Raw genomic sequence first — 47,217 nt, forward strand, 5'->3', positions numbered from 1 at the left:
TAATTTCTGCTTCCGAAGATATTGGTAATGCAAATCCTACTGCAATGATTTTGGCAAATAATACATTTCAGGCGGTTTCGGTTATTGGTTATCCAGAATCTCGAATTTTGTTGAGCCAGTGTGCGGTTTATTTGGCAAATTCGCCAAAAAGTAACGCAACTTATATGGCAATAGGAAAAGCACAACAAGTTGTAAAGCAAACAGGAGATTTACCTGTTCCGTTGCATTTGAGAAATGCACCAACTAAGTTGATGAAAGATTTAGATTATGGAAAAGAATATAAATATTCGCACGATTTTCCAGGTAATTTTGCCGAACAAGAATTTCTACCTGATGAAATTTCAGGAACAGCTTTTTATGAGCCAGGAAATAATAAAAGGGAACAAGTAGATAAGCAAAGCTTAAACCAGAAATGGAAAGGTAAGTATGGTTATTAAATACAAAATTCCAATTATAATAGATAATTGGAATTTTTGTTTAGGTTGGTTAATAGGTTTAGGTAAGATTATTTTAGTTTAGGTTGATATTTTATTAATTTTGGTTGGTTATATTAGTATTAACAATATGCGTGCCAAAAGTTAAAAATTTTAATACAAAGTGAAAAGAATCAGAAAAAAAATAATATTTTCAATCAAAATATAGTTAAAAATTTTATAAATAAAAGATAATGAAGCAAATACAAATAATAAACGGACCCAACTTAAATTTGTTAGGAGTTCGTGAGCCAGAAATTTATGGTACACAAACTTTTGAAGATTATTTTATTGAGTTAAGAAAACAGTTTCCTAATGCTTCATTGCATTATTTTCAGTCCAATCATGAAGGAGATATTATTGATAAAATACACGAAGTTGGTTTTTCGTATGATGGTATTGTGCTTAATGCTGGTGCGTATACGCATTATTCGTATGCGATTGCAGATGCGATAAAAGCTGTAAAAACGAAGGTTGTGGAAGTACATATTTCGGAGATTTATGCAAGAGAAGGTTTTCGCGCAATAAGTGTTACTGGAGTTAATTGCCTAAAGATTATTTCAGGAAAAGGTTTGCCTGGTTATGTAGAAGCTGTTGAAGAATTTTTGAAATAATTGTTTATTATTCATTAACTTAACAATTCAAAATAATCAATCTTATGAAAAACCTACTTTTTGTACTTGGAATTGGACTGACGATATTCAGTTGTAATGCCAAACCTGATAAAAATGATGCCGAATTGCGTGCACAAACTATGGTTTCTTGTGAAAAGGAAGCTTTACAAGCTAATATGTCCGACGAAAAGAAAATTTTAGTAAAAGAATATTGCAGCTGTGCAACAGATAAGATGTTGGGTGAGTTTACGTATACAGAAATGTTACAGTTGAATAGCCCGTCTAAAGAATTACAAGATAGATTAATGAAATTGATTGATCCTTGTTTGAAAGAGCTTAAAACAAAATCAACTGAAATTGGCGAATAATTATGATAAAATAAAAAACTCGAAACCATGGTTTCGAGTTTTTTATTAATATTCTTTTTTGTACTGTTCTTTCTTGAATTCGTCTACAAGATGTTCGTTTAAACTGTCTATGTATCCGATTATTTCTAATTTTCCTACTTTGCTCGTTGCAGAACTAACGAAAATTTTAGGTAGCTCTTCCCATTTTTTCAATAGTTCATTTTTATAATGATTCAAGTTTTTTTGCATTTGCGCACTTGTTAATTTGTCAAGTTTTGTAAATACAATAGAAAAAGGAATTTGTTTGTTTCCTAACCATTCCATAAACTGTAAATCGATGGCTTGTGGCGTATGACGAGAATCAATTAGTAAAAATACATTTACCAAATTTTTTCTGAACTCGATATAATCATAAATCATTTTATTAAATCCACCACGAACACCTTTAGGTGCTTTTGCAAAACCATAACCAGGTAAATCGGCTAAATACCAAGTTTCATCCATCTCAAAAGTATTGATCAATTGAGTTTTTCCTGGAGTAGATGAAGTTTTTGCTAACGATTTACGCTCCGTTATCATGTTAATCAAAGATGATTTACCAACATTAGATCTTCCGATAAATGCATATTCTGGCTTAAACGGGTCTGGGCAATCTGTATATTTTTGAGAACTTTTTACAAATTCAGCTTTTTTAATCATAATTCAGCTTTTGTTGTTGCATTAAATTGTTTTTCAACTAACCATTTAAATAAAATTTCGTTGAATAATTCTGGATGCTCCATCATAGGTGCATGTCCACACTTGTCGATCCAATATAAAGTTGCATCTGGCAATTCTTGCTCAAATTCTATAGCAACTTCTGGAGGAGTAACAGAATCTTGTTTTCCCCAAATCAAACAAACAGGTATTTTAATATCAATCAAATCTCCTTTCATGTTAGATTTTATGGCGTCACGTGCAATATATAATGTTTTGATAGCTTTATTTCTGTCATTTACAGTGTTAAAAACGTCATCAACAATTTCTTTTGTAGCAACAGCAGGATCATAAAAAACTTCGCGTGTTTTACGTTCTACATATTCATAATTTCCACGTTTTGGGTAAGTTTCACCAAATGACTTTTCATATAATCCCGAACTTCCCGTTAAGCATAATGCTTTCACGTATTCTGGATGTTGATGACAAACCATAAGACCAATATGACCTCCTAGAGAATTACCTACTAAAATAGCTGGCTCTTTTACAATTTCCTCAACAAATTTTGCAACATGTTTGGCTATATTCTTAATGTTAGTACTAATAACAGGTAATGAATATATTGGTAATTCTGGTGCATAAACTTTGTAACCTCTTTGTGCAAAATAATTGGTAAGAGAGCTGAAATTACTAAGTTCACCCATTAACCCATGGAGCAAAACAATTGGTTGTCCTTCCCCTTCTTCGATATAAGAGAACTTATCTTTCTTTTTTAAGCTAAAAAACATTTAGTCGATATTAAGTCGACAAATTTAATTAATTATTAGTTTTTATTACTGCTTTATGCGAAAAACTTTAAAACTCAATTATAAAACGGTGTAACAAGGTCTATATAAAATTTTAAAAATGAAGGAATGCTACTGTTTTAACAATAAATAGGTTAACTCGTTGATACTAAAAATAAAATTGTTAATAAAATTTTAAATAAAAGTGGTAAAAAATGGTATTTAGTGGTAATATTTTATTTATTTTTGAAAAAAATCTATCGTGAATTCACTAATTGGTACATACGAGTGTAAGGTCGATACAAAGGGAAGACTCCCAATACCAGTCGGTTTGAAGAAACAATTGACTGATTATTTGGAAGATGGCTTTGTGTTGAAACGCTCTGTGTTTCAGAATTGTTTAGAGCTGCATCCGATGAAAGAATGGGGAAAAGTGATGAATGATCTGAACAAATTGAACCGATTTGTGAAAAAGAACAACGATTTTATTCGAATTTTTACCGCAGGGTTAAAAATTGTTGAAGTTGATACGAATGGAAGGCTTCAAATTTCAAAAGATTTAGTGAAATTTGCGCAAATTAATAAAGATGTAGTTTTGAATTCTTCTGTTAACATGATTGAAATCTGGGATAAAGATTTGTATGAAAATGCAATAAACGTAGAGGATTTAGATTTTGCATCATTAGCGGAAGATGTAATGGGAAATTTTAACGAAAATGAGTGAATATCATAATCCTGTATTATTAAATGATAGTGTTGATGCATTAATAATTGATGCATCAGGTATATATGTAGATTGTACGTTCGGGGGTGGAGGACATTCTCGTGAAATAGTAAAGCGTTTGGATCAAAATGGAAAATTATTTTCTTTTGATCAAGATGTAGATGCGATTCGTAATAAAATTGACGATCCGCGTTTTGAGTTAGTCGAACAAAATTTTAGATTTCTTAAAAATAATTTAAGAATCAGAGGAATTAAGCAAGTTGACGGTGTATTAGGTGATTTAGGAGTTTCTTCTCATCAGTTTGATACACCAGAAAGAGGTTTTTCTACTCGTTTTGATGGTGAACTTGATATGCGAATGAATCAAAATGCGAAACTTTCTGCAAAAACAATTATAAACGAATACGAAGAAGCAGATTTAGCTAGAATTTTTTATGATTATGGCGAATTATCAGGCTCATATCGTTTAGCGAAAGAAGTTGTAAAAGCAAGAACAGAAAAGCAAATTGAAACAATTGATGAATTGAAGCAAATTTTTTCATTTATTCCAAAGATGAAAGAAAACAAGTTTTTTGCTCAAATGTTTCAAGCATTAAGAATAGAAGTTAATGATGAAATGGCTGCTTTAAAAGATATGTTAATGCAGTGTACAGATGTTATAAAACCAGGTGGACGCTTAGTTATTATTTCATATCATTCATTAGAAGATCGTTTAACAAAACGATTTATGAAAAACGGAATGTTTGAGGGAGAGCCAGAACGCGATGTTTACGGAAATTGGTCAGCACCATTCAAACCTTTACAATCAAAGGTAATTGTGCCAACGCAAGAAGAAATTAATGAAAATCCAAGAGCTCGTAGTGCGAAAATGCGCATTGCAGTAAGAAACGAAGAGTAAATGGCGAAAAAGAAGAAAATATTACCAGAGAAAAAAACTTTTACAGGTTTGTTAAGAGGTGAGTTTTTAATAAAAACTGGCTCAGAACAAAACTGGAAGTTTATGCTGTATTTGGTAGGATTGGCTTTTTTGAGTATTACAAGTTCACATTGGGTAGATCGCAAGGTAGTTCGCATTGCAGAATTACAAGATAAAGTAGAAGATTTAAAATCTCAGTACACAGATAAGCATCGCGATTTGATGCGAATGCAATTAGAAACAGAAATCCTAGAACGTACAGCAGTGTATGGTTTGAAGATTCCAGATAAACAACCTTATTATATAGTAGACAAGGTTTATGACAGCATCAACGAAAAATAAAAACAACATGGTCATCAAAGGATGGGTAGTAGCCGGCGCTTTAGCGATATGGGCCATCTTTGTTATTGTTTTTATGTTTCGTATAAATATAATAGAAGGGGTTGAATTAGAGCGTTTTGCTGAAAAAAATAACTTTAGGTTAGATACAGTTGCAGCAGAGCGTGGAAATTTATACGCGTCTAATGGAGCCTTAATGGCAACAACGGTAACAAAACATAATATTTATGTGGATTTATCGGTAGTTAAAGACGAATTATTCAATACAGAAATGCATAATCTTGCTGATTCTTTAGGTAAGATGTTCACAAAATCACCAGCATATTTTTACGATAAATTTTCCAAAGAACGTAAAAAGAAAAACCGCTATATGATGTTGGTTAAAGATTTGAATTATGAGGAGTATCAACGAATCAAAAAATTCCCAATTTTTAATAAAGGTCAAAATAAAGGAGGTTTTATTCATGAAACTGAATCAAAACGAGAATTAATCGTTCAAGATATCGGTGTTCGTACAATTGGATACGATGATCAACGTGGAAAAGTAGGTTTGGAAGGAGCATATTCCGATTTATTAAGCGGAATTGAAGGTCGTCGTTGGGAACAATTTATGGGGAGAGGAAAATGGAAACCAATGAAAAGTTGGGAACAAGAACCTCAAGCTGGATCATCTGTTTACACGACTATTGATGCTGATTTGCAAATGGTTGCTTATGATGCATTGTATAAACAACTTTCTGAATTTGAAGCACAACACGGAAGTGTTGTTGTGATGGAAGTGCAAACAGGAAAAGTACGTGCTATTGTAAACCTTTCACGTAAAAAAGATGGTACATATATAGACGATTATAATTACGCTGTAGGTGAAGCCGCCGAACCAGGATCAACATTCAAAACGGTATCTTTATTAGCTGCTATGGATGATGGTTATATCAATAAAAACTCTACGGTAGAAACTGGAGGAGGAAGCTACAAATTCTATGGTCGTACAATTACAGATACACACGGATACGGAACTTTGACGGTTGATGGTGTTATCAAAAAATCATCAAATATTGGTACGGCAAAAATTATCAATCAATATTATGGAGCCAATCCAAATTCATTTTTCGAAAAATTGGATAAATGGCACATGACCAAACCATTAGATATAGATGTTTTAGGAGAAGGACGACCAATTATGCATCGCCCAGATAGTAAAGCGTGGAGTAATATTACACTTCCGGTTATGGGATATGGTTATGGTTTGCAATTAACACCGATTCAGATTGTTACATTTTACAATGCAGTAGCAAATAATGGTAAAATGTTGAAGCCATTATTCATGGATAGAATTACAAAGAAAGGTGAAGCTGACAAAAATTTTCAACCAGTAGTTTTGGTAGATCAATTAACATCTTTAGAAAATATCAAACAAATGCAAGAAATGCTTCGCGGAGCAGTAGAGCAGGGAACTGGTAAAATTATTAGCAATAGTAATTATGATATTGCAGGAAAAACTGGTACAGCTCGTGTTGATTATTGGAAAAAAGATGGAAAAGGAATGCAATATCGTGCATCTTTTGCAGGATATTTCCCAGCAGAAAAACCAAAATATTCGTGTATAGTAGTTGTTCATAAGCCAAATACAGCAAAAGGATTTTATGGAGGTAGTGTAACAGCTCCTGTATTCAAAAAGATTGCCGATTGGGTATATTCAAAAACACCTATACCTTTACCAAAAAATTTAGTAAAAAGAAATACAGTAGCCGAGTTTAAAAAAGGCGATAAAATAAATGTAGGTAAATCTAAAAATACAATTCCTAATGTTACTGGACATACCGGTTCGGATGTAATTCCAGTGTTAGAGAATTTAGGATTAGATGTGCAATATACAGGTTTTGGAAAAGTAATAAGCCAATCCATTCCTGCAGGTACAAGATTTAAGAAAGGTGAAACGATTTATTTAATGTTGGAAGGATGAGAAATTTAGTTGACTTATTATATAAAGTTTCCATTTTAGAAACCATTGGCACTACGAAAGTAGAAGTTAATGAGATTCAGTTCGATTCGAGAAAGATAGGAAACAATGACGTTTTTGTTGCAACAGAAGGTGTAACAGTAGACGGTCATCAGTATATAGATAAAGCAATCAGTTTAGGAGCGAAGGTTATCGTTTGCGAAAATTTACCTACTAATTTAGTAGAAGGCATTACCTATGTTAAAGTAGAAAATTCTACAATAGCACTAGGTATTATTGCATCTAATTATTACGGTAATCCAACAAAAGATTTAAAATTAGTTGGAGTTACAGGAACAAATGGAAAAACAACAACAACAACTTTATTATACGAGTTGTTTACAAAGTTAGGATATGCGTGTGCATTAGTCTCTACGATTAAAATTGTGATAGATGGAGAAGTTATTCCATCTACGCATACAACACCAGATATCTTAACACTAAATAAAATGTTTAGAGAAGCTGTGAATCGCGGTTGCGAGTATGCTTTTATGGAAGTTTCTTCGCATGGTATTCATCAAAATAGAATTGCTGGTTTGCATTTCGAAATTGCTGGTTTTACAAATATCACACATGATCATTTAGACTATCACAAAACATTTGCAAATTATCTATCAGCGAAGAAAAAATTCTTTGACGATTTACCAAAAACATCTATAGCAATTTCTAATGCAGATGATAAAAATGGTAAAGTAATGCTACAGAATACAGTTGCAACAAAAAAAATGTATGCATTAAGAACTGACGCAGATTTTAAAGCGAAAATTATTGAAAACCAATTTGATGGAATGCAATTAGAATTCAATGGAAAAGAATTCTGGACTTCATTAATCGGAAAATTCAACGCATATAATTTATTGTTAGTTTTCGGAATAGCAACAATTTTAGAGCATGATGAAATCGAAATTCTAAAAGCATTAAGTACTTTAGGAAACGTAGATGGACGTTTTCAGACATTTCAAACGCAAAAAGGAATTGTAGTAATTGTAGATTATGCACATACGCCAGATGCGTTGGATAATGTTTTGAATACGATAGAATCTATTCGTACCAAAAGTGAGCAATTAATTACAGTTGTAGGTTGTGGTGGCGATCGCGATAAAACAAAACGTCCAGAAATGGCGGATATTGCTAGCGAAAAATCTAATGTTGCAATTTTTACATCAGATAATCCAAGAACCGAAGATGCAGAAGAAATTCTTCGAGAAATGGAAGTTGGTGTAAAACCACAATTTTATAATCGTACATTAAAAATAACTGATCGTAAAGAGGCAATAAAAACGGCTCTTAAAATGGCAGAACCAAAAGATATTATTTTAATAGCTGGTAAAGGTCACGAAACGTATCAGGAAATTAACGGAGTTAGAACACATTTTTCTGATGTAGAAGTTGCAACAGAATTAAGTAAATTATTAGACAAATAGAGTATGCTATACTATTTATTTGATTATTTAGAAGGTATCCATTTTCCAGGAGCGAGAATGTTTCAATACACATCTTTTCGCGCAGGAATGGCAATTTTATTGGCAATGTTTATTAGCTTATTTTACGGAAAACGAATTATCAGTTATTTACGTAAAGAGCAAATGGGCGAAATTGTTCGAGATTTAGGTCTTAAAGGACAAATAGAAAAAGCAGGAACGCCAACAATGGGTGGTTTAATTATCATCATGGCAACATTAATTCCGACAGTACTATTTGCACGACTAGACAATATTTATATCATCATTCTTTTAGTCTCAATGATTTGGTTGGGAGTAATTGGTTTTTTAGATGATTATATCAAAGTCTTTAGAAAAAACAAAGAAGGATTAAAAGGTAAATTCAAAATTTTAGGACAAGTTGGTCTTGGAGTTGTCGTAGGATTAATGCTTTATTTTAGTCCAACAGTTACAGTAAAACATCAAGAAAATAAAGTAAAAGTTCCTGCAGGGACGGAACAAACAGAATATAAACCAATTAAATTTGGTTCAGAAGAAAAAACGTTAGAAACAACAATGCCATTTGTAAAAGGAAACGAATTTAGTTATTCGGATATTTTATTTTGGATGGATGCACAAGATCGTCCAGTTTGGGCAGTTGCATCAATATTTATTTTTGCTGTAATTTTTATCATCACAGCAGTTTCTAATGGAGCTAATTTAACAGATGGTATTGATGGTTTAGCAGCAGGTAGTTCAGCCGTAATTATGGCTGCCATTGCAGTGTTTGTTTTTGTATCAGGAAACCTAATGTTTGCAGATTATCTCAACATTATGTTTATTCCTCGCTCAGAAGAAGTCCTAATTTTTTGTGGCGCATTTCTAGGAGGATTAATAGGTTTTATTTGGTACAATACCTATCCAGCTCAAGTATTCATGGGAGATACAGGGAGTTTGACAATCGGAGGAGTTATTGCGGTTTTAGCAATTATTGTTCGTAAAGAGTTATTATTACCAATTTTATGCGGAATTTTCTTTGCAGAAAGTTTATCAGTAATGCTTCAAGTATCTTATTTTAAATACACGAAGAAAAAATTTGGTGAAGGACGAAGAATCTTTTTGATGTCGCCATTGCATCATCATTATCAGAAATTAGGTTATCACGAAAGTAAAATTGTGGTAAGAGCAATTATCATCGGAATCATATTAGCGGTAATCAGTATTATTACCTTAAAGATTAGATAAAATGAAAAGATTAGTCATTTTAGGAGGAGGAGAAAGCGGTGTAGGAACTGCAATTCTTGCCAAAAAGGAAAATTTTGATGTTTTCCTTTCAGATAGAGGATTAATAAAAGAAAAATATAAACAACTTTTAGAAGAATACGGGATTGTTTACGAAGAAGGTCAGCATACAGAAGAATTAATCTTAAATGCTGATGAAGTAATGAAAAGTCCAGGTATTCCGAAAAAAGCAGAGCTAATTCAGAAATTAGAAGAAAAAGGAGTTTCAATTGTTTCTGAAATTGAATTTGCATCTCGTTATACAGATGCGAAAATTATTGCGATAACAGGATCTAATGGTAAAACAACAACAACAAGTTTGATGTACCATATTCTAAAGCAAGCTGGATTAAATGTAGAATTAGGTGGTAACATAGGCAAAAGTTTTGCGAAATCTGTAGCAGAAGATAACTTCGATTATTATGTATTAGAAGTAAGTAGTTTTCAGTTAGACGATATCAAAACAAGTTTCAAACCGTATGTTGCAATTTTGTTAAACATTACACCAGATCATTTAGACCAATACAATTATCAGTTTGATTTGTATGCACAGTCTAAATTCAGAATTACAATGAACCAAGATGAGAACGATTATTTTATTTACAATCTAGACGATCCAAAAACAATGGAGATGATTGACCAAATAACAATTCGTTCAATTCGAAAACCGTTCACTATGATGGATGCAACTCAAGACGCATACGCCAACAACGAATTGTTCACAGTAAAGGAAACAAATGGTGATTTTTCGATGAATGTTAACGAATTAGGATTAATTGGTAAACACAATGTTTCCAATTCTTTAGCAGCTGCCGTTGCAGCAAAAATTATTAATATTCATAACGAAAAACTGAAAGCGAGTTTATCCGATTTCAAATCAGTAGAACATCGTTTAGAGCCAGTTTTAACAATTGGAGGTATAGATTTTATCAACGATTCTAAAGCAACCAATGTTAATGCAACCTATTTTGCATTAGAAAGCATGACAAAACCTGTTGTTTGGATTGTTGGAGGAACAGATAAAGGAAACGACTATAACGAAGTTTTACCTTTCGTAAAAAAGAAAGTAAAAGCAATTGTTTGTTTGGGTGTTGATAATCAAAAAATAATTGATTTTTTTAGTCCTTACATCGATACAATTGTAGAAACCAATACGATGAAAGATTGTGTAGAGCAATCATACAAATTAGCAAGTAAAGGAGAAACAGTTTTACTATCACCAGCTTGTGCAAGTTTCGATTTGTTTAAAGGATATGAAGATCGAGGAGATCAATTTAAAGAAAACGTAAGAAAATTATAATAACTAAACCAACCAATGGGGAACCTAGTTCAAAAATATTTTAAAGGCGATAAACCGCTTTGGTCTTTCATTTTATTGTTAGCCCTATTTTCATTCTTACCTGTATATTCAGCAAGTTCTAACTTGGTGTATACAGTTGGGTCGGGAACTATTTTTGGACATTTAGGTAAACATGCAGGTATTTTATTAGTAGGTCTATTAATTATATATGGTTTACAACGAGTAGATTATCGTTGGTTTGGTTTACTAGCTTTAAGTGCAGTCATATTACTCTCTATTGTATTATTCTTTACCTTGATTCAAGGACAGACAATTGGAGGAGCAAATGCAGCACGTTGGTTAACTATTCCGGGAACAGGAATTGGAATTCAACCCTCAATGATTGCATCACAGGCATTACTTATTTATATAGCTCGTTATTTGACAAAAAATAGAGATAAGGAATATACATGGAAAAACACGTTTTTACCATTATTCCTACCAATGATTGTAATTATAGGATTAATTTTTCCATCAAATGGATCAACAGCGTTAATGTTGGCTGGTATGTGTGGATTATTATTAATAATTGGAGGATTCCCATTCAAGTATTTATTTGTTATAGCAATGACAGGTATAGTTTTAGGTGGAGGATTTGTTTGGTTAGCACTTTCGAAGCCAGATTTAGTTTCAAACTCTCGTGTACATACATGGATGTCGCGTATAGAGAAATTTAATGATGATTCTGGATTAGAAAGTTATCAAGTATTACATGCCAAAGCAGCAATTGCAAGAGGATTGAATGAAATGGCTGGACCAGGAAAAAGTGTTTTTAAACAAACTTTACCTCAATCTTCATCCGATTTTATCTTCGCAATTATTGTAGAAGAGTATGGCGCAATCGGAGCAATATTATTAATCGGAATATTTTTATTGATATTATTACGAATTTGTATCATTGCATCAAAAATACACACCATTTTTGGTACGCTACTTGTATTTGCAGTCGGCTTGCCAATTATTATACAAGCAATGGTAAATATGGCGGTTGCCGTAAATTTGATTCCAGTAACTGGTCAGCCATTACCAATGATTAGTTACGGAGGAACATCCATTTGGATGACATGTATTTCTTTCGGAATTATTTTGAGTGTTAGTACTCAGATAAAATCGCAAGAAGAGTTAGAAAAAGATAGAAAAGAATTAAGTGAAGAATACATCGAAGACATCGCCTAAAGTTTTAATAAGCGGCGGCGGAACAGGTGGACATATATATCCAGCCATTGCAATTGCAGACGAAATAAAAAGACGTTTGCCAGATGCACAGATTTTGTTTGTAGGAGCAGAAGGAAGAATGGAAATGGAAAAAGTGCCAAAAGTTGGTTATGCAATCAAAGGTTTACCAATTTCTGGATTTGACAGAAGCAACATGAAAGCGAATTTAAAATTTCCTTTCAAATTGATAAAAAGTTTAAATCTTGCAAAAAAAATCTACAACGATTTTCAACCAGATTTAGCTGTTGGGACAGGAGGTTATGCGAGTGGACCAATGTTGTGGGTAGCGGGAAGTAAAAATGTTCCGATTTTATTACAAGAACAGAATTCATTTCCGGGAGTTACCAACAAAATTTTGAAAAATAAAGCTGCCGCAATTTGTACGGCTTACGAAGGAATTACACAATTTCCTCAACAAAAAGTACATTATACGGGAAACCCGATTCGTGCAGAGATTTTTCAGAATTTACCTACAAAAGCAGAAGCAATTTCAGCTTTTGGATTAGATCCAGAAAAAGCAACAATTTTATCAGTTGGTGGTTCACAAGGATCAAGAGCAATGAATAATGCTTGGTTAGAAAACCTTGAAGATTTTGTTGCAAGTGGCGTTCAGTTAATTTGGCAAACAGGAAAGTTAGATTATCAAAAAATCAAAGATTTGGTTGGCGATAAATATCCAACAATTCATGTTACCGAATTTATTTATAACATGAAAGATGCGTATGCAGCTTCGGATATGATTGTTTCTCGCGCAGGAGCTATGGCAATTTCAGAATTATGTATTGTCGGAAAAGCAACAATTTTATTGCCTTTACCAACAGCAGCAGAAGATCATCAAACCAAAAATGCAGAAGCATTAGTCGAGAAAGATGCAGCAATTATGGTAAAAGATATTGATGCAAAACAAAATTTAGTCAAAGAAGTAATCGCTTTGGCAAACAATGAAGAATTAAAAAATAAATTATCTCAAAATATAAAGCAATTAGGAAAACCTAATGCGACAAAAGAGATTGTAGATATATTATTGAATTTATTATAAATGAATATTTTAGATAAAACATATTATTATTTCATCGGTGCAGGAGGAATCGGAATGAGTGCTTTGGAACGTTTTTTCAAATCAATCGGGAAAGATGTGGCTGGTTACGACAAAACGCAAACTGAGCTAACAACTGATTTGATTGCTGAAGGAATTAATATTCATTTCGAAGATAACATCGATTTAATTCCAACAGGAATTAACCAAGAAAATACGTTGGTAATTTATACGCCAGCGGTACCAAAAGATCATGTAGAGTTAAATTATTTTTTAGCAAATGATTTTAAAGTAATGAAGCGTTCTGAAGTTTTAGGTGAAATTACCAAACATACCTACAATATTGGTGTAGCGGGAACACATGGTAAAACAACGACTTCGTCTATTTTAGGACATATTCTAAAAGTTGCGAATGTAGAATCAACAGCGTTTTTAGGTGGAATTGCAGAGAATTATGATTCTAATATCATCTTAAATGGTTCTAAATATACAGTTGCAGAAGCAGACGAATTTGATCGTTCTTTTTTAAGATTATCTCCCAAATTAGCTATTATTACGAGTGATGATGCAGATCATTTGGATATTTATGGAGAACGTGATGAGGTAAAAAAATCGTTTCAAGAATTTGCAGCAATTGTAGAAGAAAAATTATTTGTTCACAAAGGCTTACCATTTGATAATGCGTTGACTTACGGTGTTAATTTGGATGCAGATTACGATGCGCACAATGTAAGAATTATAGACGGGCACTATGTGTTTGATGTAAATACACCAAATGGAGTGCTGACAGATATTGGTATTTTATTACCAGGACATCACAACATGGAAAACGCAGTTGCAGCTTTGGCTGTAGCAGATTACATGGGGATTTCGCACGATAAAATAAAAGAAGCGTTGACAACTTTTGTTGGAGTAAAAAGACGTTTTAATCGTTTCGAGATTAATGGTAAAATTTACATTGACGATTATGCACATCATCCAACAGAATTAGATGCTGCAATTCGTTCAGTTCGCGAATTATATCCAGGTAAAAAAGTGTTAGGAGTTTTTCAACCACATTTATTTACACGTACGCGTGATTTTGTAGATGAATTCGGAACAAGTTTAAGTCAATTAGATAGCCTTATTTTGTTGGATATTTATCCTGCAAGAGAGCTACCAATCGAAGGTGTAACTTCAAATTGGTTGTTAGAAAAGGTAGATTTAAAAGAAAAAATAGTATCTTCATTAGCTGATAGTTTAGAGCATATCAAAAAACAAGATTTTGATGTACTTTTAACTCTTGGAGCAGGTAATATTGATACAATTGTTAAACCAATTAAAAAATGGTTAGGTGAAGCGTAAATTAAAAATCATAAAAGTGGTTTTTGGAGTTGCATTGCTTATTGCTTTAATAAGTTTTACTGTAATTCATAATGCTTCACGTAAAGTGGAAAAATTGGACGTGGCTTTTGTTCAGCCAGTTGAAAACTATTTTATCAACGATAGTGTGATAAGAGAAGTGATTAACAAAGATGATAAAGACATCTTAAAACAAACGTTGAGCGAAGTTGACGTAAAAAAAATAGAAGAAAAAGTAAGTAAAAGCCCATATGTTGATTCTGTACAAGTAAGTAAAGATATCAACGGACATTTACGACTTGATATTAAAGCAAATAAGGCAGTAGCTCGAATTAGTGCGCCGAAAAATGAATTTTATTTGACAGAAAAAGGAACTAAAATGCCTTTATCAAAATTAAGTTCGGCAAATGTAATTTTAGTCTCTGGAGATGTAAAACCGAATGAATATGAGGAATTAAGTAAATTTGTACAAGCTTTAAAAGCAGACGATTTATTGAAAAATCATATCATTGCAGTTCAAAAAGTAGGACAACGTTCATATAATTTAATAGTTAACACAGGAAATTATTACATAGAATTAGGAACATTAAACAATTTTGAACAAAAGTTACATAACCTAAAGTTGTTCTATAATCAATACATCGATTATATCGGAACTGGAGATTATGAAAAGTTAAGCTTAAAATTTGTCAATCAAGTTGTAGCAACCAAACGTATAAAAAATGGAGAACAATAGTAACATTGCAGTTGGTCTAGACATAGGGACTACTAAGATTGTAGCGCTAGTCGGAAGAAAAAATGAAAATGGAAAAATAGAAATTCTTGGTCACGGACAAGCCAAAAGTTTGGGTGTGCACAGAGGTGTTGTAAACAATATTACACAAACCATTAATTCTATAAAAGAAGCAATAGAAAAAGCTGAACGTGCATCTGGTATAAAAATTACAGATGTTACTGTAGGTATTGCTGGACAACATATTCGTAGTTTACAACACAGTGATTATATTACACGTACTAATTCTGAAGATGTTATTGATGATAATGATCTAAAACTATTAACAAATCAAGTTTATAAATTGGTTATGTTACCAGGAGAAGAAATTATCCATGTACTTCCTCAAGATTTTAAAGTAGATAACGAAGGTGAAATTAGAGAACCAATCGGAATGTACGGAAGTCGTTTGGAGGCTAATTTTCATGTTGTTGTAGGGCAAGTTTCATCTATCCGAAATATTGCACGTTGTGTAAAAGCTGCTGGTTTGCGTTTGGCTAGCATTACTTTAGAACCAATTGCATCATCTAGTGCGGCACTTAGCGAGGAAGAAAAAGAAGCAGGAGTTGCTTTGATTGATATAGGAGGTGGAACAACAGATATTGCAATTTTCAAAGACAATATTATTCGTCATACATCAGTAATTCCTTTCGGAGGAAATGTAATTACAGATGATATAAAAGTAGGATGCTCTATTATCGGAAAACAAGCCGAAGCTCTAAAAGAAAAATTTGGATCTGCTTGGCCGGGAGAAAATAAAGAATCAGAAATCGTTTCAATTCCAGGATTAAAAGGACGTGAAGCAAAAGAAATATCGTTAAAAAGATTATCACAAATAATTCATGCACGTGTTCAAGAAATTTTAGAACAAGTTTATTTAGAATTAAAAAATTACGGTTGCGAAGATCAAAATAAAAAATTGATTGCAGGAATTGTATTAACAGGAGGAGGATCAAAACTAAAACATATTCGTCAATTAACAGAATATGTAACAGGAATGGATGTGCGTATTGGTTACTCTAACGAACATATTGTTGGTGCAAAAGCAGAAGAGATTTCTGGACCAGAATATGCTACATCTGTCGGATTATTGATGAAAGGTTTAGAAGAATTAGAATCTAACTATCAAAGAGAAATTTTTGAAACACCTGTTATTAATAATTTAAACAATCAATCTGAAATTGAAATCGGTATTCGCCCAGAACAAAAAAAGATTGTACAAGAAATAGAAGTTGAGGTAGAAAAACCAATCGAAAGACCAAAACGAGAAAATAGTGTAGATGAATTATTAGACGAAGAAGTTGGTGATAAAAAAGCAACTAAATCTAAACCAGAAAAGAAAAATTTCTTTTCAAAATGGACAGATAAATTCATTCAAATGATCAACGAAACAGAATAATAAGAATATAACCAAATAAATTACGAACCAATTTAATAAGAAGAATATGAGTGATATGTTAACAGGAGATATTGTGTTCAACTTGCCGAAAAGTCGCTCCCAAGCGATCAAAGTAATCGGTGTAGGAGGTGGAGGTAGCAATGCTGTAAACTACATGTTTGAACAAGGAATCGCGGGTGTACAATTCGTGATTTGTAATACAGATTCACAAGCTTTGGCAAATAGTCCAGTTCCGACAAGAATTCAATTAGGACAAGCTATTACCGAAGGATTAGGTGCAGGTGCAAACCCAGAAGTGGGAGAGCAAGCTGCAATAGAAAGTATGGAAGAAGTAAAAGCAGTTTTAGACGAAGGTACTAAAATGGTTTTTATAACAGCCGGAATGGGTGGAGGAACAGGAACTGGAGCTGCTCCAGTAATTGCAGGTATCGCCAAAGAAATGGATATCTTAACAGTAGGTATTGTAACAGCGCCATTCTTTTTCGAAGGAAGAATGAGGTTGGAACAAGCTGAAAAAGGTATCGAAAATTTAAGAAAAAATGTTGATTCATTAATCGTTATTAACAACGATAAATTACGTGAATTATACGGAAACTTAGGTTTCAAAAACGGATTCTCTAAAGCAGATGAGGTTTTAACAACTGCAGCCAAAGGTATAGCAGAAGTTATTACACAACATTATGCTATGAATATCGATTTACGTGATGCGCGTACAGTACTTAAAAATTCTGGTACAGCAATCATGGGATCTGCAAGAGGTTCTGGAGAAAATAAAGCAAAAGATGCAATTTCTGCAGCTTTAGATTCACCATTACTTAATAACAATAAAATTACAGGAGCTCGCAATGTATTGTTGTTAATTTTATCTGGTAATAACGAAATTACAATGGATGAAATTGGAGTAATCAACGACTACATTCAACAAGAAGCTGGTAACAGCGCCAACATTATTATGGGTATTGGTGAAGAGCTAGATTTAGGAGACGAAATTTCTGTAACTGTTGTTGCGACAGGTTTTCCTACAGAAGATCAAACATATACAGGTAAAGAAGAACAAAAAATTGTTCATACTTTAGAAGAAGAACAACCAATAAATAAAACATTATCTGTTGACCAACCATTTGTTAATCGTGTAAAACCAATGACACTAGATTTTGGTAGATCTAATAATTCGACATCGAATTCTGCTCCACAACAAAATCAAACGCCAGAAACACCAACAAATACATATCGTCAGGCAGATACAAACCAAGATTATAATCAATCATATCACAATGCGCCAACACAATCATTGAATGATGATTCGCCAAAAAGATATGTTTTAGATGAGCTTGATGAAGAGCCAATTCAAGATAAAAAATCATACGATGATTTCGAACCACGTTTAAAATCAGATTTTAATCGTCCTCAAGAACCGACAAATCAAGCGCCAACTAATCAAACATATAATTCATATTCTAATCCAGTTGCTTCGGAACAGTCTAATTATCCACAAAATAATTATTCAGGTTATCAAGCACCAAAATCAGAAACGTTTAATATTGATCAAACTCAAACTTCAACTAATTATGCAAATACAGCCTCTTCAGAAGAGCAGCAAGTAGCAATAGAAGTTGATCCGTTTAGCAAACCAATAGAACAATCTACGGATAGCGATTTGAATAATGTGATTGAGGAAAGAAGAAATCGATTGAAACAATTTAATTTTAAATTTAACAATACGATGACTAATTCTCAAGTAGACGAATACGAAGCTATACCAGCTTACAAGCGTCAAGGACTTAATTTGGCAGACCGTAATGAGAATCAATCATCAGATTTCTCTGTCGGAACAAATCGTAATAACGATACACAAATTCGACCAAATAATTTTTTACACGATAATGTAGATTAATTATAGTCACTCGTAAAATATATTCTTATTATAGAAAAGGTTCATCACTTTTGTGATGAGCCTTTTTTTGTCTTAAATTTGTAGTCTAAAAGCAAAACTCATGAATTTAGAAACCCAAATAATGGGGCAATTAAAAGAGGCTATGAAAGCTAAAAATACAATTGCCTTAGAAGCTTTAAGAGCTGTAAAATCTGAATTATTATTAGCAAAAACATCTGGAGCTGGTAGCGAATTATCGGAAGATCAAGAAATTGCTCTATTGCAAAAATTAGTAAAACAGCGCAAAGAAGCTGCAGAACAATTTGAAGCAAATGATAGAAAAGAGTTAGCAGAAAAAGAGTTAGCGCAAGCAGAAGTTATTCAACAATTTTTACCTGCACAGTTAACAGATGAAGAATTAACTGTAGCAATACAAGACATTGTTGCAGAAGTTGGTGCCACTTCTCCTAAAGATATGGGAAAGGTGATGGGAGCAGCTTCATCTAAACTTGCTGGTAAAGCAGAAGGAAAGTTAATTTCAGCTAAAGTAAAAGAGATTTTAGCAAGTTTATAATTGATTTTTAATCACTTAAAAATTAAGAAAAGGTAAAACTAGACTAGTTTTACCTTTTTTGTTACCTTTTTTGTTACCTATTTGAATAAAATTCACTAAATCTTTAAAATACATAAATCAGTGATTTTTAGCAATAAAAACGATTTAAATGGATAATAGCCAAAATTATTGTGATATTGACTTTAATTTAACAATTAATTAACAAATCGCTGTGTTGTACTGATATTGCTTGGTTGGAAGGAAAAAAAGATTAGAAATCAATCGATTAGAATAATTCTAAATAAGAAGGCATTTCTACTCGTAAATTTGCAACGTAATCAGAAAATATCTAAAGGATGACGAAAAGCATTACAGCTTTTATAGCTTTGTTAATGATTTTTCCAATAGCAAACGCTGATGGTAAAATTTTTAAAGACGCTGGTAAGAATGATACAATTATTATGCCAGTTTCAGAGAAAAGGTTTAGTGAAGAAATTGATAATGATACCATCAAAAAAGATACATTATCAGTGGAAGATGAAAAAAAGGTTGAAGACATTTTAGAGAGCACTGCTCATGAAATATCAACAGGAGTTGTTTCTTGGTATGGAGGCAAATTCCACGGACGCAAGACAGCAAGTGGTGAAAAGTATGACAAAGATGAACTAACTGCTGCCCATAAGTCTTTACCATTTGGTACAAAAGTAAAAGTTACGAATATCAGAAACGGTAAATCTGTGGTTGTAGAAATCAACGACAGAGGTCCATATGCTAAATCTAGAGTTTTAGACTTAAGTCAAGCAGCATTCAGCGAAATTGGTCACACAAATACAGGTGTGATGCAAGTTGAATACGAAATTATGAAAAGCGAAGACTAAGCTAAAATGTTCGGAAAAAGAATAAGAAAGGTTTAAGATTAAGTTCTTAAACCTTTTTTTTATGATTAATCATAAAAAAAATCCTGATAAACTAAATTATCAGGATTTATATAGTTGTAAATCTATTTGTTAATCTAAAATTTTAAGTACTTTAGTTGTACGTGCTCTAGAAGCATCAACTAATTCTACTTTTGCTAAATCCTCTCCATGAGAAGGAATCATTTCTTTGATAAGTGGATTCCATTCATTCATCAACACAGGGAAACATTGTCCTAATAAATCAAGCATAGCACTTACAGATGTAGATGCACCAGGAGAAGCGCCTAATAAGGCAGAAATTGATCCATCTTGAGATGTTACGATTTCAGTACCAAATTTTAAAACACCTTTTCCATTTTGATTTTCGATAACTTGTACTCGTTGACCAGCTGTTTGTTCAAACCAATCTTCGATTCTAGCTTCGGGATAATATTCTCTTAATGATTCTATTTTCTGAGCTTTTGATAACATGACTTGCTCAATCAAATATTTTGTTAAATCTATATTGTTGATTCCACAATTCATTAAAAAACCTACATTACCTAAGTTTACAGATTTTAATAAATCGCAGTTTGATCCATATTTTAAGAATTTTGTAGAAAAAGTAGCAAATGGTCCAAATAACAATGATTGTTTACCATCAATAACACGTGTATCTAAGTGAGGTACAGACATTGGTGGAGCACCAATTTTTGCTTTTCCATAAACTTTTGCATGATGTTTTTTGATTACTTCTTCATTTTGACAAATTAACCATTGTCCACCAACTGGGAAGCCTCCAAATTTTTTGGCTTCTGGAATACCAGATTTCTGTAAAGATAAAATTGCACCACCACCAGCACCAATAAATACAAAATCTGCATTAACAGATTTATTATTTCCTGATTTTAAATCTTTCACTTTAATAGCCCATTTTCCATTACTTAAACGAGTTAAATCTTTTACCTCGTGTTCAGTTTCTAATGTAATTTCGTTTTTAGCTAAAAGACCTTTAAAAATTTGGCGTGTTAATTCTCCAAAATTAACATCAGTACCTAAATTCATGTGTGTTGCAGCAACCTTTTCACCAGAAGTTCTACCTTCTACAATTAATGGAGACCATTCTTTGATTTTTGCAAAATCTTCAGAATATTCCATTTCTTTAAATAAAGGATGTTGTGATAGTTTTTCGTAACGTTTTTTCAAGAAATTTACATCGTCATCTCCCCAAACAAAAGACATGTGTGGAGTTGGGCGTAAAAATTTTTCTGGAGAAGAAACGTAATTATTTTCAACTAAGTAAGACCAAAACTCTTTCGAAGTTTCAAATTGTTTTGCAATATTTATTGCTTTATCAATGTTAACAACTCCATTTTTGTCAATTGGTGTATAATTTAATTCACAAAAAGCAGAGTGACCCGTACCAGCATTATTGAAAGCATCAGAACTTTCAAATCCAATCTTGTCTAATTTTTCGAAAACAGAAATTTTAATTGCCGGGTTTATTTTTTTAAGAAGTATGCTCAATGTAGCACTCATTATTCCAGCACCAATTAATACTACCTCTTGAGGTTGTTTTTCCATTTTTCAAAAATATAATTTCATTACAAAGGTATTAATAAATAGCCTTTTTTGCGAAGTAATACGCAGAAAAAACAATGATTTTTTACATAAATTATTTTTTCGCTAGATTTTGAATGGTAATTTTTTTATAAAAAATTACTCAATCTCTGTCTTTCCAAGACTTTCAATACTGTCTTGTTGTGATAAATCGGCTTCAAACGCTTTTTTATTGACAACTGTAGTTTTCGAAATTGTATCATGAAATCCACCCCCGAATAAAAAAGATAGTTGGTCAAAAGGTATTAATCGACATAAATTACGAATTAAATAATTTTTTGCTAAAGGCTCACTTCCATCAATCATCACTACTTTTGTACCTGTTATAAATTTTCCGACAGAACGACCTTTTGTAATGACTTCCATTAAAAAATAAACTCCAACAAAGCCTAAATACATTAATAAATCAAGTATTATATTGTCTTCAGAAAAATTGATGGCAAATAATTCTAGTACAAGATAAATTACTGTTATTATAATAATTAGAATAATAACTACTGTGGCTAAATCTATGAAATAATTTGCTATTCGTAATCCTTTGTTTGCTTTGTGTTCGCCAACTTTATAATCTTGGTACATAGTGTTTTGTGTTAATTGATTGTAAATATATGATATAAATTTTTAAATGTAAAAGATCGTTCTGTTTTCTGAGTGGCTTTTTGCTTTAACACAAAAAATTTTTAAAACAAAAAAAGAGTAGTAATCAATGATTACTACTCTTTTTAATTTATATTTTTATGAGTTGATGATTACATCATTCCTGGCATTCCGCCACCCATTGGCATAGCAGGCTCATCTTTTTTAATTTCTGTAACTACAGCTTCAGTTGTAATTAACATACCTGCAACAGAAGCAGCGTTTTCTAATGCAACACGCGCAACTTTAGTAGGATCTATAACTCCAGCCTCTATCATGTTTACGTATTCGTCAGTTTTTGCATTGTATCCGAAATCTCCTGTTCCTTCTTTTACTTTTGCAACAACTACAGAACCTTCTCCACCAGCGTTATGTACGATTTGGCGTAATGGCTCTTCTACTGCACGCGTTACAATTTTGATACCTGTAGCTTCGTCAGCATTTGTTGTATCAATGTTAGATAAATTACCTAAAGCTCTAACAAAAGCAACACCACCACCAGCAATAATACCTTCTTCTACAGCAGCACGAGTTGCATGTAAAGCATCATCGATACGGTCTTTTTTCTCTTTCATTTCAACCTCAGAAGCAGCACCAACGTACAATACAGCAACACCACCAGCTAATTTAGCTAAACGCTCTTGTAATTTCTCACGATCATAGTCAGAAGTAGTTGTTTCTACTTGTGCTTTGATTTGGTTCACTCTGTTTTTGATTTGTTCTTGATCTCCAGCTCCGTTAACAATAGTTGTATTGTCTTTGTCGATAGAAACTCTTTCTGCTGTACCTAACATTTCTAAAGTAGCAGTTTCTAAAGTAATTCCTTGTTCTTCAGAAATCACTGTACCACCTGTTAAAATAGCGATATCTTGTAACATTGCTTTTCTACGGTCTCCAAAACCTGGTGCTTTAACAGCAGCAATTTTTAAAGAACCTCTTAAACGGTTTACAACTAAAGTAGCTAAAGCTTGACCTTCAACTTCTTCAGAAATGATTAAGAATGGACGACCTGATTGAGCAACTGGCTCTAATAAAGGTAAGATTTCTTGTAAGTTAGAGATTTTTTTCTCACATAATAAAATGTAAGGATTCTCTAATTCAGCAATCATTTTATCTGCATTTGTAACGAAGTATGGCGATTGAAATCCACGATCGAATTGCATTCCTTCTACAACGTCAACATAAGTTTCTGTTCCTTTTGCTTCTTCTACAGTAATTACACCTTCTTTTCCTACTTTAGAAAAAGCTTCTGCGATTAATGAACCGATTGTTTCGTCATTATTTGCAGAAATAGAAGCAACTTGTTTTATTTTTTCTGATGTATCTCCAACTTCTTGAGATTGCTCTTTTAAGTTAGCAACGATAGAAATTACAGCTTTATCAATACCACGTTTCAAATCCATAGGATTTGCACCAGCAGCAACGTTTTTCAACCCTTCGCGAACGATAGCTTGCGCTAAAACCGTTGCAGTTGTAGTCCCGTCACCCGCTACATCATTTGTTTTTGATGCAACTTCTTTTACCATCTGAGCACCTAAGTTCTCGATTGGATCTTCTAATTCGATTTCTTTTGCAACAGAAACTCCATCTTTAGTTACGTGTGGAGCACCGAAAGATTTTTCTAAAACTACGTTACGACCTTTTGGTCCTAAAGTTACTTTAACTGCATTTGCTAATGCATCAACACCTCTTTTTAAAGCGTCTCTTGATTCAATATCGAATTTAATATCTTTTGCCATTTTTGTAATGTTTTAGGCAGTAAGCTTAAAGCTTTATGCTTTTTTACTGCTGGATTAATTTATTTTTAAGCGTATAAATTTTACTTTTTATTGTATTGATTTGTTGATCTAATAAGAGATAATTTTCTTCATTTAAGTAATTTAAATCTTTTGCTAACAAAATCAAATATTCGGTTTCAGTAGCTGATCCTAATGCTATATTTAAGAATTGATTAAATTCTTTGTCGCTATTTCTTCCACAACCTTCTGCTATATTTGTAGGAATTGAAAGTGTTGATCGTCTAATTTGACTAACAAGATTATAAGTTTCATCTTTCGGAAAAGAATTTGAAATTGTATAAATCGTCAATGTTAATTGATGACTTAATTTCCAAATATCATATTTCTTAAAATTTCTCATAGCTTATAGCATAAAGCTTAAAACCTAGAGCAATTAAATAATTGCTAAAATATCAGCCTCACGCATGATTAAGTAATCTTTACCTTCTAATTTTAATTCTGTTCCAGAATATTTTCCGTAAAGTACTTTATCTCCAATTGCAACAGTCATTGGCTCATCTTTTTTACCGTTTCCAACTGCAACTACAATACCTTCTTGTGGTTTTTCTTTTGCAGAATCTGGAATAATAATTCCTGATGCTGTTTTAGTTTCTGCTGGAGCTGGCTCAATAACAACTCTGTCTGCTAATGGTTTAATGTTTAATTGTGACATATTTATATTTTTTATTTTTATTTAATTGTTGCTTTTTATTCAACGAAAAACGTGCCAATACTCTATTTCTGCCATTATGGATTGGTTAATTTAAATCATTAAAAATAAAAATGCCAAGCTGTCAGACAACTTGGCATAGAAGTGCATTATGAGCAATTCTTATTTTTTGATAATTAATTTTTTAGTGAAAGTTTGTCCATCAGATTCGATTGAAATGATATAAACTCCGTTTGTTAAATTAGTCAAATTAATTTGTTGAGATTTTGAAGAATTTAATTTATTTACATAAACTGATCTTCCAGCCAAATCTGTAACTGTAATTTTACCTGTTGTAACTGATTTTGCAAAATCTAAATTAATGATTCCATTTGATGGATTTGGAGAAATAGTCGCTAAATCTTTTCCTTTTATTTCATTTGTAGCTAAAGAACTTTCTATAGAAAAATTAGCAGAGTTAACAGCTAAGAAAACGTTATCAATAGCTTTAATCATAATTCTAGCTTTATCAGTAATTCCTAATCCAGCAGGAACCGTAAATGTATAAGAACCATTATTAGGAACTGTTTCTGCTAAAACATAATCAAACTTTTGTCCGCCATCTACTGATAATAAAATCTTCACGTTTTGTGTATCAATTCCATTTGCATCTGTTCCTGCAACATCCCAATTGATTGTAGCAGAGTTGTCTTGTTTCCAATTTTCAGTGATTGATTGCGAAGTAACTTTGAATGGACCTACATTCTTTACAACTAAAGTAAGGTTTTTACGATCTGTTTGTCCTCCTTTAGGATTGTTATCTCTTGCTAAAATAGAAAACTTTAAAGTACGAGCAACGCTTGGAATAACTTCCCAGTTCATTGGAGCTGGATTTGTATCTAAAGTTAATTTTCCTGCTACAATAGACTGTAAATTAGGAAAATATCTATAACCTTCAGTTGTTGGATTTAGAGATCTAAAAGTTGGTCCTCCCGTATTTGTAGATACAGGTGGTTGCGTAGCTATTTGAGTATCTGTTTGCTCCCAATTGTATGTTAATGCATCTCCATCAAGATCAGTTGCTGTAGCTTCTAATATAAATGCTGTTGAGTGAGGAATGTTGTGAGATAATTTAGAAACTTCAATAATAGGTTCATTATTTCCTGAGTCGGTATTTACTGAACAACTTCCACTTGCAGATTTAATAAAATTATATATATTATTAACACTTACAGTAGAAAAATAAGGGTCACTATTATTTTGGACATTAGGAGGACATATTCCTGCATACGCCATAATTGTACTTCCACTTCCAGGTTCTACAGCTGTTGCACCTGAACGGTTATTTCCACATGAATTGTTAAAAGTATGAGGAGCTCCGAACTGATGACCCATTTCATGTGCTACATAATCGATATAAAAAGGATCATTAATAGGAGCACCTAATCCTGTTACACCTCCAGCTTTACTAGTACTACAAGGGCTTTGTAAATAGGCAACACCTCCACCTCCAGTAGAAAATACGTGACCAACATCATAATTAGCAGTTCCAATTTCTCTATCTAAAACAGTTTGATTTTCTTTTAACATAGCACCTCCACTATTGTTTGTATACTCATCAGTTTTAATGAAAACAATTTTATCATTATTTTCAACTAATTCCATAGTAACACCAAACTCTTTTTCGTAAACACCATTTACGCGTGTCATAGCAACGTTAATAGCAGATAGAACAGCAGCTAATTTTTCTTCATCAGTACCAGATTGTAACCCTGCTTTGTTTATATGATACCTTGAGTATTCTATAGTAGTAGCTAAAGCTAAACGATATTTTCTTAATTTTCCATCATTAGCGGTTTTATTAATAGGTGCATTATCTGTAATCTGGTTGATTAGATTTTGTTGTTGAACATCGTCTGTATGGCAAGTGAAATTAATATTATCATCCACATTTTGTCTGCTGTAAGAGATATAAGTCGATAAATCTTCTGTATAGGCATCAATATAAGAAACTTGATGTCCTTTCTGAATCATAGCACTAAAACCATGATACGGAGAATAGCTAAATCGAATAGAAGATTTTCCGTCAACAGATTTTCCTACATAAGATTTGATTGTATTGAATTTTTCTTGCAATTTAGGCGCCATAATAGACGCCTCTTCAACAGCATATTTTGTTACTTCCCCATTTTCATTCGGAATATTAACAATATGACCAGCAGATTTGCCTTTTACTTGGTTTAAATCGTTTAATAAATTATCAATATTAAGTGTAAATAATTTATACGCTTTTGGTGTACTAGAGCGATCAACTAAATTGGTAGAGTTTACATTTCTTTGATTAATTTCTTTCCAATAATTCTGTTGTCCAAAAGCGGTTGAACAACCTAAAAGTAAAGTTAAAATGATAGATGTTTTCTTCATAATGTGTTATAATTCAAGTGTTAAAATTTTATAATTCAAGTGTTAAATAAACTATTTTTTTAGGAATTTCTATTATTAATAAATTATCTGTATTTGTGAGATCTTGATCTTCGTTTAATATTAATTTTAAAGTATTTTTTTTCGAAATAGAATTTATTTCTGAAATATGATAATTTCCGATGTTTTGTTTACAAATTACAGCAACATTTTTTGTAGAAAAATCAATAATATTTAAAGGAGGATTTCTTTGACCAGGTTTTACTAACGATAATTGAAACGTATTATAATCATCCATATTTGTAAAAACTTGTAATTCTTTTTTACAACTTTCCTCTAAAATAGTGCTTCTTAAAATATTTATTTCTGAGCCTGGAATTACCATAATATTTTTTTGTTGGCTACAGCCTATCGTAAATGAAATTAAAAGAAAGAAAAAGTATATATGTGTTTTCATAAATGATTTATTGTCTAAATTAGTCATAATATATTAATATAAACAAAAAAAGCCTCACAAAATTGTGAGGCTTAGTTATGTAAAATAAATAATTATTTTGTTGGTTGTGCAGGCTGCGCTGGTAATTGTGCTGCACCGTTAGCTGCTGGTTGTGTTGGTAAGTTGTTAGCTGGCGCTGTTACATTTGGTTTAATCGGTTTTAACGCGTTTGGATTTTCGTGTGTTACACCTGCTCCAACGATTAAAACAATAATAGCGATAAATAATCCCCATGTTGTGTTGTCTAAGAATTTGTTTGTTCTTTGAACTCCAAACATTTGGCTTCCTCCACCACCTCCAAAAGTAGAAGATAATCCTCCTCCTTTAGGGTTTTGAGATAAAACTACTAATACCAACAATACGCATAAAATCATGATAATAACCATGAAAAACTGAAATAGTCCCATTTTATTATTTAGAGTTTTTTAAATTTTCAATTCCTTTAATTCGATTTGCAAATAAACTATTTTTTTCTGGATATTTCAAAATTAATATCTTATAAGCTTTAATTGCTTTATCATATTTTTTTTGCTCAATGTAAATTTGAGCTAAAGTTTCGGTCATCAAATCCGAATATTCTTCGCTATTGTGACTGAAATTTGATGAAACTTGGATAGGTGTAATATCCGTTTTTTTCATCGGGATTATTTTTGGATTTTTTTCTAAAAAGTCATCAATCAATTTATATTTTATTTCTCTTTCTGCAGTTTCTTGTTCTGCTTCAATCGTTTTTTTGTCTTTTGATTGTGAAGGAACTTTTTTTAACCAATCCGAAAAAGAAAACGATTCTTTATCCAAATTATTGTTTTCTTTCTTTTCAATTATAGAAGCTTCTTGCTCGATAACGTCTTTTTCTTCTGAAATAATTTCTTCAATAATAACGATAGGTTTTGATATTTCAGTTAAATTATCTTTTTCCGTTTCTAGAATTGTATTTTTTTCTTCTGGTTGAGGTTTTTCAACAGAAATTTCTATTCCAGAAGTTTGTTGCACTGCATTTTCAATTTCTTGAACTGATGTTTGAGGTGCTAATTTATAGGTTTCCACAACTTCGGTTGTCATTTCTGCAACTTGATCCAATTCTTCATCCGAAATAATTTCAACCACATGATCTGTTCTCAATTCAGATTCTTCGGTATCATTTTCAATCATTTCATCTACAAAATCGTTATTGATGTTTTCTTCTTCAATTTGAGAAATAGGCTCAATTTCTAAACGATTGTCTTTTAATTCATCCTTTAATTCTTCTTGATGAATAGACTCATTTTTTTGCTCGATTGTATCTTCCTTTGAAGAATTTTTATGTATATTTTCTACATTTTTTTCTTCTTTAGGAAGTGGTTTCGAATTGATATAATGATACAAATCAACACGATTACTGCTGTGGATAGAAGTTTTGTTTAAATAATCCTCAAATGAAGGATGATTTTCTTTCTTCAAACCATAAAGCAATAGTGCGCGCAAAGTGTAGAAATAAGGATATTTTTCGACTTCTTTTTTTAGAAGTGGTATATCCGATTTATCTACCTCGTACGGATGTGCTACTAAATATTCAATTCTCGTCATTACTCAAATTTAAGTTAAATTTTACCAATCCATCGCAATAGAAGCAAATACTTGATCGCGAATATCGTCGATAATTTTAGGAACAATATTAGGTTCTACATTGCTCAATATTTCGTTTCCGTTATATGGATAAAAAGCAGAAAAAGTACGTTCATAATTTTTAGACTCGTCTTTATTGTTGATATAACGAACTTTTACATAAATAGTTAATTTATTTTCAGCTGCGATGTCATTACTTTGAATAGCCTGTGGAACAACCTCATAACCAGAAATTTCTCCTTCTATAATTAAGTCAGAATTCTCGTTCGAGTTTAATTTTAATTTTGTTCTACTTCTAAAAATATCTTGTATTGCAATTGTTAAATCTTGACTTAAAGTCGGATTTTGTTGTGGTGCATAATTAGGAAAAGTAGCAACATAAATTGTTTGCCAATCGGGTTGAATTGCCGCACCAGAAAGCGAATAGCCTCCCGACATAGATCCACAACCTGATAACGTAAAAATAGCAAAAACGGATAATGCTAAAAATTTTAATCGATTCATGTTATAAATGATATTGTTTTATTTTACGGTACAACGTACGTTCGGAAATACCTAATTCGTCTGCTGCCATTTTTCGTTTTCCTTTGTGTTTTTCCAAGGCTAATTTAATCATTTCCTTTTCATTATCTTGTAATGAAAGAGATTCCGGTTCTTCAATTGGACTAACATCATACACATCATCAGAATAATCGTATTGAGGTGGTTGATACGTTGGTTTTGGAGTATTAACCGCTGGAACTAAATTATAAGAATTTGGCGTAAAATCGTGTTGATTTTCGTCTTGTTCTTGATAAACTCGTTGTATTAATTCTTGTGTATTGCCATTAAAATCATCAGAATCTTTGTGTTTTATCAAATCTAAAGTTAAAGCACGCAAATCATTCAAGTCTTTTTTCATGTCCAGTAAAACTTTAAATAAAAGTTCACGTTCCATAAAATCAGAAGAATTTTTATCTTTTTTATTGGTTACAGTTAACATTGTAGAGTTATTAGGTAGTAATTCCATTATTTTTTCTAATGAAATCACACGTTCTTTTTCTACAACTGAAACTTGTTCTGCAAAATTTCTTAATTGACGAATATTTCCAGGCCAAGAGTAATTTGCAATATAATTTTGAGCTTCTGGAGAAAGCTCTATATGTGGCATTCTGTATTTATTTGCAAAATCTGAAGCAAATTTTCTGAACAATAAGTTGATGTCTTCCTTACGTTCGCGCAAAGGTGGAATATCAATTTGAATTGTATTTAGACGATAATATAAATCTTCTCTAAATTTACCTTTTTCTACAGCTTCTATCAATTTTACATTGGTAGCAGCAACAACACGAACATTTGTTTTTTGAAGCTCAGAAGAACCAACTTTCATAAATTCACCTGACTCTAAAATACGTAGCAAACGAACTTGTGTTGATAACGGTAATTCTCCTACTTCATCTAAAAAAATTGTTCCGCCATCGGCAACTTCAAAATAACCTTTTCGGGATTGTGTAGCTCCTGTAAATGCACCTTTTTCGTGTCCAAATAATTCAGAATCAATTGTTCCTTCTGGTATCGCACCACAGTTTACAGCAATGTAAGCATTGTGTTTACGAGCAGATTGATTATGAATAATTTTTGGAAAAAATTCTTTACCAACACCGCTTTCTCCGATTACTAAAACGGAGATGTCGGTAGGTGCAACTTGAATCGCTTTTTCTATTGCGCGATTCAAGACTACATTATTTCCAATGATTCCAAAACGTTGTTTAATAGTTTGTAAAGAATCCATTTTTTATAGTTTTTTAAAATTCGTCAAGTTTTTTTTCAATTATTCATTAAAAAAAAACAATAGACATAAATGTTTTAAGCTGAAACCATTTCGCCAATTATAGTAGCTGTTGTACAACTATTTCCTTTTACGTTTACAAAGTCACCAACTTTAGTTCCTTCTACTTTTGGGAAAACTAATACTGCATTTTGAGAATTACGTCCGTACCAGAAATTTTCGTCACGTTTTGAGTTTCCTTCAATTAGTACTTCGTGTACTTTTCCAACATAACTATTCATGCGTTCTGCAGAATGTTTTTGTTGCATTGTAATGATTTCTTGTAAACGACGTTTTTTATCTTCTGGTAAAACATCATCAGCCATCTTTTTGTGTGCTGGTGTTCCTGGTCGTTCCGAATAAGCAAACATATAACCGAAATCATATTTCACATGTTCCATCAACGACAAAGTATCTTGGTGTTCTTCTTCTGTTTCTCCACAGAAACCGGCAATCATATCATGTGACAATGCACAGTCTGGTACGATACGACGAATTTTATCAATTAATTCAAAATATTCCTCGCGCGTGTGTTGACGATTCATACGTTCTAAAACGGTTGTAGAACCTGATTGAACTGGTAAGTGAATATATTTACAAATGTTGTCGTGTTTCGCCATCATTTCTAATACGCTTTCTTCCATATCTTGTGGATTTGACGTAGAAAAACGTAAACGTACATTAGGAATCTGCGTCGCAACCATGTCTAATAAATGACTAAAATCTACAGCAGTTGCTTTCTGAATATCCGTTGCATTTTTGAAATCCTTTTTTGGTCCTCCACCATACCATAAGTATGAATCTACGTTTTGACCTAAAAGTGTGATTTCCTTGTATCCGCTTTCTGCTAATTCTTTACATTCATTCAAGATAGAATGTGGATCACGAGAACGCTCACGACCACGTGTAAAAGGAACAACACAAAATGTACACATATTATCGCAACCACGAGTTATCGTAACAAAAGCTGTAACACCATTTCCACCTAAACGAACAGGAGAAATTTCGGCATACGTTTCTTCTTTTGATAATTGTACATTTACAGCATCACGACCATCTTCTACTTCGTTAAGTAAATTAGGTAAATCGCGGTAAGCATCTGGTCCAACAACAATATCGACTAAATGTTCTTCTTCTAAAAATTTATGTTTCAATCGTTCCGCCATACAACCTAAAACTCCAATTTTAAGACTTGGATTTTGTTTTTTGATGGCGTTTAAAGTTCCTAAACGTTTACGAACAGTTTGTTCCGCTTTTTCGCGAATAGAACATGTATTAAGTAAGATAAGATCAGCTTCGTCTACTTTATTTGTGGTTTGATATCCTTCATTATTTAGAATAGATGCAACAATCTCACTATCGGAGAAATTCATTTGACAACCGTAACTTTCTAAGAATAATTTCTTAGTTGCATTACGTGTAGGCGCTGTAAGTAAAGCCTCTCCTTGTCTTGCTTCGTCTATATGTTTTTCTTCTGTATGCATTCTCAAATGTATATTTAAGTTGCAAAAATAATAAAACTATGTGACATATTGGCAGTAAAATTTTCTTTTGCATTTTATTAACATTATTGTAGATTTGATGAAACCAAATTCTGAAAATAAAAAACGAATGGAAAATAATCTACAAGAAAAAATTAATAAACAACTCGAAATAGGGTTTAAAGTAAGTGCAAGTTCTATAATAGACAAAGCATTTGAGATTTTTAAAGGAATTGCAGGTTTTGCAATTTTGGCTGTAATAATTTATATAGTGGCTTCATGGATAATTAATTCTTTATTGGGAATAATTTTTCCTATGCAAATTGACGAAGAAGAAATACAAGCTATTGCGAATAGTGGAGATATTGTACAAATACAAGAATATTATAAAGATATATTTGCAAGTTCTAATTTTGCACTTTCATCAACAATTAGTACTTTATTATCATCGGCATTATATCCAATTTTGTATAGTGTTTTTGTGATGGCGCGTAAATTTGACTTACATCAAAATATAGAGTTTTCGGATATATTTGTTCATTATAAAAATGGTAAATTCTTAAATTTATTTTTAGTTACATTAATTGTTCAAATAGTAGGGTCTATTGGATTTATGTTGTGTATTATTCCTGGTTTTATAGTATCTACAATGTGGATGTTGGCAGTTCCATTAATTATTTTTGGTTCAGCAGATATTAAAGATGCACTTAATTATAGTATGAAATTAGCCTTTAAAAGTTTTGGTGGATTTTTTACGGTATTATTAATGTGTATTGGAGTAATAATTGTAGGGCTTTTATTGTGTTGTATAGGTATTATAGCTGCCATTCCGTTAGTTTATATCATAATATATGTTTTATATAAAGATGTTATAGGTTTTTCTGATGATAATTCTGATGAAATAAGTCAACTAGGAACAGATATTTATAAGGATAATCCTTACATGAAATAGAAAAAAAAACGGAGCAGTTGAAAATCATTTTTGGCTGCTTCATTTTTTTGTTATTAATTTTGCAGAAATTTTTAAGAAAACAATATGTCGAAGAATCTCGTAATTGTTGAGTCCCCAGCAAAAGCTAAAACCATTCAAGGTTTTTTAGGTGAAGACTTTATCGTGGAGTCAAGTTTTGGTCACGTAGTCGATTTACCAAAAAAGGGAATGGGTATCGAAATAGAAAATCAATTCAAACCGATTTACGAAGTTACACCAGATAAAAAAGATGTCGTTAGCAAGTTAAAAAAGCTATCTGCTAAAGCCGAAACAATCTGGTTAGCATCCGATGAGGATCGCGAAGGTGAGGCAATATCTTGGCATTTATATAACGTTCTTGATTTAGAAAAAAAAGATACAAAACGTATCGTTTTTAATGAAATTACAAAGAAAGCGATTCTAAAAGCTGTCGAAAATCCACGTCAAATCGATATTAATTTGGTTGATGCGCAACAAGCGCGTCGTATTTTAGATCGTTTAGTTGGTTTCGAAATGTCTCCAATTTTATGGAAAAAAATTAAACCAGGTCTATCAGCAGGTCGTGTACAATCAGTTTCTGTTCGATTAATTGTCGAGAGAGAAAAAGAAATTCAGAAATTTGTTCCTGTATCTTCTTATCGTTTTGTTGCAATTTTTGAAACAACCGAAGGAAAAACATTAAAAGCAGTTCTTACAAAAGAATTTTCTAAATTAAAAGAAGCGGAAGATTTCTTAGAAACATGTATTGGAGCAGAGTTTAAAGTAAACGATTTACAGAAAAAACCTGCAAAACGTACACCATCTGCACCTTTCACAACTTCTACATTACAACAAGAAGCATCTCGAAAATTAGGTTTTTCAGTTTCGAGAACGATGCGTGTCGCACAACAATTATACGAATCTGGACATATCACGTATATGAGAACAGATAGCGTGAATTTGTCTGATGATGCATTGTCAGCTGTTAAATCTGAAATAGAATCGGCTTATGGAAACAAATATGTTGAGATAAGAAAATACAAAAATAAAAACTCTTCTGCACAAGAAGCGCACGAAGCAATTCGTCCGACGCATTTTGAAAATCATTCGATAAATGCAGACGATTCTATGCGTAAATTGTACGAATTAATTTGGAAACGCACTGTAGCTTCGCAAATGGCAAACGCAGAATTAGAGCGTACTATCATTGATATTGATAACAATAAAAACAATTTTATTTTTCAAGCAAAAGGAGAAGTAATTGTTTTTGATGGTTTCTTGAAAGTTTACCAAGAATCTCATGATGATGAAGATGTGGATGACGATAAAGTTTTATTACCAAGTGTAAAAGTTAACGAAACATTGCTTGCAGATGAAATTAATGGAACCGAACGTTTTTCTCGTGCGCCAGCTCGTTACACAGAGGCATCTTTGGTAAAAAAATTAGAAGAATTAGGAATTGGACGTCCATCAACTTATGCACCAACAATTTCTACAATTCAGAATAGAGGTTATGTTGAAGTAGGAGAATTAGACGGAAATTCAAGAAAATATAACACATTAACATTAGTAAATAATCAAGTCAAAAAAGCTGAATTGACAGAGGTTTATGGTGCAGATCGTCGTAAATTAATGCCAACAGATATCGGAATTGTTGTAAATGATTTCTTGGTAGATTATTTTGCAAATGTGATGGATTATGACTTTACCGCTCGCGTAGAATCAAATTTTGATGAAATTGCAGAAGGTAAAATCAATTGGACAAATATGATTGGTGATTTTTATTCAAAATTTCATGAAATTGTAGAAGATGTTCAAGAAAATGCAGATCGTGCAACTGGAGAACGCGAATTAGGAATAGATCCTGTTTCGGGTAAAAAAGTGCATGCGCGTATTGGTCGTTTTGGTCCAATGATTCAGATTGGAGAATCGGATGATGAAGAAAAACCACGTTTTGCAAGTCTTCAAAAACATCAATCCATTCATAATATTACATTAGAAGAAGCCATGAAACTTTTTGAATTACCAAAAGTTTTAGGTGAGTATAAAGAACACGAGGTTGAGGTTAATATAGGACGTTTTGGACCTTATGTTAAGTTTGATGATAAATATATTTCTATTCCAAAAGAAGAAGATCCGATGGATCTTTCGTTTGATCGTGCAGTAGAATTAATCGAAGAAAAACTGAAAGCTGATGCTCCGGTTGCACAATACGAAGGACATGATGTAACGAAAGGAAAAGGACGTTTTGGACCTTTTATTAAATGGAATGAATGGTTTATTAATGTGTCTAAAAAATATGATTTCGACCATCTTTCTCAAGCTGATATAATCGAATTGATCGAAGATAAAAAGCGAAAAGAATCAGAAAGAGTTGTTCGCGAATGGGCAGAACAAGAAATACGTTTGGAGAAAGCACGTTGGGGAAGATATAATTTAATTCAAGGAAAAATAAAAGTTGAGTTATCAAAAGAAACTAATCCAGAAGCATTAACTTTAGCAGAAGTTGAGAAGCTAATAGAGGCAGCCAAACCTGCAAAGAAAAAAGCAACAACTAAGAAAACTACAGCTAAAAAAACAACGACTAAAAAGTAATGTATAAAGACTTTTTAAAACCAGTTACAGAAGAATTACAAGACTTTGCGAAGTCTTGTAATTCTTTTTCGTTAGGAGCGTCAATTAAATTTCAAGAAGATATTCTCGAAATAGAGGAGAATGCAACCGATAAAATTGCGATAATTGGCGTAACAGAATCACGATCAAAACAAAAAGATTTGATTGAAGATGTCGAATTTAGTCTAATCAGAACTCAATTGTACGAGCTACAGATGGGAAATTGGACGATAGATTTGTATGATTTTGGCGACATCAATTATTACGATGACAAACACGAAACTGAAACTGTTTTTAGAGAAGTCATAAATGGTCTAATTAAGGACGGTTATATTGTTGTTATTTTAGGAGGTTCTCCAAGTTTGGGCTATCAACAATATCGCGCTTACGATGAAGTGATTAATAAAATTAATTATTTATCAATCGACTATAAACTTCGATTAGGGAATGATGAATCACAAACCACGGATCAAAATTATTTGACAAAAATTATTTCGAATGAGCCATTTAATCTTTTAGATTACACAAACATTGGATTTCAAACTTATTTTGTAGCGCAAGAAAAACAAGATTTAATCCATCAATTAAATTTTGAAGCTATTAGATTAGGTGTAATTGCAGAATCTGTAAAAGAAGTAGAACCATTTTCTAGAGAAACAAACGCTGCATTAATCAATCTTTCCAGTTTACAAGGATCCGATTTTTCTTCTACGAAAAATATGACGCCAAATGGATTTACATCAAGAGAAATATGTGCGATTGCAAGATATTTAGGTTTCAGCAATAAATTAACCTCTCTTTACGTTTGTGATTATATTGAGAATTATAAAAAATTAGATCATTTCCTTGTAGCACAAATGATTTGGTATTTTATTGACGGAAAAAATCATCGTCCAGAGATAAAAAGTTTTGATGATACACAATATTTTGATAAAATTTTTGTTCCTACAGAAGGATATAATTATATTTTTTATAGAAATGTGTATACCAACCAATGGTGGATAGAAGTTGATAACACGATTGATGGTGAAAGAAGTTTTGAAATAATTTCGTGTTCGGAAAAAGATTACGAAGAAGCCTTAAAAGGGGAAATTCCAAATAGGTGGTGGAAGTATTTCAAAAAATTTTATTAAAAAAATAATATATAATTCGAAAATCAATTAATAAAAATGCCTTTATTTGTAGCCTTATTGATTGAGAACTAAAAGTATAAACCTGTATAAAAAATAAATCTATAGCAGAATGAATAGAATTTTGGTAAGTGCATTGTTACTAACTCTTTCTTTGTCATCATGTAAAATGTTGAAAAACAGAGGGAGTAGTGATAGAAATGATGGGCAAATAGTTTCGAAAGCATCATCAACTTGGACACCAATTCGTCCAAAGGGAATGGTTCCGATTCCGAGTGGATCGTTTGTTTTAGGACAAACTGACTACGATTTTACAAAAACAAATGACGCTCCTGTAAAAACAGTTACTGTAACAGGTTTTTATATGGACGATACAGAAATTACAAACTCTGAATATCAGATTTTTGTAAATTATGTAAAAGATTCTATTGCACGTACTGCTTTAGCTAATAAAGCTGAATCATTAGGATTTGATCCGATGAATCCTACTGCAGATGGTGAAGGAATTGGTGCTTATGCTTTTGTTTCTGGATCTGAAGATGGAGAAGGAACACCATATGATGAATACATCAAGCAAAATAATACAGGTAGAGATGGACAATCTTTAGATGGTAAAAAACTAAACTGGAAGCAACGTTTGGAATGGGATAAATACAAATACCCAGATGTAGACTATGCTGAAGTTATGGAAGGTTTATACTATCCGCCAGAAGAAAGAATGAATGGAGAAAGACGTATCGATACACGTAAACTAAACTATTCTTATGTTACAGTTGATCAAACTGCAGCAGCTAAGAAAAAAGGTACTTTCCGTGTAGATTTTCGTAAAGAATTTAGTATGAATATCTATCCAGATACAACTGTTTGGGTAAGAGATTTTAACTATTCTTACAATGATCCAATGCACCAAGATTATTTTTGGCACAAAGCATATTCTAACTATCCTGTTGTAGGAATTAATTGGAATCAAGCAACTGCTTTTTGTGATTTCCGTACAAGATATCATAATACAGCTTTAAATAATAAGAAGAAAAAAGGAAACCAAGTAAAAGTAATTAGCTACCGTTTACCAACAGAAATTGAGTGGGAATACGCAGCGAAAGGAGGTTTAGAAAATGCACCTTATCCATGGGGAGGTCCATATTTAACAGACGATAGAGGTTGTTATTTAGCGAACTTCAAACCAAAACGTGGAGATTATTTAGAAATCAATGATGGTAAAAAAACAGGTTATATGTACACAGCACCAGTAAAAACTTTCCGTGCAAATGGATATGGTTTATATGATATGGCTGGTAACGTAGCCGAGTGGACAAGTTCACCATACAACAGATCATCTTATACAATGTCTTCTTCTCTTAATCCGTCTCTTACTATGACAGGAGAAGTAAACAGAAGTGTACGTGGAGGTTCTTGGAAAGATATTGGATATCTGTTGATGACATCTTCTAGAGATTGGGAAAATAAAGATTCGGCAAGAAGTTTCATCGGATTCCGTACAGTACAATCTTTCCCAGAAGGATCAAAAATAAATTTTAGAAAAACCAAATAAACCATTTTAAAACAATAAATTAAAAAGCACTCATATGGCAGTACAAGCTTCAAAACAAGAACGTCTTACAAATTTTATGTATAACTTCTTTGCCGCAGTAGTAATTATCGGGGCATTATGTAAAATTACACATACAAATCCATTAGGAATTAGTGCTAATATTATTCTAGCAGTAGGACTAGTAGCAGAAGCTCTAGTATTCTTATACTCTGCATTCTTTGACAAACCAGAAGGTAGTTATGAATGGGAAAAAGCGTATCCAGAATTATTAAGCGGAGAACCAGTACAAAGAAAAACTGCAGCAGTTGCAAATGCAGGAAATAATTTGACTGCAGAATTAGACAAAGTTTTAGCAGATGCAAAATTAGATAAAGAAGTTTTCGAAAGATTACGTGGGTCTTTAGATAAATTTGGTTCAGCTGTAAACGAATTAAACACAACAACGTCTGCTGTAGCTTCTACAGAACAATATAGTAATGAGATTGCAAAAGCATCTAATAACATTAGTACATTAAATTCTGTTTATGCACAACAAATAGAAAACAGCCAAAAACAAGTAGAATTAAATAAACAATTTATTGAAGAAATGCAAAAATCTTCAGGTAGTTCAGAGCAATTCTTAAAAGAAATGCAAGAACTTTCTGCTAACATTAATGCATTAAACAAAGTATATGGTGGTATGCTTTCTGCAATGAAAAATAACTAATCATTGTACCGATAAATTAAACTAATTATTCATTAATTCTATAAATTATTATGGCAGGAGGTGGTAGACTAACCGGACGTCAGAAGATGATCAACCTGATGTATCTCGTGTTCATTGCAATGATGGCTTTGAACGTAGATCGTGAGGTATTGAGATCTTTCGAAACAATAAATACATCTTTAGAGTCAACAACGACTTTAACAGAATTAAATAACGGAACATTCTATAAACAAATAGATAACAAAGCAAAAGAAGATCCAACTTATGCAAAAACACAAGCTGAAGCTGCAGACGTTAAAAAGCAAACAAATGATTTTGTTGCTTACATTGCTGGATTGAAAAAAGAATTAGCTGGTGCAGATTTTGTTTCTGGTAGTGAAGACACAGATTATAACTCATTATCAAATACAGAACCAATCGTTTCTTTGTTTTTCAAAGGAAAAGGAGGTGATAAAGGAAATGAAAAAGCACAAGAATTTACAAGTAAAGTTGAAGCTTACAAAAATTTCTTAATGCCTTTTGCTCAGAAAAGTCCAGATTCAAAAAATGCTATTGCAAGTGTTAATGAATTTTTTGGAACAGCAGCTAAGTCAAAAAATCAAACTTGGGTACAAGAAAAATTTTATGATCAACCAATGGTTGCCTCACTTACAAATTTATCTAAAATGCAAATGGATGCTCGTACACAAGAAGGTAACTTAGTAAGAGCTTTATTATCTGGTAAATTAGAAGAAAAAATTGAATTGGATGCATTCCAAGGTTTATTCTTATCACCAGGTGTTGTTAAAGTTGGTGACGAAGCAGTTCTTAATGTAGTTTTAGGAGCTTATGATAACAGCGTAAAAGGATCTGTATCTACAAGTGTAGGTTCTGCACAAGTTGTAGATGGTAAAGCATCAATCAAATTGAATACAGGATCTGTAGGTTTACATACATTAACTGGTAGTATAACTTATGTAGCAAACGGACAAACAAAAACAGCAACTATTGCACCATCAACTTACCAAGTTGTAGCGCAAACATTAGATAAAAAAGCTGCGGAAATTATTGAGAAAGATCCTACAGGAGGTTCTATCGTTGCAGATAATTTACGTGTTGTTTACCGTGGTGTAACAAATCCTATTTCAGCAACAATTAACGGTGCAAATGGACCAGTTAGTTTAAGTGTTTCTTCTGGAAGTGCATCTGGAGCAGGAGCTAATAAATGGAATTATACAGCAGGAGGAGGAAGCGAAGTAGTATTTACTGCATCTGCAAGAGCAAGTTCTGGTAAAACATTATCTGTTCGCGAAACATTCCGTGTAAAACCAGTTCCACCAGCACGTGGTGTAATTTTAGGAAAAACAAGTCCATCTATTCCAGATAACGGAATTGCAGCACAAACAATTCGTATTGATTGGCCAGATTTCTTATTCCCAATTTCAGGTGAAGTAACATCATTTAATGTTAAAGTTCCTGGACAACCAACAGTTCGTGTTAATGGAAGTAAAATGTCAGGTGCTGCAGGTGCTATATCTAAGGCTAAAAAAGGAGATATTATAGGTGTATTCGATATTAAGTACCGTACAAATTCTGGTGCTAATGGAGAGGCTTCTTCTATCGCAATTCAAGTACAATAATTAAAATTAAAAAATAAACAATATGAAGTATCTTTTGTTTGGTTTAATGAGTTTCTTTTCAACTCTTACAATGGCGCAAAATGTTCTTAATGCTGTTTCGCCAGAACAGTTAAGAAGAGACCGCGAAAATAAAACAAGAGTTGATGAAGCTGGTGACACTGTTAGTACAGCACAAGACCCGTTAAAATATGGTTTTATCGAAGATAAAGACAATGTATGGTCTAAAGTTGTATGGGAAGTTATCGATTTGAATGAGCGTCTGAATCAACCTTATTACTTGGCTGGTGACGAATTAGTTCAAAATTCTCAATCATTGTACGATGTTTTGGTAGAAGGTGTTCGTAGTAAAAAAATTACAGAAATTTACGACGACGAATTTTTCAAAAACAAAATGACTTACGACCAAATTATGGCTCGTAATGAGAAAAAAGATACACAACAGTATTACTATGATATGATAGCAGCTGGTGAAAAACCAGATGACGCGGCAATTTTTAATTACAAAGTAAAATCTGCTGATATCAAAATGTTAAAGACGAAAGGTCTTTGGTATATCGATCGTCGCTTAGGAGAACTTAGATACCGTTTATTAGGTTTGGCAATTATGGGACCTGATGCGCAATCTTTAGGAACAGAATTTAACGATGGTACGTTTGTAGATTTATTTTGGATTTGGTATCCAGATGCTCGTCAAACATTAGTTAATGCAACTGTTTTTAATCCAAGTAATTCTAATTCTGCGATTTCTTACGATGAAATGTTGAATGCACGTCGATTTAATTCGATTATTTACAAAGCGCAGACAATGTACGGTACGAAGATGATCGAAGATTATATTCCAAACGATTCAAAAGGTCAATTAGAAGAACATCACAAAATTAGAAACTCTATCATACAAGCTGAGGCTGATATGTGGAATTACTAATAAAGACAAAGAATAACAAAAAAATCCGATCAATATTGATCGGATTTTTTTATTGAATTTAATCAAGAAATAGAATCAAGTGATTCTAATAACTATTATTAACTTTACACACAAAATTTTGAAGTTGAAAAAAGTAGAATATATAATCGTCGGACAGGGTGTTGCAGGAAGTTGTATGGCGATGAAATTATTACAAGAAAACAAATCTTTTGTAGTGATTGATAATCATTTTCACAAAGCTTCGGCGATTGCGGCAGGTATTTTTAATCCAGTTGTACTAAAACGTTTTTCGATTGTATGGAATGCAACCAAACAAATCCAACGTTTGCAAGAAGTTTTTGGTCAATTTGAAAAATTATTGAACAAAAAATATATCTATAATTTCCCCGTTTATCGAATTTTTAATGATGAACAAGAGAAAAAAACATGGATAAAAAAAGCAACGACTCATCCAGATTTGATTGATTATTTATCAACAGAAACGGAACAATTAAACTCATATTCTTCTATCAAAAATCCAATAGGTTCGGGTGAAGTTTTACATACTGGGCGAGTAGATTTAACAAATTTATTAATTGATTTCAAAAATTATTTAGTCGAAAAAAATAGTTTTATTGATGAAACATTTGATTTTTCTGAATTAAAATTAGACGATAATCAAGCGATTTATAAAAATATCGAAGCAGATAAAATTATTTTTGCTGAAGGTTTTAATATTTTGAATAATCCATATTTCAAAAATTTACCTGTAATTGGAGTAAAAGGCGAAGTCCTGAAAATTGAAACCAATGCTAAATTACCCGAAGCGGTAGTAAAAGGAAAAGAATTTTTGATGCCTTTAGGTGAAAATCAATATTTTGTAGGCGCAACTTATGATCGAGATAATGTAAATTACGAAAACACCGAAGAAGCCAAACAATATTTGATTGATGGTGTTCAGAATTTCTTTGAAGATAATTTTGAAGTAGTAGAGCAACACGCCTCAATTCGCCCAACAGTTGTAGATCGTCGTCCAATTATTGGTGCGCATCCAACTTATCAACAATTAATTTGTTTGAACGGAATGGGAACGCGTGGAACCATGTTAGCACCTGTGATGGTAGATGATTTATATAATTTTTTAGAGAATCAACAACCAATCGATAAAGAAGCAAATATTGAACGTTTTTACGATAAATTTTAAAGAAATAGTTAGTTTATGAAAAATTTCGAAATCAGAATTTTCGCTTTACAACTTGTTGCAAGTATTTTATTATTTTTAGGATTACAACAACTTTTTGTTTTGGCAGAAATGGAGTTAATCGAATTAATACATTCCGTAGGGCAAGATAATTTTGCTTTTTATGCTAGAAAAAGTGATGAATTTGGTATCAGTAATAAACTGAAAAACTTAGCTACCGCAAAACTTATTTTAAGCTTAATTGGGTTTATTTTGGCTTATATTATTTCCTCTGTTATCAACTACAAAAGAGGCTACGATTGGAAAATGTCAGTTTTTGTAGTCATTCTTTGTTTTGTCGTTTATCAATTCAAAATTATTGATCTTCCAACTAAATATTTTATCAATCAAAGTCTGGAAATAGCCTACATCGGAACATCTATTTTTGCAATCATCATAAGTTTTATCGTCTATTTTATTAGTTATCGTATAAAACCATAAGTTTTTAGCTCAAAACATCGTACTTTTGCAAAATGTTATTAGTACAAAATTTAGGAGTTTATTTTGCGGGTAGATATTTATTTGAAAACGTTTCGTTCCGCATCAACAAAGGAAACCGTGTTGGTTTAGTAGGGAAAAATGGAGCAGGAAAATCTACATTACTTAAAATTTTAGCCAAAAGTCAACAATCTTCAGAAGGAGAAGTTGTCTATGAAGGCGAAGTTACAGTAGGATATTTGTCGCAAGATATTGATTTTGTACAAGGCAGAACGGTTTGGCAAGAGGCAGATTCAGCTTTTGAGCAATTGGTAGAAATACAAGATCGTATTGATTTTGTAAACAAAGAATTAGCTGAAAGAACGGATTATGAATCAGAAGAATACGGAAAATTAATTGAAGATATTTCTAATTTTACTGAACGTTTCGGACTTTTAGGTGGTTACACAAAAGATGCAGAAATAGAGCAAATTTTAATTGGATTAGGATTCAAAAAAGGAGATTTTCATCGTCCAACAGAAGAATTTTCTGGAGGTTGGAGAATGCGAATTGAGTTGGCTAAACTATTATTGCAAAAAAATGATGTCATGCTTTTAGATGAGCCTACCAATCACTTGGACATCGATTCTATTGTTTGGTTAGAGGAATTTTTGAAAGATTATCCAGGAGCTGTCGTATTGGTTTCGCATGACCGTCAATTTTTGGACAATGTAACCAATCGTACCATCGAAATTGCAAACCGTCATATTTCTGATTTTAAAGCAAATTATACACGTTATTTAGAATTGCGTGAAGATCGTTTGATAAAATTAGAGCAAGCGCAGAAAAATCAAGAACAAATGATAAAGCATACGGAAGATTTGATTTCAAAATTCCGTGCAAAAGCCAGTAAAGCTTCTATGGCGCAATCATTAATCAAAAAATTAGAGAAAATAGACCGTATCGAAATCGAAAGTGATGATGTAACTAAGATGAATATTCGTTTTGTAGACGCTGTTCAGCCTGGTAAAGTTATTTTTGAATTAGATAATGTTGGTGTTGCTTTTGGCGATCATCAAGTTTTTGATAATGTTTCGTTTTATGTAAGTCGTGGTGAAAAAGTTGCTTTTGTTGGTCAAAATGGTCAAGGAAAAACGACTTTATCTCGTGCAATTATAGAAGAACAAAAACATTCGGGAAGCATAAAACATGGTCATAATGTAGAAATCGGATATTTTGCTCAAAACCAAGCGCATGTTCTGAATGATAAATTAACAGTTTTAGAAGAAGCAGAAAATTCTGCAACAGAAGAAACACGTAAATATGTTCGCGATTATTTAGGAGCATTTATGTTTGGTGGCGATGCTGCTGAGAAAAAGGTTTCTGTACTTTCTGGTGGTGAACGAAATCGTTTAGCTTTATGTAAATTATTGTTACGTCCATTCAATGTTTTAATCATGGATGAGCCGACGAATCACTTGGATATTGTATCAAAAGAATTATTGAAAAAAGCACTTCAAAAATATACAGGAACGTTGATTTTAGTTTCGCATGACCGTGAATTTTTAGAAGGTTTGGTGGACAAAGTTTTTGATTTCCGTAATGGTCAAGTAAAAGAATATCTTTCTGGTATTGATGATTATTTAGCACAAATAAAAGCCGGAAGTTTCCGTGAAGTTGAGAAAGGGAATGGTTTGGCTGCACCAAAAGAAGAAAAACCGATTGAAGTTAAAATAGAACAAGCAAAAAGAGTTTTATCTTTTGAAGAAGAAAAAGAGCAAAAAAGACTGAAAAATAAATTATCTCGCATAGAATCAGAAATTTCAGAATTTGAAACAAAAGTTGCAGATTTAGAAAAGAAATTACATTCAGGTTCTCAAAATCAAGCAGAATTGGATAATTATTCAAAATTAAAAACTGATTTAGATAATAAAATGTTAGAATGGGAGGAAGTTTCTGAACAAATTTTCTAAAATTTTATCAAAATAAAATAATTAAAGTGTTGCGATTTCGTAACACTTTTTTTTGTGGAAAAAAGTTATCTTTAATAAACTTTAAAAACCTAAAAGATGAGTGAATATACAATTAGTCAATTCATAGAGAAAACAAAGCAAAATGATGCTGAACATGATTATTTTGAGTTAGAGAAACCTCAAATGCTCGAAATTAATTTGAAAAATCAAGCTGTTTGGACAAAAGCAGGAAGTATGGTTGCCTACACAGGAAGCATTAATTTTGAGCGAGAAGGCATGTTGTCTGGTGGATTAGGAAAATTCTTGAAGAAAACTTTTTCTGGAGAAGGTGCAAAATTGATGAAAGCCGAAGGTTCAGGACGACTTTATGTGGCAGATTCTGGGAAAAAAGTTCAGATTTTACAAATGAACATCGAATCTATTTGTGTGAATGGAAACGATGTTTTGGCACATGATCAATCCTTAAAAAGTGATATTACGATGCTGAAAAGTATTGCAGGAATGATGGCTGGAGGATTATTTCAAGTAAAATTATCTGGTTCGGGTATGGTTGCAATTTCTACACATGGCGATCCATTGACGTTATTGGTAACGCCCGAAAATCCTGTTTTCACAGATCCTAACGCAACTGTTGCTTGGTCTGGGAACCTTTCTCCAGAACTAAAATCCAATGTATCATTCAAGAGTCTTATGGGACGTGGAAGTGGTGAAGAATTTCAAATGAAATTTTCTGGTAGCGGTTGGGTTTTAATTCAGCCTTATGAGGAAGTTTATATGCAAGAGAGTAAATAAAAAATGGTTAAACAATCATTTTCACCCATTATAGCAAGCGAGCCAAGGATTTTAATTCTTGGCTCTTTGCCTGGTGATTTATCCATTGAGATGAATCAATATTATGGTCATCCAAGAAATAGATTTTGGAGAATTATGTTTACAATTTATAAGGAAGATTTTTCTGAAGATTATCAAATCAGAGAAAGATTGATTCAGAATAATCATTTTGCACTTTGGGATGTGGCATATTCTGCAACGAGAAAAGGAAGTATGGATGTTGATATATTAGATGTTGTTCCGAATAAAATTGATGAATTACTGAAAAAATATCCAACAATTCGTCAACTAATTTTTAATGGCAAGAAAGCCGAACAACTTTTCAAGAAACATTTTGAACAGAAATCAACCATAATTTACACTTCTTTACCAAGTACAAGTCCAGCAAATGCTCAATTTTCTCCCGATAGATTAATCGAAATTTGGAAAAAAGCCCTGATTTGAGGATGAAATTATCAATCAAAGAAAATAAATTAAAAAAAGTTTTAAAAAATATTTAGAGCTAAATTTTTTAAGTTGAGAAACTTAGAATATAAAGTAATAAAAACATTAAAAAATTATCTCCTAAAAGTTTTGTAATTAAAAAACCTACTCTATATTTGCACTCACAACGCGGGAATAGCTCAATTGGTAGAGCGTCAGCCTTCCAAGCTGAATGTTGCGAGTTCGAGTCTCGTTTCCCGCTCTTTGAAATATTAGATTCAAAAATCAAATTTTGCCTTGGTGGTGGAATTGGTAGACACGCAGGACTTAAAATCCTGTGTCCATTAG

The 47,217-nt window shown here is 32.3% G+C and carries 44 protein-coding genes and 1 tRNA gene (1 of these 45 cut by a window edge); 31 read left to right on the forward strand and 14 right to left on the reverse strand.

Annotation, left to right across the window (positions count from 1 at the left end; translation table 11 throughout):
* The 3 genes from RSC72_RS05210 to RSC72_RS05220 all read left to right on the forward strand — a co-directional run.
* Window positions 1–437 carry the end of a replication-associated recombination protein A gene (locus RSC72_RS05210; protein ID WP_332543966.1) on the forward strand. 844 nt of this gene lie to the left of the window's left edge, so the window shows 437 of its 1,281 coding nt (coding positions 845–1,281); its start codon lies beyond the left edge, outside the window; its stop codon occupies window positions 435–437.
* A gap of 230 nt (window positions 438–667) precedes the next feature.
* Window positions 668–1,087 (forward strand): type II 3-dehydroquinate dehydratase, encoded by a 420-nt coding sequence (locus RSC72_RS05215; protein WP_332543947.1) that lies wholly within the window; start codon window positions 668–670, stop codon window positions 1,085–1,087.
* Between the two features lie 44 nt (window positions 1,088–1,131).
* Window positions 1,132–1,455: a hypothetical protein gene (locus tag RSC72_RS05220; RefSeq protein WP_332543948.1), complete on the forward strand. Its 324-nt coding sequence runs from the start codon at window positions 1,132–1,134 to the stop codon at window positions 1,453–1,455.
* A 45-nt stretch (window positions 1,456–1,500) separates the two neighbouring features.
* Here the strand turns inward: RSC72_RS05220 and yihA are convergent, their stop codons facing one another.
* On the reverse strand, window positions 1,501–2,133 hold the full coding sequence (yihA, locus tag RSC72_RS05225) for a ribosome biogenesis GTP-binding protein YihA/YsxC (RefSeq protein ID WP_332543949.1): 633 nt from the start codon (window positions 2,131–2,133) through the stop codon (window positions 1,501–1,503).
* Window positions 2,130–2,918, reverse strand: a complete 789-nt coding sequence (locus RSC72_RS05230; protein WP_332543950.1) for an alpha/beta fold hydrolase — start codon at window positions 2,916–2,918, stop codon at window positions 2,130–2,132. The genes yihA and RSC72_RS05230 overlap by 4 nt, the downstream gene beginning before the upstream one ends.
* A gap of 259 nt (window positions 2,919–3,177) precedes the next feature.
* On the opposite strand from RSC72_RS05230, the gene mraZ reads away from it, so the two are divergent.
* The 15 genes from mraZ (at window position 3,178) to RSC72_RS05305 (ending at window position 20,001) form a co-directional block, all read left to right on the forward strand.
* A complete protein-coding gene (mraZ, locus tag RSC72_RS05235; RefSeq protein ID WP_332543951.1) occupies window positions 3,178–3,639 on the forward strand; it encodes a division/cell wall cluster transcriptional repressor MraZ in 462 nt (153 codons plus the stop codon).
* A complete protein-coding gene (gene rsmH / locus RSC72_RS05240) occupies window positions 3,632–4,537 on the forward strand; it encodes a 16S rRNA (cytosine(1402)-N(4))-methyltransferase RsmH (RefSeq protein WP_332543952.1) in 906 nt (301 codons plus the stop codon). Before mraZ ends, rsmH begins: the two co-directional genes overlap by 8 nt.
* Window positions 4,538–4,897, forward strand: coding sequence for an FtsL-like putative cell division protein (locus RSC72_RS05245; protein WP_332543953.1), 360 nt, complete (start codon window positions 4,538–4,540; stop codon window positions 4,895–4,897).
* Window positions 4,875–6,857 carry a penicillin-binding protein gene (locus tag RSC72_RS05250; protein ID WP_332543954.1) on the forward strand — a complete coding sequence of 661 codons (1,983 nt, stop codon included), beginning with the start codon at window positions 4,875–4,877 and terminating at the stop codon, window positions 6,855–6,857. Before RSC72_RS05245 ends, RSC72_RS05250 begins: the two co-directional genes overlap by 23 nt.
* A complete protein-coding gene (locus RSC72_RS05255) occupies window positions 6,854–8,317 on the forward strand; it encodes a UDP-N-acetylmuramoyl-L-alanyl-D-glutamate--2,6-diaminopimelate ligase (protein ID WP_332543955.1) in 1,464 nt (487 codons plus the stop codon). Before RSC72_RS05250 ends, RSC72_RS05255 begins: the two co-directional genes overlap by 4 nt.
* 3 nt (window positions 8,318–8,320) lie before the next feature.
* On the forward strand, window positions 8,321–9,559 hold the full coding sequence (gene mraY, locus RSC72_RS05260; protein WP_332543956.1) for a phospho-N-acetylmuramoyl-pentapeptide-transferase: 1,239 nt from the start codon (window positions 8,321–8,323) through the stop codon (window positions 9,557–9,559).
* A gap of 1 nt (window position 9,560) precedes the next feature.
* Window positions 9,561–10,895 (forward strand): UDP-N-acetylmuramoyl-L-alanine--D-glutamate ligase, encoded by a 1,335-nt coding sequence (gene murD, locus RSC72_RS05265; RefSeq protein ID WP_332543957.1) that lies wholly within the window; start codon window positions 9,561–9,563, stop codon window positions 10,893–10,895.
* A gap of 15 nt (window positions 10,896–10,910) precedes the next feature.
* Window positions 10,911–12,110 (forward strand): FtsW/RodA/SpoVE family cell cycle protein, encoded by a 1,200-nt coding sequence (locus RSC72_RS05270; protein ID WP_332543958.1) that lies wholly within the window; start codon window positions 10,911–10,913, stop codon window positions 12,108–12,110.
* Window positions 12,082–13,188 (forward strand): undecaprenyldiphospho-muramoylpentapeptide beta-N-acetylglucosaminyltransferase, encoded by a 1,107-nt coding sequence (gene murG, locus RSC72_RS05275; protein ID WP_332543959.1) that lies wholly within the window; start codon window positions 12,082–12,084, stop codon window positions 13,186–13,188. Before RSC72_RS05270 ends, murG begins: the two co-directional genes overlap by 29 nt.
* Window positions 13,189–14,529, forward strand: a complete 1,341-nt coding sequence (gene murC / locus RSC72_RS05280; protein ID WP_332543960.1) for a UDP-N-acetylmuramate--L-alanine ligase — start codon at window positions 13,189–13,191, stop codon at window positions 14,527–14,529.
* Window positions 14,519–15,262, forward strand: a complete 744-nt coding sequence (locus RSC72_RS05285) for a cell division protein FtsQ/DivIB (protein WP_332543961.1) — start codon at window positions 14,519–14,521, stop codon at window positions 15,260–15,262. The genes murC and RSC72_RS05285 overlap by 11 nt, the downstream gene beginning before the upstream one ends.
* Window positions 15,249–16,697 carry a cell division protein FtsA gene (ftsA, locus tag RSC72_RS05290; RefSeq protein WP_332543962.1) on the forward strand — a complete coding sequence of 483 codons (1,449 nt, stop codon included), beginning with the start codon at window positions 15,249–15,251 and terminating at the stop codon, window positions 16,695–16,697. The genes RSC72_RS05285 and ftsA overlap by 14 nt, the downstream gene beginning before the upstream one ends.
* Before the next feature lie 46 nt (window positions 16,698–16,743).
* Window positions 16,744–18,591 (forward strand): cell division protein FtsZ, encoded by a 1,848-nt coding sequence (ftsZ, locus tag RSC72_RS05295; RefSeq protein ID WP_442878295.1) that lies wholly within the window; start codon window positions 16,744–16,746, stop codon window positions 18,589–18,591.
* A gap of 100 nt (window positions 18,592–18,691) precedes the next feature.
* Window positions 18,692–19,144 (forward strand): GatB/YqeY domain-containing protein, encoded by a 453-nt coding sequence (locus RSC72_RS05300; protein WP_332543963.1) that lies wholly within the window; start codon window positions 18,692–18,694, stop codon window positions 19,142–19,144.
* A 335-nt stretch (window positions 19,145–19,479) separates the two neighbouring features.
* A complete protein-coding gene (locus RSC72_RS05305) occupies window positions 19,480–20,001 on the forward strand; it encodes a septal ring lytic transglycosylase RlpA family protein (RefSeq protein WP_332565877.1) in 522 nt (173 codons plus the stop codon).
* 129 nt (window positions 20,002–20,130) lie between these two features.
* On the opposite strand, the gene mqo is transcribed toward RSC72_RS05305, so the two are convergent.
* The 12 genes from mqo to miaB form a co-directional block, all read right to left on the reverse strand.
* A complete protein-coding gene (gene mqo, locus RSC72_RS05310; protein ID WP_332565876.1) occupies window positions 20,131–21,603 on the reverse strand; it encodes a malate dehydrogenase (quinone) in 1,473 nt (490 codons plus the stop codon).
* 135 nt (window positions 21,604–21,738) lie between these two features.
* Window positions 21,739–22,218, reverse strand: a complete 480-nt coding sequence (locus RSC72_RS05315; protein ID WP_332544786.1) for an RDD family protein — start codon at window positions 22,216–22,218, stop codon at window positions 21,739–21,741.
* A gap of 170 nt (window positions 22,219–22,388) precedes the next feature.
* Window positions 22,389–24,014 (reverse strand): chaperonin GroEL, encoded by a 1,626-nt coding sequence (gene groL / locus RSC72_RS05320; RefSeq protein ID WP_332544785.1) that lies wholly within the window; start codon window positions 24,012–24,014, stop codon window positions 22,389–22,391.
* A 43-nt stretch (window positions 24,015–24,057) separates the two neighbouring features.
* Window positions 24,058–24,414: a four helix bundle protein gene (locus RSC72_RS05325; RefSeq protein WP_332544784.1), complete on the reverse strand. Its 357-nt coding sequence runs from the start codon at window positions 24,412–24,414 to the stop codon at window positions 24,058–24,060.
* Window positions 24,415–24,447: 33 nt separating this feature from the next.
* Window positions 24,448–24,726: a co-chaperone GroES gene (locus RSC72_RS05330; protein ID WP_332544783.1), complete on the reverse strand. Its 279-nt coding sequence runs from the start codon at window positions 24,724–24,726 to the stop codon at window positions 24,448–24,450.
* A 159-nt stretch (window positions 24,727–24,885) separates the two neighbouring features.
* Window positions 24,886–27,126, reverse strand: a complete 2,241-nt coding sequence (locus tag RSC72_RS05335; protein WP_332544782.1) for a zinc-dependent metalloprotease — start codon at window positions 27,124–27,126, stop codon at window positions 24,886–24,888.
* A 28-nt stretch (window positions 27,127–27,154) separates the two neighbouring features.
* On the reverse strand, window positions 27,155–27,580 hold the full coding sequence (locus tag RSC72_RS05340) for a hypothetical protein (protein ID WP_332544781.1): 426 nt from the start codon (window positions 27,578–27,580) through the stop codon (window positions 27,155–27,157).
* A gap of 92 nt (window positions 27,581–27,672) precedes the next feature.
* Entirely contained in the window at window positions 27,673–28,026 is a 354-nt protein-coding gene (gene secG / locus RSC72_RS05345; protein ID WP_332544780.1) for a preprotein translocase subunit SecG, read from the reverse strand.
* A 4-nt stretch (window positions 28,027–28,030) separates the two neighbouring features.
* Window positions 28,031–29,185: a tetratricopeptide repeat protein gene (locus RSC72_RS05350; protein ID WP_332544779.1), complete on the reverse strand. Its 1,155-nt coding sequence runs from the start codon at window positions 29,183–29,185 to the stop codon at window positions 28,031–28,033.
* A 21-nt stretch (window positions 29,186–29,206) separates the two neighbouring features.
* Window positions 29,207–29,728 carry an LptE family protein gene (lptE, locus tag RSC72_RS05355; RefSeq protein ID WP_332544778.1) on the reverse strand — a complete coding sequence of 174 codons (522 nt, stop codon included), beginning with the start codon at window positions 29,726–29,728 and terminating at the stop codon, window positions 29,207–29,209.
* A 1-nt stretch (window position 29,729) separates the two neighbouring features.
* A complete protein-coding gene (locus RSC72_RS05360; protein WP_332544777.1) occupies window positions 29,730–30,995 on the reverse strand; it encodes a sigma-54 interaction domain-containing protein in 1,266 nt (421 codons plus the stop codon).
* Window positions 30,996–31,069: 74 nt separating this feature from the next.
* Window positions 31,070–32,515: a tRNA (N6-isopentenyl adenosine(37)-C2)-methylthiotransferase MiaB gene (miaB, locus tag RSC72_RS05365; protein WP_332544776.1), complete on the reverse strand. Its 1,446-nt coding sequence runs from the start codon at window positions 32,513–32,515 to the stop codon at window positions 31,070–31,072.
* A 67-nt stretch (window positions 32,516–32,582) separates the two neighbouring features.
* On the opposite strand from miaB, the gene RSC72_RS05370 reads away from it, so the two are divergent.
* The 13 genes from RSC72_RS05370 (at window position 32,583) to RSC72_RS05430 (ending at window position 47,131) form a co-directional block, all read left to right on the forward strand.
* Window positions 32,583–33,464, forward strand: a complete 882-nt coding sequence (locus RSC72_RS05370) for a hypothetical protein (protein ID WP_332544775.1) — start codon at window positions 32,583–32,585, stop codon at window positions 33,462–33,464.
* A gap of 84 nt (window positions 33,465–33,548) precedes the next feature.
* On the forward strand, window positions 33,549–36,056 hold the full coding sequence (gene topA / locus RSC72_RS05375) for a type I DNA topoisomerase (RefSeq protein ID WP_332544774.1): 2,508 nt from the start codon (window positions 33,549–33,551) through the stop codon (window positions 36,054–36,056).
* Window positions 36,056–37,207, forward strand: coding sequence for an arginase family protein (locus RSC72_RS05380; RefSeq protein ID WP_332544772.1), 1,152 nt, complete (start codon window positions 36,056–36,058; stop codon window positions 37,205–37,207). Before topA ends, RSC72_RS05380 begins: the two co-directional genes overlap by 1 nt.
* 109 nt (window positions 37,208–37,316) lie before the next feature.
* Window positions 37,317–38,756, forward strand: a complete 1,440-nt coding sequence (gene porK, locus RSC72_RS05385) for a type IX secretion system lipoprotein PorK/GldK (protein ID WP_332544771.1) — start codon at window positions 37,317–37,319, stop codon at window positions 38,754–38,756.
* 34 nt (window positions 38,757–38,790) lie between these two features.
* A complete protein-coding gene (porL, locus tag RSC72_RS05390; protein ID WP_332544770.1) occupies window positions 38,791–39,462 on the forward strand; it encodes a type IX secretion system motor protein PorL/GldL in 672 nt (223 codons plus the stop codon).
* Between the two features lie 50 nt (window positions 39,463–39,512).
* Window positions 39,513–41,081, forward strand: a complete 1,569-nt coding sequence (gene porM / locus RSC72_RS05395; RefSeq protein WP_332544769.1) for a type IX secretion system motor protein PorM/GldM — start codon at window positions 39,513–39,515, stop codon at window positions 41,079–41,081.
* Window positions 41,082–41,103: 22 nt separating this feature from the next.
* Complete coding sequence (gene porN / locus RSC72_RS05400) at window positions 41,104–42,006, forward strand: type IX secretion system ring protein PorN/GldN (RefSeq protein WP_092906994.1); 903 nt, start codon at window positions 41,104–41,106, stop codon at window positions 42,004–42,006.
* 124 nt (window positions 42,007–42,130) lie between these two features.
* Entirely contained in the window at window positions 42,131–43,189 is a 1,059-nt protein-coding gene (locus RSC72_RS05405) for an NAD(P)/FAD-dependent oxidoreductase (protein ID WP_332544767.1), read from the forward strand.
* 15 nt (window positions 43,190–43,204) lie between these two features.
* Window positions 43,205–43,666: a hypothetical protein gene (locus RSC72_RS05410; RefSeq protein WP_332544765.1), complete on the forward strand. Its 462-nt coding sequence runs from the start codon at window positions 43,205–43,207 to the stop codon at window positions 43,664–43,666.
* 32 nt (window positions 43,667–43,698) lie between these two features.
* Window positions 43,699–45,615, forward strand: coding sequence for an ABC-F family ATP-binding cassette domain-containing protein (locus tag RSC72_RS05415; RefSeq protein ID WP_332565873.1), 1,917 nt, complete (start codon window positions 43,699–43,701; stop codon window positions 45,613–45,615).
* Between the two features lie 96 nt (window positions 45,616–45,711).
* Window positions 45,712–46,407 carry an AIM24 family protein gene (locus tag RSC72_RS05420; protein WP_332544763.1) on the forward strand — a complete coding sequence of 232 codons (696 nt, stop codon included), beginning with the start codon at window positions 45,712–45,714 and terminating at the stop codon, window positions 46,405–46,407.
* 3 nt (window positions 46,408–46,410) lie between these two features.
* Window positions 46,411–46,890, forward strand: a complete 480-nt coding sequence (locus tag RSC72_RS05425) for a DNA-deoxyinosine glycosylase (protein WP_332544761.1) — start codon at window positions 46,411–46,413, stop codon at window positions 46,888–46,890.
* A gap of 168 nt (window positions 46,891–47,058) precedes the next feature.
* A tRNA-Gly gene (locus tag RSC72_RS05430) sits at window positions 47,059–47,131 on the forward strand.
* The last annotated feature ends 86 nt before the right edge of the window (window positions 47,132–47,217 follow it).

This window comes from Algoriella sp., assembly GCF_036647415.1.
In the GTDB taxonomy this organism is placed as follows: Bacteria; Bacteroidota; Bacteroidia; order Flavobacteriales; family Weeksellaceae; genus Empedobacter.

What these genes read in the sequence shown, in the direction of transcription:
- RSC72_RS05215 (WP_332543947.1), top strand. Translation starts at nt 668, where the DNA reads ATGAAGCAAATACAAATAATAAACGGACCCAACTTAAATTTGTTAGGA.
- RSC72_RS05220 (WP_332543948.1), top strand. Translation starts at nt 1,132, where the DNA reads ATGAAAAACCTACTTTTTGTACTTGGAATTGGACTGACGATATTCAGT.
- yihA (WP_332543949.1), bottom strand. Translation starts at nt 2,133, where the DNA reads ATGATTAAAAAAGCTGAATTTGTAAAAAGTTCTCAAAAATATACAGAT.
- RSC72_RS05230 (WP_332543950.1), bottom strand. Translation starts at nt 2,918, where the DNA reads ATGTTTTTTAGCTTAAAAAAGAAAGATAAGTTCTCTTATATCGAAGAA.
- rsmH (WP_332543952.1), top strand. Translation starts at nt 3,632, where the DNA reads ATGAGTGAATATCATAATCCTGTATTATTAAATGATAGTGTTGATGCA.
- RSC72_RS05245 (WP_332543953.1), top strand. Translation starts at nt 4,538, where the DNA reads ATGGCGAAAAAGAAGAAAATATTACCAGAGAAAAAAACTTTTACAGGT.
- RSC72_RS05250 (WP_332543954.1), top strand. Translation starts at nt 4,875, where the DNA reads ATGACAGCATCAACGAAAAATAAAAACAACATGGTCATCAAAGGATGG.
- RSC72_RS05255 (WP_332543955.1), top strand. Translation starts at nt 6,854, where the DNA reads ATGAGAAATTTAGTTGACTTATTATATAAAGTTTCCATTTTAGAAACC.
- mraY (WP_332543956.1), top strand. Translation starts at nt 8,321, where the DNA reads ATGCTATACTATTTATTTGATTATTTAGAAGGTATCCATTTTCCAGGA.
- murD (WP_332543957.1), top strand. Translation starts at nt 9,561, where the DNA reads ATGAAAAGATTAGTCATTTTAGGAGGAGGAGAAAGCGGTGTAGGAACT.
- RSC72_RS05270 (WP_332543958.1), top strand. Translation starts at nt 10,911, where the DNA reads ATGGGGAACCTAGTTCAAAAATATTTTAAAGGCGATAAACCGCTTTGG.
- murC (WP_332543960.1), top strand. Translation starts at nt 13,189, where the DNA reads ATGAATATTTTAGATAAAACATATTATTATTTCATCGGTGCAGGAGGA.
- ftsA (WP_332543962.1), top strand. Translation starts at nt 15,249, where the DNA reads ATGGAGAACAATAGTAACATTGCAGTTGGTCTAGACATAGGGACTACT.
- ftsZ (WP_442878295.1), top strand. Translation starts at nt 16,744, where the DNA reads ATGAGTGATATGTTAACAGGAGATATTGTGTTCAACTTGCCGAAAAGT.
- RSC72_RS05300 (WP_332543963.1), top strand. Translation starts at nt 18,692, where the DNA reads ATGAATTTAGAAACCCAAATAATGGGGCAATTAAAAGAGGCTATGAAA.
- RSC72_RS05305 (WP_332565877.1), top strand. Translation starts at nt 19,480, where the DNA reads ATGACGAAAAGCATTACAGCTTTTATAGCTTTGTTAATGATTTTTCCA.
- mqo (WP_332565876.1), bottom strand. Translation starts at nt 21,603, where the DNA reads ATGGAAAAACAACCTCAAGAGGTAGTATTAATTGGTGCTGGAATAATG.
- RSC72_RS05315 (WP_332544786.1), bottom strand. Translation starts at nt 22,218, where the DNA reads ATGTACCAAGATTATAAAGTTGGCGAACACAAAGCAAACAAAGGATTA.
- groL (WP_332544785.1), bottom strand. Translation starts at nt 24,014, where the DNA reads ATGGCAAAAGATATTAAATTCGATATTGAATCAAGAGACGCTTTAAAA.
- RSC72_RS05325 (WP_332544784.1), bottom strand. Translation starts at nt 24,414, where the DNA reads ATGAGAAATTTTAAGAAATATGATATTTGGAAATTAAGTCATCAATTA.
- RSC72_RS05330 (WP_332544783.1), bottom strand. Translation starts at nt 24,726, where the DNA reads ATGTCACAATTAAACATTAAACCATTAGCAGACAGAGTTGTTATTGAG.
- RSC72_RS05335 (WP_332544782.1), bottom strand. Translation starts at nt 27,126, where the DNA reads ATGAAGAAAACATCTATCATTTTAACTTTACTTTTAGGTTGTTCAACC.
- RSC72_RS05340 (WP_332544781.1), bottom strand. Translation starts at nt 27,580, where the DNA reads ATGAAAACACATATATACTTTTTCTTTCTTTTAATTTCATTTACGATA.
- secG (WP_332544780.1), bottom strand. Translation starts at nt 28,026, where the DNA reads ATGGGACTATTTCAGTTTTTCATGGTTATTATCATGATTTTATGCGTA.
- RSC72_RS05350 (WP_332544779.1), bottom strand. Translation starts at nt 29,185, where the DNA reads ATGACGAGAATTGAATATTTAGTAGCACATCCGTACGAGGTAGATAAA.
- lptE (WP_332544778.1), bottom strand. Translation starts at nt 29,728, where the DNA reads ATGAATCGATTAAAATTTTTAGCATTATCCGTTTTTGCTATTTTTACG.
- RSC72_RS05360 (WP_332544777.1), bottom strand. Translation starts at nt 30,995, where the DNA reads ATGGATTCTTTACAAACTATTAAACAACGTTTTGGAATCATTGGAAAT.
- miaB (WP_332544776.1), bottom strand. Translation starts at nt 32,515, where the DNA reads ATGCATACAGAAGAAAAACATATAGACGAAGCAAGACAAGGAGAGGCT.
- topA (WP_332544774.1), top strand. Translation starts at nt 33,549, where the DNA reads ATGTCGAAGAATCTCGTAATTGTTGAGTCCCCAGCAAAAGCTAAAACC.
- RSC72_RS05380 (WP_332544772.1), top strand. Translation starts at nt 36,056, where the DNA reads ATGTATAAAGACTTTTTAAAACCAGTTACAGAAGAATTACAAGACTTT.
- porK (WP_332544771.1), top strand. Translation starts at nt 37,317, where the DNA reads ATGAATAGAATTTTGGTAAGTGCATTGTTACTAACTCTTTCTTTGTCA.
- porL (WP_332544770.1), top strand. Translation starts at nt 38,791, where the DNA reads ATGGCAGTACAAGCTTCAAAACAAGAACGTCTTACAAATTTTATGTAT.
- porM (WP_332544769.1), top strand. Translation starts at nt 39,513, where the DNA reads ATGGCAGGAGGTGGTAGACTAACCGGACGTCAGAAGATGATCAACCTG.
- porN (WP_092906994.1), top strand. Translation starts at nt 41,104, where the DNA reads ATGAAGTATCTTTTGTTTGGTTTAATGAGTTTCTTTTCAACTCTTACA.
- RSC72_RS05410 (WP_332544765.1), top strand. Translation starts at nt 43,205, where the DNA reads ATGAAAAATTTCGAAATCAGAATTTTCGCTTTACAACTTGTTGCAAGT.
- RSC72_RS05415 (WP_332565873.1), top strand. Translation starts at nt 43,699, where the DNA reads ATGTTATTAGTACAAAATTTAGGAGTTTATTTTGCGGGTAGATATTTA.
- RSC72_RS05420 (WP_332544763.1), top strand. Translation starts at nt 45,712, where the DNA reads ATGAGTGAATATACAATTAGTCAATTCATAGAGAAAACAAAGCAAAAT.
- RSC72_RS05425 (WP_332544761.1), top strand. Translation starts at nt 46,411, where the DNA reads ATGGTTAAACAATCATTTTCACCCATTATAGCAAGCGAGCCAAGGATT.